Genomic DNA, 56,601 nt, shown 5'->3' with positions numbered 1-56,601 from the left:
TGGGTGGCCTGGCAGGGCTCGACCCGCGTGCTGGACCCGGTCGAACGGCAGATCCCGTTCCAGGATTTCGGCCTGATCGGCGGCGTCGGTGGCTCGGTGTTCATCGCCCATACCTCGACCGATCCCGAGCGCGGCATGAACTCGGCCGAGGACCTGCCCCAGCTCGACCATTACACGTTCGGCGGCTACTCGCCCCGCAGTGGCCCCGCGATCCGGACCGCGGCGGCGATGGACATGCTGGGTGTCGAATGGTCCTTCGTGTCGGGCATGTCGGGCGACACGCCGCTGGAAGCCGCCCGCCAGCGCGGCGAGATCGACGGCTACCCGGTGACGGCGGCCTATTACCTGAGCACGCTGGCACCCGGTCCGGTGGCCGAGGGCACGGATATCCCGCTGTTCTATTTCACCGCGCCCAACGAAGAGGGCACCGGCCTGACGGTCGACCCGTCGCTGGAAGGCATGCTGCCCTTCGACCAGTATTACGAGCAGGTGATGGGCGAGGCACCCGAGGGTCCGCTGTGGGACATGATCATGTACCATGCCCGCGTGACCGACCCGATCAACTGGCTGGTCGTGGCGCCTCCGGGAACGCCGGACGAGCATCTGCAGATGCTGCGGGAAAGCTTCGCCGAGGCGCTGGAGAGCGAAGAGTTCCTCGCCGGGGCCGAAGAGCTTCTGGGGATGGTGCCGACGGTGTCGTATTACGACGACGTGCAGGCGATCGTCGACGAGATCGCCAACACCCCCGAAGAGATGCGCCAGCTGCAGCGCGACTACATCTCGCGCATGGAGCGCTGAGACTAGACGGGGAGCGGCGCGCGCCGCTCCCCCACTCTTTCGACCGGAGTTCATATGGAATCCCTGCTGGCAGGTCTGTCCCTCGCATTCGAGGGCACAACCCTACTTTATCTCATGGGCGGCGTGCTTCTGGGCCTGTGGTTCGGGGCGATCCCCGGCCTGGGCGGCGTCACGGCGATGATCCTCGTGCTGCCCTTCACCTTCGGGATGGAACCGCAGCAGGCCTTCGCGCTGCTTCTGGGCGCGCTGGCGATCTCGACCACGTCGGACACGATCTCGTCGGTGATGCTGGGCATCCCGGGCACCATCGCCTCGCAGGCAACGGTGCTGGACGGACACGAAATGGCCAAGCAGGGCCGCGTGCTGACCGCGTTCGGCGCGGCCTTCACCGTCTCGGCGGTGGGGGGCGTCGTGGGTGGCGTCGCGCTGGCGCTGAGCCTGCCCATCATGACCTGGCTGGTGCTGACCTTCGGCGCGCCCGAATTCTTCGTGCTGTCGCTGATCGGCTTGGTGATGGTCGGCGGCGTCAGCGGCAACGCGATCGGCAAGGGGATCTGCGCGGGCGCGCTGGGTCTGCTGATCTCGCAGATCGGCTATCCGGTCGCGGCTTCGGATCCGCGCTACTGGTTCGACAGCATGTTCCTGATCGACGGCCTGCCGCTGGTGCCGGTGGTGATCGGGCTGTTCGGCATTCCCGAGATGATGCAACTGGGCAGTTCGGGCGGCGCGCTGGCGGCGAAGAATTTCGGCCATGCGCAGGATGACAGCCTGATGGCGGGCGTGCGCCACGCGTTGCGCAACCGCTGGCTGGCCTTCCGCTGCTCGGTAATGGGCACTTATGTGGGGATGCTGCCGGGGCTGGGCGCCTCGGTCGTGGACTGGCTGGCCTATGGCCACGGGGTCCACAGCGCCAAGGATCGCAGCCAGTTCGGCAAGGGCGATGTGCGCGGCGTGATCGCGCCCGAGGCCGCGAACAACGCCACGCTGGGCGGCTCGCTGATCCCGACGCTGGCCTTCGGCATTCCCGGATCGGGCGCGATGGCGATCCTTCTGGGCGCGATGACCATTCACGGGCTGGTGCCGGGACCGGCGATGCTGGATCAGCACCTGCCGCTGACCCTGAGCATGGTGGTCTGCATCATCCTGGCCAATATCGTCGGCGCGGGCGCGCTGATGCTGTGGTCGAAACAGGTCTCGCGCGCCGCTTTCATCAACGGCAACCTCGTGGTGCCCGCCGTCTTCGTCTTTCTGGTCATGGGCTCGTGGATCGGCCAACCCGATATCCGCACGCTTGTCGCGCTGCTGGCCATCGGCTTCGCGGGGTTCGCGCTGCATGCCGCCGGCTGGCCGCGCCCGCCGCTGATCCTGGGTTTCGTGCTGGGCCCGGTGATGGAGAATTCGCTGGCCATCACCGCGCAGGCCTATACCTGGGGCGAGGTGTTCAGCCGCCCCGCGATCCTGATCCTGCTGGTGCTTCTGGTGGTGATCTTCGTGGGCGCCGCGCGCGCCGTGGCCAAGCGCAAGAGCGAGTTCAAGATCGAGATTGCCGGCGCCGCCAGCAAGGGCAGCCTGATCCTGTCTCTGGGTCTTGCGCTGTCGGCTCTGGCGCTGTTCACCTGGGCCTTCTTCGAAGCGCGGGACTGGACCTTCCTCAGCCGCGTCTTCCCGATGGCGATCTGCGGGGTCGGCGCAGTCGTCGCGCTGATCTGCGCCGCGCAGGACATCCGCACGCTGCGCCGCTACCAGCCGCTGGATGACAGCGACACGCTGGCGGGCTTCGGACGTCGCCATGCGCGCGAGGGGATGATCTTCGGCATCTTCGCGCTGACCGTGGCGCTGATCCCGGTGGTCGGGCTGGCGGCGGCGATGGTCGGCTTCGTGTTCCTGTATCTCCTGGGCTGGGGCCGGTTCCGCTGGCTGACCGGTCTGGTCTACGCGGCGGCGGTGGGGCTGTTTCTCTACGTCGTCTACCACCGGATGCTGCACGTCCCCTTCGTGCCGCCGTTCTTCCTGAACTGAAAGGAATCGCTGCAATGACAACCGACGTCATGGAAAAGACGGCAAGCGGGACCGGCGACCGGCTGGTGCGGATCGATTGCGATATCCATCCGCGCCTGCCCCGGCTGGCCGATCTGGCGCCCCATGCCTCGCGCTTCTGGGCCGAGATGTTCGCCTATCGCAGCATCGACCGACAGGAGCTGATGGCCTATCCCGTCAGCCTGCTGCCACAGCGTCCCGAGGATCCCGCCGTGCAGGCCGATGCCGCCGGGCTGGCTGCCGCGCATCTGGACCCGATGGGGGTGGATGCGGCGATCCTGAACGTGCTGTCGGGCGCGCATGCCGCCTATGATCCCTATATCGCGGCGGCGATGTGCGAATCCACCAACCGCTGGCTGGCCGCCGAATGGCTGGACCGCGATCCGCGCCTGCGGGCCTCGGCGCTGGTGCCCTTCCAGCACCCCGAGGCCGCCGTGGCCGAGATCGAGCGCCTGGCCGGCGACCGCCGCTTCGTGCAGATCCTGGCCATTCTGAATGGCGAGAAGCCGCTGGGACGGCGCGAATACTGGCCGATCTATCGCGCGGCGGCCGAGCACGGCTTTGCGCTGGCCATCCATCCGGGCGGCAACAACCGCCACGCCCCCACCCAATCGGGCTTTCCCAATACCCGGATCGAGGAGGCGGTGCTGCAGCCGCAATCCTTCGCCAGCCAGGTCGCCAGCCTGGTGGCCGAAGGGGTGTTCAACGAATACCCCGCCCTGAGGGTCGTGCTGACCGAAAGCGGGATTTCCTGGCTGCCGGGCCTGATGTGGCGGATGTCGAAGGACTGGAAAGGCGCGCGGATCGAAGTGCCCTGGCTGGAACAGCCGCCCATCGAGTACATGACCCGTCACCTGCGCGTCACCACCCAGCCCTTCGACGGCCCGCTGGACGACGGGAACGCGGCCAAGGTTCTGGATCAGCTGCCCGATCCCGGCATGTTGCTGTGGTCCTCGGATTTCCCCCATCGCCACGCCACGCGCGGGCTGCCGCATGGCCTGCCCGAGACGATGCAGAACGCCGTCTGGGGCGCCAATGCCCTTGCCACCTATGACCGACTGGAGCTGTCCCATGGCTGACACCCTGACCCGTGACCTGACCGGCGCGACCCCGGTCGCCCGTACCGGCCAGCCGGTGGTGGATTGCGACATCCACCCCACCTATCGCTCGCCCGAGGATCTGGCCTCGTACCTGCCCGAACGCTGGCGCCGGCATGTGCTGGATTTCGGCATCCACACCGCCTCGCCGCTGGTCGGCGCCCTGCCCTACCCGCGTCTGGCGACCGGGATGCGGCAGGACAGCTTTCCGCCGGTCGGCGGGCCGCCGGCCTCGGACCTGCCTTTCCTGCAAGAGCAGCTTCTGGACCCGCTGAACATCACCCATGGCATCCTGCAGCCCCTGAGCGCCGCGCATACCGCGCTCCATCCCGGGCTGGCCGAGGCCTTGGCGACCGGCACCAACGACTGGCAACTCGATCGCTGGATCGAACCCGATGCGCGGCTCAAGGGCTCGCTTGCCATCGCGCACGAGGATGCCGGCGCGTCCCTGCGCGAGATCCGCGCGCGCGAGGGCGACCGCCGGTTCGTGCAGATCTCGCTGTCGCCGCGCACGCTGGAGCCGGCCGGAAGCCAGCGCTACTGGCCGATCTACGAAGCCGCCGAGGCGCTGGGTCTGCCCGTCAGCATGCATTCCGCCGCCTTCGGCACCCGCGCCAATACCGGCACCGGCTGGACCTCGTTCTATATCGAGGAGCACTTCGCCTTCTCGCATGGCGCGCAGGCGGCTCTGGCCAGCATGATCTTCTCGGGCGTGTTCGACCGCTTCCCCAAGCTGAAGCTGATCCTTGTCGAGGGCGGTTTCGGCTGGCTGCCGCCGACCGTCTGGCGGATGGAGCGGGAATTCGACCGCTACCGCGCCGAGGTGCCCGACCTGAAGCGGCGCCCGGCGGAGTATGTGCGCGACCATGTGTGGCTGACGACCCAGCCGGTCGAGGAACCGGCGAAATCCTCGCAGCTTTCGGATCTGATCGAGTGGATCGGCATCGACCGGCTGCTGTTCTCGACCGACTACCCGCATTGGGATTTCGACCATCCCGATTACGCCTTCCGCGTCCCGCTTGCGCCCGAGGACCGCGCGAAGCTGATGCATGACAACGCGGTCGAGGTCTTCAACCTCGCCTGACGCCTGACAGGAGCACTATCAATGAGCGAGCATGTGGTTTGCCGGCTGGACGAGATTCCGGCCGGGTCGTCGAAGCGTGTCACCGTGGGCAAGCGCGACATCGCCATTTTCAATGTCGGCGGGCGCCTGTCGGCCATCGCCAATCGCTGCCCGCACGAGGGCGCGCAGCTTTGCCTGGGCAAGGTCACGGGTGTGGTGCGCGCCGACCGGCCGGGCCAGTACCGGATGGAGCGCGAGGGCGAGATGGTCCGCTGCCCATGGCATGGCTGGGAGTTCGACCTGGAAACCGGCAAGTCCTATTGCGATCCCCAGCGCCTGAAGGTGAAGGCGTTCGACGTCGCGGTGAAACCCGGCTCGGACCTGGTCGAGGGCCCCTACACGATCGAGACCTACGAAGTGCAGGTGCGCGATTCCTATGTCGTGCTGACGCTCTGAACCCTTGCCCCCTGCATCGGAACGGCCCGCCTGCGCTGCATCGCGGGTCGTTTCGCGTCAGGGCAGCAGGACATGGAAGGACCGCGTGATATCCGCTTCCAGCGCGGCGTGGGCCGCGCCCCGGTCGCCCTTGCGCAGGGCAGCGATGATCTCGTGGTGATGGGCGTGTTCGTCGATCAGCCCCGCCGCCGGGCGGTTGATGATCAGGTTCAGATAGGCGCCGTATTGCAGCCAGAGTGCTTCGATCATCGGCAGCAGGATGGCCGAGCCGCTGACGCCGTAGAGCGTGTGGTGAAAATCATGGTTGGCGATAAGGTCGGGCTGCGTGGCGGGGCCGGTCTTCGGCCGCGCGAGGATCGCGTCGAGCGCGTCGATCTCGGCAGGCGTGATCCGCTCCATCGCCTGATCCAGCGCCAGCTTTTCCAGGGCCAGCCGCGCCGCTTTCAGATCCGCCGCACGGCGGGCATCGAAGGCCGGCACCATCAGCGTGCGGGAGGGCGTATCGACCAGCGCGCCCTCGGCCACCAGCCGGCGCACCGCCTCGCGCACCGGCGTCATCGACACGCCCAACTGGTCGGCCAGCGTACGCAGACTGAGCACGTCGCCCGGCGCAAAGGCGCCGCGGGTAAAGGCATCGCGCAGCGCGAAGTAGACATTTTCGCGCAATTTCAACGGGTCGATGCGGGCGATGATCGGGGTGCTCATGTTCGTGCTTGACAGCTCCAAATCATATCTTTGATAAAATATCACACATCACAGGCGACTCGGTCAAGAACGGAAAGGCCCGGAATGGAGAAGAAGGAAGAGCGCGGTTTCTGGCTCTACGACCTGCGTGTCGAGACCGTCCTGGACGGCCGCACGCCCGTCTGCCGCCATGTCGAGGGCGATTCGTTCCGGGTGATCGGCGAGGCGCTGGTCTTCGAGAAGGAAACCCGCCTGTCGATGTTCGCGCTGGCCTCGGTCCTGCCGCTTCTGGCCGCCAAGCAGCGCGAGACCGACGCCGATGACTGGATGACCACCGATGCCGAAGTGGCCTGCCCGGACCCGCATTGCGGCGGGCGGCTGCGGATCGTGCGCGAAGGCAAGCGCTGGTTCTCGCATGCCGCGACAACCGGCCTGCCCGATCAGCGCGGGACCCCCTACTGGAAGGAAGAGAAATGACCGTCGAAACCGCAGAGCTGCGTCCGGGCCATGTGATGTCCCGCGTCATCAAGGGCGGCTGGCAGCTGGCCGGCGGCCATGGCGAAGTCCGCCAGCAGGACGCGATTGCCGATATGGAGGCGTTTCTCGACGCCGGGATAACCACCTTCGATTGCGCCGATATCTATACCGGCGTCGAAGAGATGATCGGCCACTTCATCGCCGATGTCCGCCGCCGCCGGGGGGCTGAAGTCGCCGACCGCGTGGTGGTGCATACCAAGCTGGTGCCGGATCTCTCGCGCCTGGCCGATATCCGCCCCGACGAGATCGAGGCCATCGTCGACCGCTCGCTCAAGCGCCTGCAGATCGAGCGGATCCCGCTGGTGCAGTTCTTCTGGTGGGACATGGGGCTGGGCAACGCGGTCGAGCAGCTCGAGGTGCTGAAAGACTGCCAGCGCAAGGGCAAGATCGCCAATCTGGGCACCACCAACTGGGACACGCCGGTGATGGACCGCTTCATCGATGCGGGCTTCGATGTCGTGTCGGCGCAGGTGCAGTATTCGCTGCTGGACCGCCGCCCCGCCGGGGGCTTTGCCCAGTGGGGCGCGCGGCGCGATGTGCAGATCCTGTGCTATGGCACGCTGGCGGGCGGTTTCCTGACCGAAAACTGGCTGGGCAAAGAGGATCCGGGCTTTTCCTTCGAGAATCGCAGCCTGATCAAGTACCGCCTCATCATCGACGAATTCGGCTCGTGGGAGCTGTTCCAGACGCTTCTGCAGACGCTCAAGGCGGTGGGCGACAAGCACGGCGTGTCGCTGTCCTCGATCGCCACGCGCTGGGTGCTGGATCAGCCGCAGGTCGCCGGCGCCATCGTCGGGGCGCGCTATGCCCGCCACCTTCCGAAGACGCTGGAAGTGTTCGACGTCACGCTCGACGCCGAAGACCGCGCGGCCATCGACGCGGTGCTGGCGCAGGCGGCGGGTCCGAACGGGCCGGTCTACGGGCTGGAAGGCGACCGCGAGGGGCGTCACGGCAAGATCATGAAATACAACCTGAACACCAATCCCGCGGACAAGGTGCACGGAGCATGAGCAGCCGGGCCCCGCTTGCAGGAAAGAGTCGCTGATGGCCTATTCGGTCGCCTCGAAAGCGCTGTTCCCGCTCTATGTGCTGACGTCCCTGTGCATCGTCCTCCTGATGGGGGTGTCGTTCTCGGACGTGATCCTGCGCAGCCTGAACCGGCCCATCCCGGGCGCCTACGAGATCACCGAGATCGCCGTGGGCGCCATGGTCTTCGCCGCGCTGCCGGTGGTGACGCTCAGACAGGAGCATGTGCGCGTCACGCTGTTTCGCGTGCTGGCCGAGCGCTATCGTTGGCTGGACCTGCTGTTCACGCTGGTCAGCCGGGGCGTGGCCATCGCGGTCTATGTCTTCTTCGCGTGGCACCTGCTGCGGCTGGGCAACCAGATGAGCGCAAGCGGTGCGCGGGCGATCTTCGCGGGCTTCCCGCTGGCGCCCTTCGCGTGGTTCGCGGCGGCGATGTGCCTTGTCTCGGCCTTTGCCACGATCTTCAGCCGCAAGGCGCCCGAGGGCGACGATCCGACCGAGGGCATGGGGGAAATCTGATGACCGTCATGCTCTGCGCGCTGGCGCTGCTGTTCCTGCTGCTGTTTCTTGAGGTGCCGATCGCGCTGGCCATGCTGGCCATCGGCGTGGGCGGCTTTGCCTGGATCGTCGACTGGGGCCCTGCGGGCTACATGGCGGCCGATACCGCCTATCGCACGGTCCACAATTTCAACATGTCGGTGATCCCGCTCTTCATGCTGATGGGCAATCTCATCAGCCGCGCCGAGATCTCGAAGGAATTGTTCGATCTGGCCTATCGCTTCGTCGGACACCGGCGCGGCGGGCTGGCGATCTCGACCATCATCGCGGGCGGCATGTTCGCGGCGGTCTGCGGGTCGAGCCTGGCCTCCTCGGCGACGATGGGCCGCGTGGCCTATCCGTCGATGAAGCGCTACCGCTACGACGATTCTCTGGCCGCGGGCTCCATCGCGGCGGCGGGGACGCTGGGGATCATGATCCCGCCCTCGGTCGTGCTGATCGTCTACGGAATCCTGACCCAGAGCGATATCGGCAAGCTGTTCATCGCCGGCATCCTGCCCGGCCTTCTGGGCGCGGTCCTGTATGTGGGCGCGGTCGTCGTCACCACGGCGATCAACCCGGCTGCGGGTCCGGCGGGCGAGAGCAGCTCGTGGCGCGAGCGGATCGTGGCGCTGCGCTCGGTCGGGTCGGTGATCCTGCTGTTCGGGCTGGTGATCGGCGGCATCTACGGCAATGTCTTCACCCCCACCGAAGCGGCGGGCGTGGGCGCGGTCGGCGCGCTGGCCATCGCCGCGTGGCGCCGCAAGCTGACGCCGCGCATCCTGCTGGAAACACTGGGCCAGACCGCGATCATGAGCGCGTCGATCTTCTTCGTGCTGGTGGGCGCGCAGATCTTCGGCAATTTCATCAACGTTGCGGGATTCACCGCCGCGCTGAACAGCTTCGTCAACGGGCTGGACCTGCCGGCCTGGGCGATGATGCTGGTGATCGTGGTGATGTACCTGATCCTGGGCTGCGTGCTGGAAAGCATGTCGATGCTGCTGCTGACGATCCCGATCACCTTTCCGCTGATCCTGCATCTGGGCTACGATCCGATCTGGTTCGGCATCCTCGTCGTCACGCTGGTCGAGGTCGCGCTGATCACGCCGCCCGTGGGGATGAATATCTATGTCCTTCAGGGCGTTCTGCCCAAGGTCTCGCTGCGCAAGATGTTCCGGGGCGTGACCCCCTTCGTCATCGCCGACGCGATCCGCATCCTGCTTCTGATTCTTGTCCCCGGCCTCGCCCTGTGGCTGCCCGGGATGATGTGAGCCAACCAACCAAAACCACGACCAACACGGAGAGAAGATCATGATGAAACACACGCTGTTTGCCGCCGTCTCGGGGCTGGCGCTTCTGGGCACCGCCACCGGCGCGCTGGCGCAAGAGGTCGTGCTGCGCTTTTCCAACTGGCTGCCGCCGACCCATCCGATCATCACCCAGATGATCGAGCCCTGGGCCGCCGAGGTCGAGGCCGCGACCGAGGGCCGCGTGGCGCTGCAGATCCTGCCTGCGCTGGGTGCGCCGGGCGCGCATTTCGACATGGTGCGCAACGGCGTGGCCGACATTGCCTTCGGCGTCCACGGCTACACGCCCGAACGCTTCAAGCTGACCGAGATGGTCGAGCTGCCCTTCACCTCGGAGAATGCGCAGGTCAACTCGATCGCCAACTGGCGCACCTATCAGCAGTTCTTCATGGATGCCAACGAGCATGAAGGCACGCATCTGCTGGGCCTGTGGGTGCCGGGGTCGTACCAGCTGTTCACCCGCGCCGGCGTGGAAACGGTCGAGGATCTCGACGGCCTGCGCATCCGCGTTCCCGGCTCGACCGTCGAGCGGATCGCGACCGAGCTGGGCATGGTGTCGATCTCGTCGCCGCTGACCGAAGCCTATGACCAGATCTCGCGCGGGATCATCGACGGCATGTTCCAAACCTACAGCACTGTGCGCGACTTCAACATGGCCGAGCATATGCCGGTGGTGATGGCCGTGCCCGGCGGTTTCGCCGCGTCCAGCCAGTTCCTCGTCATCAGCGACGCCGCCTGGGACCGGATCAGCCCCGAAGATCAGGCCGCCATCGACGCGCTGTCGGGCGAGACGATGGTCCGCCAGTTCGCCGAGGTCTGGCAAGCGCAGAACGCCGCGGCGGTCGACGAGCTGGTCGAGGGCGGCCTGACCCAGATCGAGCTGTCGGGCGAGGATCTGGAAATGATGCAGGAGCGCCTCGCGCCGATCTGGGACCAGTGGATCGCCGATGCCAACGAACGCGGCGTCGATGCCGAGGCGGCCATCGCCTTCTATCAGGAGCAGCTGGACGCCGTCGCCGAAGAACTGGGCGTCGAGCGCAACTGATCCGCGGCAAACACCTGACGGGGGCGGGGTTTGATGGCCCTGCCCCCGCGCTTCCTTCCCCCGCGTCCGGTCGCGGGTTCCTGATACGCAAGGCGGAGCCGAGCACATGTTTCACAAGATCGAGGATTGGGACCGCGCCTATTCCAACGCGTCGCATATCCACCGCAGCGACCGCTGGCCCGAAGCCTGGGTCGCGCCCGCCGCCGCGTTCCGCGATGCGCTGTCCGCGCAGGGCCGCGCGAAGCTGAACCAGCCCTATGGCGAGGGCGCGCGCCAGCGGTTCGACCTGTTCCTGCCCGAAGGCACGCCGCGCGGTCTGTTCGTCTTCGTGCATGGCGGCTACTGGCACACGCTCGATAACAGCTACTGGTCGCATCTGGCCGCCGGGCCGCTGGCCCATGGCTATGCGGTGGCGATGCCGGGCTACACCCTGTGCCCCGAGGTCCGCATCACCGATATCGGCCGCGAGATCGCCACGGCCATCGACGCCGCCGCCGCGCGCATCGACGGGCCCGTCGTGCTGGCCGGGCATTCGGCGGGCGGGCATTTGGTCGCGCGGGTCGCGGCGCAGGGCTCGGCACTGTCGGAGGCCACGCGCGACAGGCTGAAGCTGGTGATCCCGATTTCCGGGCTGAGCGACCTGCGCCCGTTCCTGCGGCTGAAGATGAACGAAAGCCTGCGGCTGGATCCTGAAGAGACGCTGCGCGAAAGCCCCGCCCTGCTGCACCCGCCCGAGGGATTGCGGCTGCTGTGCTGGGTAGGGAGCAGCGAGCGGGCCGAGTTCCTGCGCCAGAACCGGCTGCTGGCCTCGGTCTGGACCGGGCTCGGCGCCGAGGTGGCGGTCTGGGAAGAGCCCGACAAGCACCATTTCGACATCTGCGACGCGCTCGCCGATCCGGGACACCAGATCCACGGGGTTTATGCGGGAGCCTGACCGCCGCTGTGCCTCAGGCCGGGCCGCCGATGGCCCGGCCTCGGGCTTACGATTTTGACGCCGGACCGCGCAGGGCGCGCACCCGGGCAGCGGATTGCATGATCTGCGCCTCGCTCAGGACGCCACGGGCAATGGCCTTGCGCACCCAGCGCACCGCGCGCTGGGGCAGAAGCGGATCGTAGCCGAACAGGTTCTTGATCATGATCAGGTCGTTCCCGGCCGCGAGCGCCTGAACGAAGGCCTCCTTGCGGTTCATCAGGTGGGAGACGGCCTCCATGTCGATATCGTCCGTCATGGCCACGCCCCGATAGCCCAGTTTCCCCCGCAACAGCCCGGTCACGACGGGCGCCGAGACGGTGGCGGGCCGCCCGTCGGGCGCGAGGCTGTCCAGCCGCAGATGCCCCATCATCACCAGAGCGGGCGCGTGATCCGTGGCGAAGAGGCGCGCGAAGGGTTCGAGCTCGTCCTCGGCCCAATGGGCGGAGATGTCGGCGACCCCGTGATGACTGTCGCTGACCGAGCGGCCATGGCCGGGAAAATGCTTGGCCGCGCAATGAAGTCCCGCCTCGCCGAAGCCGCGCACGAAGGCTTCGCCATAAGCGGCGATGCGTTCGGGGTCGCTGCCATAGGCGCGCTTCGGCTTGCCGATCACCGGGTTGGCGGGATCGTCGACATCCAGCACCGGCCCCAGATTGACGCTGAAACCAAGCGCCGCCAGATCGCGCCCCGCCTTGGCATAGAGCGCCCGCGCCTCGGCGACCGACAGGGTGTCGGCGAGCGTCCGGGCCGCCGGCAGGCGCCGGGCGCCGTGGTCCTTCTTCAGGCGCTGAACCTTGCCACCTTCGTGGTCGATGGCGATCAGCGGCGCGGTGTCCTCCGCGCGGAACAGGCGCAGCAGGCCGGTCAGGTCGCCGGGCTGGCCCACATTCTGCGCCACGAAGAACACCGCGCCCACCTGTCCGCGCCGGACCTGCCGGGCCAGCAGCCGGGCCGAGGGCGAGCGGGGCGTCGCGCCGTAGAACCCCAGGATCAGCAGATCGGCCACCGCTGCCGCCAGCGCGTCGCGCGGGCGGAACAGGCCGAACCACGCCACCGGATAGCCCAGCATCCCCCACGCCATCCCCAGCCCCGCGCGCGCGGCGCGCCGGACCTGCCGCAGGCGCGCCGCGATATCGGCAATGCCCCGCGCCACGCTCAGCCCGGGCTCAGGCAATCATCGGCGCGCGGGATCGGCGCCACGTCTGCCCCTGTCCCGCGCTCCACGGCGAAAAAAGGGCTCATGTTGCGAAGAAGCGTTGCCGCCAGGGTATCGACATTCTCGGGCCGGAAGTAATGTCCGTGCGCGCCCGGGATGATCTCGACCCGGTGCCCGGCGGGATAGGCGGTGCGGAACAGCTGCTCGGGTCCGTCGATCTGTCCATAGGGATTGAGATAGCTGCGCGCGCCGAAGATCAGCAGCGTGCGGGCGGGATAGTGGAAAAAGCGCCCCTGCTCCATCAGCATGGTCAGCGGAACCTCCCGCCCCCGGCGCAGCAATTCCAGCCCCGCCTCGCGCATCACGAGGCCCCCCTGGCAATTGCCACCCAGAAAGACCGGGCCGGTGGGCGCGATGGCGGTGATCTCGTCGGCATAGAGACGGCCCAGCGCCTGCAGATTGTCCGCGCTGTATTCGACCGCCAGATGCCCCGAGCGCAGCCCGTAGACCGCGACCCTGTCGCGCAGGCTTTCGCTCAGCCGCGACAGCTCGGTCCCGACCTGGAAACACCAGAAGAGGCGTGGCAGCGCCCCCGTATCGCTCAGGCTGCGCACCAGCCCGACCTTGCCCAGCGCCCTGCCCGGCCAGGTCGCCAGATGCGGCGCGATCCTTGCCCGCAAGTCGTCGTCCAGACCGGACGAAACGGGCGTCCTGCCAGCCCGGAGCCGCGCATCCACCATCAGGCCCAGAATCTCGACGGTATCGAAGCCTTCCTCGAACCCGGTATCGAGCGTGATGCCGAAGGCGTCCTCGACCGCGAAGAGCAGCGTCGCCATCGACAGGGAATCGACCCCGGCCTCGCGCAGGCTGTCGCGGGTGCCGGTGACGACATGCGCGCCGAGCTGTTCGCCGATCAGCGCGATCAGCCGTGCCTCGGTCGGCGTGCCGACGGTTCGCGCCCTGGGCGGCGCCAGAAGCTGCGGCGGCAGGGGCAGCGCCGAACGGTCGCGCTTGCCGCTGGCATTGCGCGGGATCTCGGGCACCGGAAGAAAGACCGAGGGCACCATGTAAGACGGGAGACGCGTCGTCAGCGCGTCGCGCAGCGCCACCGGATCGGGCGCGGCGGCGCCCGCCCGCATCATCAGATGCGCGATCAGACGATCCGGCATTCCGGGCGCGGCGAGCCGGGACACGGCGGCGTCGCTGACATCGGGGTTGCCGCACAAGGCCGCTTCGACCTCGGCGGGCTCGATCCGGTAGCCGTTGACCTTCAGCTGGCTGTCCTTGCGTCCCAGATAGACGAAGGCGCCGTCCCGCCCGGCCTTGGCCCGGTCGCCGGTGCGGTAAAGGCGCACGTCGCCGAACCCGGGCAGCGCGACCAGCGGAAACTGCCGCTCGGTCAGCGCGGGCTGGTTGCGATAGCCCTGGCTCAGTCCTGGCCCGAAAAGGCACAGCTCGCCCTCGCGTCCCGGCGCAACAAGCCGGAGGTGCTTGTCCATCAGGCAGGCGCCCATATTGTCGAAGGGCCGTCCGATCGTGACCGGCTGGCCGGGCGTGCAGATCGCGAACAGCGCCTCGATCGTGGCTTCCGTCGGGCCATAGGCATTGATGAAGCACCGTCCCCGGCCCCAGCGTTCGACCAGAGCAGGCGGGCAGGCTTCGCCCGCGACGATCACATGCGTCAGCGCCGGATGCTCGGCGGGCGGGACGATCGACAACGCCGAGGGCGTCAGCGACAGATGCGTCAGCCCGGCCTGCGCGATGAACCGCCCGACCGGCGGGCCGGGAATCGCCTGCAGATCGGTGGGAAAGACAAGGCAGGCCCCGGCAGCCAGCGCCATCGCCATGTCCCCCACCGACACGTCGAAGCCGAAACCGCTGAGCTGCGAGACCCGCGAGCCGGGCGTGATCTGGAAATGGCGGCCCGCCCCGACCGCGTAATTGGCCAGCGCGCCGCGCGGAATTTCGACCGCCTTGGGCGCGCCGGTCGTGCCCGAGGTGAAGATCATGTAGGCCAGCGCCTCGGCCGGGATATCGGCGGGAACGAAGGCGTGCGCGGAGGCGCCGTCACGGTCCGGCACCTGTCCGCAATTGACGACATGCAAGCCGTCGTCTGGCAAGGCGGGGCTTGCGGCGTTCACGACGATGGTCCCGGCGCCCGCCGCGTCGATCATGACGCGCAGCCGCTCCTCGGGCAGCGCCGGGTCGAGCGGGACGAAGACCCCGCCAAGCTGCAGGATCGCCAGGAACGCGGTCACGCGGTCCACCGAGCGGCCCAGACAGACGCCGACGCTGTCGCCGGCCCGCACCCCCGCCCCGGCCAGCATCCGGGCCAGCGCGCCCGCCCGGAACACGAGATCCGCATAGTCGAGCCGGCGATGCCCCATCTCGACCGCAGGCGCCCCGGGGTTCTGCGCGGCGTGCCGGGCCACGAGGGTCAGCAGATCAGGCGCGGGCGGGGTCCTGTCGCCGGTCAGAAGGCTCGCCGCAGGAACGGGCGCCGGGTTCGCGGAGGACTGCGCCAGCGCCGCGGCGATCCGGCGGGCGATGCCCGCGCCGCTGGTGCCTGCCATGACCAGAAGCGTGTCCTCGTTGCGCAGATTGGCCTGCAGGCGGCGCAGCAGGTCCGGTTCGTCGGTGACATGCGCGCAAGACAGGCCAGCCGCCGCGCAGGCCGAGGCGAGCGCGGCGTTTCCGTCATGTTCCGGCGCGGCCTCGCCCAGCGCGGCGACCGGCAGGATGACGCTGTGATCCGCGCCCGACAGCGCCTGCGCGAAACGCGGCGCCATCTGCGCGACGCGGCTGTGCAATTGCGGCTCGACAAGGGCGATCACGCGTCCCCGCGCCGTTTCGCGCAACACGGCGATCGAGGCCGCGATCTCGGCCGGGTGGTGGGCGAAATCGTCGAAGATGCGCACCGGGCTGTCCGAGGGGATGCGTTGCAGCCGCCGTGCAACGCCTTGGAAACCGGCCAGCGCGCGGGACGCCGCCGCGAAACCAACCCCCAGCCCCAGCGCCATGCCCAGAGCGCCCAGCGCGTTGAGCAGGTTATGGCGGCCCGGCACCGACAGGGACAGCGCGCCCAGCCGGTTACCATCCAGAGAAACGCTGACACCGCCCGCCGGGTCGGGAACCGCGCGCAGCGCGTTCCCGGCGCCGAAGCCGTAGGTCAGCACCGCCCCGCGCGCCGCGTGCAGGGCATCCGCGACCCGCGCATCGTCCCCGCAGGCCACGATGCGCCCCCTGGGCGGCACGCGCGAGACGAAATCCGCAAAGGCGCGCTTCAGCGCCTCCGGCCCGCCGTAATGGTCCGCATGATCGTCGTCGAGATTGGTCAGAACGACATGCGCCGGCCGCCACTCTGCCAGCGCGCCATGGGCTTCGCAGGCTTCGGTCACGAAGGGAGCCGTGGCCGTGCCCAGCCGGGCCGGCGGCAGCGCCGGATCGGCAAAGGACGCGCCCAGCATATAGCCCGTATCCCCGGCCCCCACGGCGTCGAGGATATGCACCAGCATCGCCGTGGTGGTTGATTTCCCGTGGCTGCCTGCCACGCAGACGCTGGAGCGTTCCGCGATCAGGCTGGCCAGCATCTGCGCCCGGGTCCGAAGGGGGACGCCCTCGCGCCGCGCCGCGCGCTTTTCGACATGGATTTCGGGAATGGCCGGGCTGACCACCACGCAATCCGCGCCGCGGGCCTGCGCGGCATGGGGCGTGACCCGCGCGGCGATCCCCTGCTCTTGCAGAAGCTCCAGCCGCGCGGGATCGCAGCCGCCATCACTGCCGGTGACGGTGTGGCCGGCCTGCCTGAGCAACAGCGCCAGCGGCAGCATCCCGCTGCCGCCGATCCCGATCAGGTGCATCCGCGCGGACTCAGACATCGCCCAGATCCCCCCTGAGCGCATAATCCCCGATCTTTGTCAGTTCGCCGAAGACCCGCCTGCGGCCTTTCGCCGATTGCCACCATGTATCGGCCGACAGATCGCCGGGATCGTCCGGCGGCTGGGCGATCAGCCGCCGGTCCTCGGGCACGTGCCGGCGCAGCGTCATGACCGCGCGGCGCATGTGGAAGGGCTTGGCGCAGACGGCAAGGCTGCGGACCCGGTCCCATCCCAGCGCCTTTTCGATCAGGGCCGCGCCGAACGCCGCGTTCTCGGCGGTGTTGCGCGCCTCCATCTCGATCAGCAGCGCGCTTTCGGGCAGGCCCGCCTCCAGCGCATGGTCGCGGTAGAAAGCCCATTCCGGCGCGCCGCTCACGGCGGTGCCGCCCCCCGTGATCAGCACTTTCGGGGCCAGTCCGGCCTTGTAGAGGGCGATGGCCGGATAGAGGCTGCTGAGCGAGGGGCTGCAGAACACGAAGGCCAGATCGACAGGCTCCGGGGGGCATTTCAGGAACAGGAAGGACGTGATCCCTGCGCGGCTGTCGTAAAGATCCATTCCCGGTCCGTGCGATAGTCTGTCGGCATTTCAACGCCGGGACCCTACGCCTTATCCCCCGGCGGTCAATCGCAATCGGAGGCACGCCCGGGCCGGTCAGGCGGCCTGCACCGCCTCCAGTCGTGCGTCGAGATCCGGCACCCGGTCCGCCGTGACGCGCACCAGCGCAAGATCGTGGCTGACCGGCAGGATCGCCGTGCCCTCGGTCTCGGCCACGTCGCTCAGAAGCGCGATCATCTTTTGCTGGGGCAGCGGATCCAGACGCGAGGTCGGCTCTTCCGCGAACAGGAAGGCCGGGCGCCGGAGCAAGGCCCGCAGCAGCGAGATACGCTGCATCTCGCCGCCCGATACCGCGTCGGAACGTTGGGTCAGCGGTTCCAGCAGCTGCGCCGACCCGTTGCGGACGCCGATGTCATTGGCGGAAAGGACGGTCATGCGTTGCGGCTCCCGGCAAGAAGGGCGAGGCCCGGCAGCAGGGCCACGGTGGCAAGGGGGCGTTTCATCACGAGCTTCCTGAACAGACCGACGGCCGGTCTTTGACGCGGCACTTGCGGACCCCGATGAAGACCGATAGTTATGTTATAACATAATTTCCATTCAAGCCAGAAGGAACCCAGATGCCAGCAACCGATTTCCGCCTTCCCGTGACCGTGCTTTCGGGCTTCCTGGGGGCCGGCAAGACGACCGTTCTGAACGCCGTGCTGAACAATCGCGAGGGCCGCAAGGTCGCGGTCATCGTCAATGACATGTCCGAGGTGAATATCGACGCCGATCTCGTGCGGGGTGGCGGCGCAGATCTCAGCCATACCGAGGAAAAGCTGGTGGAAATGTCGAATGGCTGCATCTGCTGCACGCTGCGCGACGACCTGCTGACCGAGGTGCGCCGCCTCGCCGAGGAGGGGCGTTTCGACTATCTGCTGATCGAAAGCACCGGCATTTCCGAGCCCCTCCCCGTCGCCGCCACCTTCGATTTTCGGGACGAGAACGGCAGCAGCCTGAGTGACGTGGCGCGGCTGGACACGATGGTCACGGTCGTCGACGCGGTGAACCTGCTGGCCGATTATGCCAGCCATGATTTCCTTCGTGAGCGGGGGGAAACAATGGGCGACGGAGATGACCGCACGCTGGTCGACCTGCTGGTCGAACAGATCGAATTCGCCGATGTGATCGTGCTGAACAAGGCTACCGATGCCGGTCCTCAGAAGCTGGATGCGGCGCGCAAGATTGTCGCCGCCCTGAACGCCGATGCACAGATCATCGAGGCCGATTACGGATACGTGCCGCAGGATCGCATCTTCGACACCGGGCTTTTCGACTTCGAAAAGGCGCATCTGCATCCGATGTGGGCCAAGGAGCTTTACGGCTTCGCCGACCACGTCCCTGAGACCGAGGAATACGGCGTAACCTCGTTCGTCTACCGCGCCCGGCGGCCGTTCCATCCGCAGCGCCTCCATGACGTGCTGAACGCGCCGCTGCCGGGCGTGATCCGCGCCAAGGGCCATTTCTGGATCGCCACGAGGCCCGACTGGCTGGCCGAATTCTCGCTGGCGGGCGCTTTGTCCAGCGTCAAGCCGCTGGGGATCTGGTGGGCCACGGTTCCCGAAGGCCGCCGCCCCGATCATCCCGAGGCCCGCGCCTATCTTCAGGCGCATTGGCAGGAACCTTTCGGCGACCGCCGGCAAGAACTGGTCTTCATCGGCACCGGGATGGACCGCGCAGACATCACGGCGGCGCTGGACGCGGCCTTGCTGGACGGCGCGGACAGCTTCACGCCGCATCTGTGGGACGACCTGCCCGACCCCTTCCCCGTCTGGCGCCGCGCGCCACAGGCGGCTTGACGGGATACCGGAGCCTTCCCGATGAGCGCCCCCCGCACCAACCTGCGCAGCCGGCTGAAACGGCGGGCTGCGCGCGGAAACCCGATGGCGGCCTATGACCGCCTGCCGCCGGAACTGCGGGCCTGGCTTGCGCAGGCCGCGCTGCCCTGGTCCCCGCATTCGGCCCTGAAAATCTGGCGGCGCGCCATGGCGCGCCATGGTGGCGACACGGCGCGGGTGCTGGCGCATCTGTCGCGGGCCGAGCACGCGACGCTGCGGCGCGACGACCCGGCAACCCGGTGACGCCTTGCGTTTGCGTGGCATGGCCCGACCGGGGCCGGCTGCGCGTTTCCGCGAAAGCCGGGCGCGGAACCGGCCAAGGGTTGAATGACAGCCGGAACGGAATGAACGGCGCGTGGCGACAAAGTGAGCGGCCCGCGCCATGGCCCCGCTGTTCCCTCACCCCACGACGGCCCACCTTTTGCGGAACGCGAAAGCTATGTTCGCGTCACGAATGCTTCCCTTCGGCGCCGTGCTGGGCTTGGCTGAAGCCGGGCGCGACGCTCTCCGGGAGGGGGAATGCCGGCCCGACGCCGAAACAGGGAGGTATCCGGCATGTCTTGTTCGTCCAAACCCGGCCATGGGTCTCAAAGGATGCAGGGGCTCGGCGCCCTGACGCTTGGCGTCTGCCTGTCCGCCCTTGCCGCTGCGCCGGCCGTCGCGGCCGAGGATCTGTCGGGCGAAACGGTGCAGATCGTCTACAATACCGGGCCGGGCGGCGCCGTGGGGCTCAGCGCGCAACTGATCGCCGCCAATCTGGGCCGCTTCCTGCCGGGCGAACCCGAGGTGATCGCCGTGCCGATGCCCGGCGGCGCGTTGCTGCGCGGGATCCGCTACGTCCATGCCTCGGAGCCCGACGGGCTGACGCTGGGCTGGCTGGCCTGGGGCGGCGCGACACGGGTGATCGACCCGCCCGAACTGCAGGTGCCGTTCCACGAGATGGGCATCCTGGGCGGTCTGGCGACGCAATGGGTGACGCATGTGCGCACCGAAACCGCCGGCGGCACCGTCGCCACGCCCGAGGATTTCATGGCCCTGGGCACGATCCGCGCGGGCGGGATCGCCCCCAATGTCTCGACGGATATCCGCACTGCGGCTTCGCTCGACATTCTGGGGCTGGAAAACGATTACGTCGGCGGCCATACCGGCGGCGCCGACGTGCTGGCCGCGATGCGGCGCGGCGAAATCGACCTGCGCAGCGGGACCGTCGCCAATTACCTGACCACGATCGTGCCCGAGATGGTGGAAACCGGCGAGACCCTGCCCCTGTATTACTGGGGTCAGCCCGTCGAGGGCGGCGAGGCCGAGAACCCGGCGCTGCAGGGCATCCCCACCTTTCACGCCTTCGCCACTCGCCAGACCGGCAGCGCGCCATCGGGGCCGGCCTATGACCTGATCCGCTACCTGACACGCAATGCCGACGGGCTGGCCTGGCTGTTCGCCACGCCGCCGGGGGCCAGCGACGCGGTGCAGGACATGTATGCCGAGGCCTTCGCGCAGATGATGGCCGATCCCGATTTCACCGCGGAAATGGCCCAGGTTCTGGGCGCGGAGCCGGCGGTCGTCTTGCGCGAAGAGGCGCAGGCCATCGTCGAGGAGGTGCGCGCCGTCTCGCCCGAGATCGTCGAGACGATGCAGGGTTACATCGAGCGCTATTCGCGCTAACACCCGCTCCCCGCAAACGACGCCACCCAGACAGGCCGGGACGCCATCGCGCGCCCGGCCCCTTTCCGAAAGGGACGCTACCTTGGTCGACAGCATCTTCGCGGGCTTTGCCCTTATTGCCCAATGGCCGACCCCGCTTTACCTGCTGGGGGGCGTGCTGCTGGGGATCTGGCTGGGCGCGGTGCCCGGACTGGGCGGTGTGACCGGCCTTGTTCTGGTGCTGCCCTTCACCTTCAGCATGGAACCGGCGCAGGCCTTTGCCCTTCTGCTGGGCATGTTCGCGCCCATCACCACCGCCGACACGCTGTCCTCCGTCCTGTTGGGGACACCCGGCACGGCGGGATCGCAATCCACGGTGCTTGACGGCTATCCGCTGGCGCAGAAGGGCCATGCCGAACGCGCGCTGGGGGCCGCCTATACCGTCTCGGCCTTCGGCGGGGTGGTCGGCGGGCTGATGCTGCTGCTGTTCCTGCCCATTTCCATGCCGCTCATCATGCTTCTGGGGACGCCCGATTTCTTCCTTCTGGCGCTTCTGGGCCTGCTGATGGTCGGATCGGTGTCGGGCAATTCGCTGGCCAAGGGTCTGGGCGCCGCCGCCATCGGGCTTTTGCTGTCGCAGGTGGGTTTCCCGGTTTCCAGCCCGTCGCCGCGCTACTGGTTCGGACAGGTATCGCTGATGGACGGCGTGCCGCTGGTGCCCTTGGTGCTGGGCCTGTTCGGCATCGCCGAGATGCTGCGCCTGTCGCTGCGCGACTCGGCGATCTCGGCCGTGCCGCGCGAGACCGCGCAGGGCGGCGGGCTGATGGACGGCATCCGCGACGCGTTCCGCCACCGCTGGCTGGCCATCCGCTGCGCGTTGCTGGGCACCTATATGGGCCTGCTGCCCGGCATCGGCAACGCGGTCGCGGACTGGATCGCCTATGGCCACGCGGTGCAATCCGCGAAGGACAAGTCGCAATTCGGCAAGGGCGACATCCGGGGCGTGATCGCTCCCGAATCCACCAACAACGCGGTGATCGGCGCGGCGCTGATCCCGACGCTGACGCTGGGCATCCCCGGCACCGGCGCGATGGCGATCCTGCTGGGCGCGCTGCTGATCCACGGGCTGACACCCGGCCGCGCGATGATCACCGAGCATCTGGACCTGACCGTGAGCATGGTCTGGACGATCATCCTGGCCAACCTGGTCGCGGCGGGGCTGCTGATGGCCTGGGGGCGCCAGTTCGCCCGCGCGGCCTTCATCTCGGGGCACCTGATCGTGCCTGCCGTGCTGATGTTCCTGTTCATGGGTGCCTGGCTTTACGCGGCGGATCTGGCCAGCTGGTACATGCTCCTGGGCTTCGGCGTGCTGGGCTGGCTGATGGGACAGGCAGGATGGCCGCGCCCGCCCCTGGTGCTGGGCTTCGTGCTGGGCTCGATCATGGAGCAATCGGCGGTGCTGGCGATCCAGTCCTACGCGCCCGCCGACTTCCTTGCCCGTCCGCAGACGCTGTTCCTGCTGGGCTGCGTGCTGGTCTTCATGGTCTATTCGTTCTGGAGCGCCCGGCGCATGGCGGTGACCGCCTCCGACAACCCGGCACAGGAAGGGGCGGCGCGCAACCCGTGGCTGTCGGCAGGCTTCGGAGCGGCGCTGATCGTGCTGTTCGGCTGGGCCCTGATCGAGGCGCTGGACTGGTCGCTCTTTGCGCGCACCATGCCGATGATCGTCACCGTGGGCGGGCTTGTGACCTGCACGCTTGCGCTGATTGCCGATCTGCGGCGTGGCCTGCGGGGCGGGGAAACGCTGCCTGCCGTCGATGCGCCCGTGCGCACGGCGGTGTTCTTCGGCCTGCTGCTGGCCATGGTGCTGGCCGCCTGGTGGGTGGGACAGATCGCGGCGATGGTCGGCTTTGTCGTGGCCTATCTCTTGCTGGTGGGTCGGCTGCGCCCGCTCTGGGGCGTGGCGCTCTATGCCGTCGGCGCGGGCTGCGTGCTGTACTTCCTTTATGGCGAGGTGCTGAACGTCCGGTTCCTGCGCGCCCATCTCTGGTAGGCGCGCAGCCGCGTCAGAGCCGCAACCCGGCGTCGAGCGCGCGCAAATGCGCCTCGACGACCGGCGCCAGCAGCCCGGGATCCAGCTTGTCGAGCGTATCCTGCGGCGTGTGGAACCAGCGCCCCTGCCCCAGCACCGCGAAGGCGTTGCGATATCCCAGATCGACGATGGTCGACAATTCGCCCGCGCCCGGCACGACCGCGCGCGGCGGCGCCAGACCGGACAGTCCCGCGAAGGCATCCGCGCAGGCGTCCCGCATCGACTCGGACGCCATCACCACGCGATTGGGATCGGCGACGCTCAGCATCTGGCCGTTGCGCGTCTCCTGCTGGTCGTTCGACGCCAGCGTCGCGCCCAGATGCACCCAGGCATCCGTGTCCTCGGGCGGCGGCGCGTGATCCAGCGCGGCATGGGTCCCGCCGAACGCCAGCTCGTGCCCGGTCGTGTTCATCAGGAACACCGAGCGCTCCGGGTACAAAGCGGGCAGCCGACGCGCCATCGCCAGAAACGCCGCCGTGCCCGATCCCCGCTCGGTCAGGCAGGTGAAGAACCCGGTGCGCGGGGTGGAAAGGCCGATCCAGCGCGGCCCGGCGATCCGGCGGGCCAGGATATTGGGCGATGCGACCGGCTCGACCGCGCCGCTGAGGGTCAGAGTCAGCGTCTGCCCCTCGTTGCGCAGGTAGAGCGGCAGATCGTCGGGCCGCCCGATGACCAGAGGCACTGGCGCGAAGGGACGATCCGCCCAGGTGTTCAACCCCACGATATCGCCCGAGGGACCGGTCGGCAGCACCACCAGCGCCTTCGCCCCGGCCTCGAGTGCATCGGCGATCAGGTCGCGGAAGGGCGGCAGCCAGATCGTCGAATGCCGCCCGTAAGGCGCCCGGATCACCGCGATGGCCCCCGCAGCGCGCGCCGCCTGAACCCGGTCATGGATCACCCGCAGCGGCGCCGTCACCGTTCCCGGCACCAGGTTGGGCTGGGCGTAAAGCGCCACGTCCAGACCCGACAGCGTCAACCGGTCCACCCGGTTGCGCGGCAGTGTCACGTCCTGACGCCAGGTCTCGTACCCTGCCGCCTGCAATTCCGTCTCGATCCACGCGGCCGTCGCCAGATCGCCGGGCCCGCCTGTGTATTTCTCGCCAAATCCGGCGTGGCGGGCAAGATCGCGCCGCAAGTCTGAAATCGTCATCGGATCCTCCTTTCTTCGAGGGATACGACGCCGAGAGGCATTGCCTAGCCCCGAATGCGGCAAAGCCGCTGTTGCGAATGCCGAAAGCTCTGCCCGCCGGCCCCGGAGCGGACCGATTGACAGGACCGGGGCGGTCTGTCATTTCACTGTCATTAACAAATAATGAATAATGAACAACGGAACGCCCGGCGAGGAACCACAGACATGAGCGAGATCCGTATCGGCATCGACGTTGGCGGGACTTTCACCGACTTCGCGCTGGCCACGCCCCGGGGGCTGAGCACCCTGAAACTGCCCACCACGCCGAAAGCCCCGGATCAGGCGATCCTGCAGGGCGTGCAGCAGATCCTGCGCGAGGCGGGCTATGCCCCCGGCGATGTCACCGGCATCGTCCACGGCACCACGCTGGCTACGAATGCCATCATCGCGCGGCAGGGCGCGCGCACCGCGCTGGTCACGACCGACGGTTTTCGCGACGTGCTGGCTATGGGCGATGAGGGGCGGTTCGATCAATACGACATCACCATCGTCAAACCCGAACCGCTGATCCCGCGCTGGTGGCGCTTCGCAGTGCCCGAAAGGCTGGCCGCCGACGGCTCTGTCCTGCGCCCCCTGGACGAAGACGCTCTGCACCGCCTTGCCGGGCAGCTCAGGGATGAGCGCATCGAAAGCGTCGCGCTGTGTTTCCTGCATGCCCATGTGAACCCCGCGCATGAGCGCCGCGCGCGCGACATCCTGCAACCGCTGCTGCCGGGCGTGAGCCTCAGTCTGTCGAGCGACGTGTCCCCCGAGATCGGCGAATACGCCCGGTTCTCGACCACTGCCGCCAATGCCTTCGTGCAGCCCTTGGTGGCAAGCTATCTGGACCGCCTGGAAACCGGGCTGACCGCGCTGGGCGTGTCTGCGCCGGTCTTCATGTTCCTGTCGAACGGCGGCCTGTGTCATCTCGACATTGCCCGGCGTTTTCCGATCCGGCTGGTCGAATCCGGCCCGGCGGGAGGCGCCGTCTTTGCCGCCGGGCTGGCCCGGGAACTGGGCGAGGACGCGATCCTGGCTTTCGACATGGGCGGAACGACCGCCAAGGTCTGCCTGATCGACAAGGGCGTGCCACGCCGCAGCCCGTCTTTCGAGATGGCACGCGAGCATATGCACCGGCAGGGCAGCGGCCTGCCCGCCCGCATCCCGGTGATCGACCTGGTCGAGATCGGCGCGGGGGGCGGTTCGCTGGCGCGGGTCGACGGCCAGCGCCGGTTGCAGGTGGGGCCCGAAAGCGCGGGCTCGGATCCCGGCCCGGCCTGCTACGCGCGGGGGGGGATGCAGGCGGCGGTCACGGATGCCAATCTTGAACTGGGACGCCTTTCGCCCGGCGATTTCGACGGATCGGGCATCGCGATCGACGCCGCGCTCGCCACGCAGGCGCTGAGCGAGGGCGTCGGTCGTCCGCTGGGTCTGGAGCCGCTCGCCGCGGCTGCCGCGCTGGCCGAGGTTGTCGAGGAACAGATGGCCGGTGCCGCGCGCGAACATGCCCGCGAGAAGGGCGCCGATCTGCGCGACCGGCCGATCATCGCCTTCGGCGGCGGGGGCGGCATCCACGCTGCGCGCATCGCCCGAAAGCTTGGCGCCACAAGGGTGATCGTGCCGCAGGGCGCAGGGATCGGCTCGGCCATCGGGTTCCTGCAGGCGCAGGCGGTCTACGAGCTTTCCCGCACCGTCGCCATGCCGCTCGCCCGTTTCGATGCCGGGCTCTACAACCGGCTCTATGCCGAGATGGCGGCCGAAGCCGGCGCCTTCGTCGCCGCCGCCGCGCCCGGCGCGGATCAGGCGGCACAGCGCACGCTTTTCCTGCGCTACCGGGGACAGGGACAGACGCTGCAGATCCCGGTCGAGGACAGCGACCTGTCCGAGACCGACGCCCCGCGCCTGCACGCCCTGTTCCAGAGCCATTACGCCGCGCTCTACAAACGCGCGCTGGACCGGATCCCGGTCGAGATCGTCGCGCTGAGCCTGCGCGTCGCGGCCGAGGGCACGGCGCCGACCCCCGCGGTGGCCGACCGGCTGGATCGTGCGCTGCCGAAAACCGCTCCGCTCTTCGATCTGGACAGCGGCACGATGGTTCCCGCGCCGCAGATCCTGCGCGCGGATCTGGGCACCGAACCGCTGCCGGGCCCGGCGCTGATCAAGGACAAGGGCACGACGATCCACGTTCCGCGCGGCTTCGACGCGCGCCGCATCCAGGGCGGCCACGTGCTGCTGACCTATACCGGGCAAGAGGGCTGACATGACCAAGGCACAGGACGAAATCCGCTTTCAGGTGATCTGGTCGAACCTCATCGCCATCGTCGAGGAACAGGCGCGCACGCTGATGCGCACCGCCTTCAGCCCGGTGGTGCGCGATTCGGGCGACCTGTCGGCGGCGCTGTTCGACCGGGCGGGCAACATGCTGGCGCAGGCCCAGACCGGCACGCCCGGCCATGTCAACTCGACCGTCGCCGCCGTACCGCAGATGCTGGCCGTGCATCCGGCCGATACGCTGGACGAGGGCGATCACCTGATCACCAACGATCCGTGGATCGCGTCGGGGCATGTGCACGACATCACCGTGACATCGCCCGTCTTCAAGGATGGGCGGGTCATCGGTTTCTTCGCCTGCACCTGCCACCAGCTGGATATCGGCGGACGCGGGCAAGGCCCGGACGGGTCGTCGGTCTTCGAGGAGGGACTGGCGATCCCGGTGATGAAACTGACCCGCAAGGGCGTGGTGAACGCCGATCTGATGGCCATGATCCGCGCCAATGTCCGCACCCCCGACGAGGTCGAGGCCGATATCTTGTCCTATGTCGCCGCGAACGAGGCCAGCGCACAGGTCCTGGTCGAGGCGGTCAAAACGCTGGGGTTGGAAGATCTGGAAGAGGTCGGCGCCGAGATCCTCGCCCGGTCGCGCGACGCGATGCTTGCGGAAATCCGCAAGCTGCCCAGGACCTCGGCCTCGAACACGATCACGCTTGATGCTTTCGGTACGCCGATCACCATCACCTGCACGCTGACCATCGGCGACGACGAGGTGCTTCTGGATTTCGAAGGCTCCAGCCCCTCGCACCCGAAGGGCATCAACCTGGTCTACAATTATACCAATGCCTACGCCTCCTTCGGCGCCCGCTGCATCATCGGCGCCGACGTGCCCAACAACACCGGGTCGCTGTCTGCCGTCCGCGTCGTGGCGCCCGAAGGCTCGATCCTGAACGTCACCCGCCCCAACCCGGTCAGCGCGCGCCACATTATCGGCCAGTTCCTGCCCGAGGCGGTACTGGGCTGCCTGGCGCAGATCCTGCCCGACAGGGTCCCGGCCGAAGGCTCGGCGGGGCTCTGGGGCATCCAGCTGAGAGGCGGGCCCGAAGTCGCGCGGCATTTCCCCGGCGACTGGCAGGGCCCGGCCTGGGAGACGCTGTTCTTCAACGCCGGCGGCGGCGGCGCGCGGCCGATGGCGGACGGGCTGTCCACCACCGCCTTCCCCTCGGGCGTGCGCGCCATGCCGGTCGAGGTGGTCGAAAGCCACGCCCCGATCGTGTTGTGGAAAAAGGAACTGCGCCCCGGTTCGGCAGGCGACGGCACCTATCGCGGCGGCTATGGGCAAAGCATCGAACTGGCCACCCGCGACGGCAGCCCGGTGGCGCTGTTTGCGATGTTCGACCGCACCACGGTGCGCGCGCAGGGCCGCCAAGGCGGCACCGAGGGGGCGATGGGCGCGCTGGGGCTGGCCTCGGGCGCGGCGCTTCAGCCCAAGGGCTACCAGATCATCGGCCCCGGCGAGCGTCTGTGCTTCGAGGTGCCGGGCGGCGCGGGTTTCGGCGATCCGGCCCGCCGCGACCGCGCCGCGCGCGCGCGTGACCGGCGTTCAGGGCTGGAACCCGGCTGAGGGGCGTTGTCCCGCCCCGGCAGGCCCCCTATCCTGCGCCCCCGAATACCGACAGGACGCCCCATGATTCCGACCCCGGCCAAACCCCGTATCCTGCGCCGCGCAAGGCTCAGCGATCAGGTCTTCGACTGGGTGCTCGAGGCGATCCGCAGCGGCGATTACGGCCCTGACGACCTGATCACCGAACCCGCACTGGCCACGGCGCTCGAAACCTCGCGCACGCCGATCCGCGAGGCGCTGTTCCGGCTTGTCGGCAACGGCATCCTGACCGAGCGCGGACGGGGCTATTGCCTGCCCCTGCTCAGCCGCGACGAGGTCGCGCATATGTTCCACACCCGGCTTCTCCTGGAAGCCGACATCCTGCGGCAGATCCCCGATGCGCCGGACGTGACGGCCCTCAGGGCCGCGTCCGAGGCCGAGAAGGCAGCGATCCGGGGCGATGCGCCGCGCGATTTCATCGCCGCCAATACCGCCTTCCGCCGGGCGCTGTTCGACCTTTGCGCGAACCGGTTCCTGACCGAGATCGCCGATCACTGCAACGACCGGATGCAGGCCTATCGCAGCGTGACACTGGCCGAGGGCGCCAATCGCGCGGCGGTGGCCGAGGATCACGCGGCCGTCGTCGCGGCGCTGGCGCGCGGCGACCGCGACGCGGCGGCGGCGCGCTATCTCGCCACGCTCGACCGCGCGCAGGTAGCCTACAAGGCGATGGCGCTTCCGCGCTGACAGGCCCCGCCCCCGCCACACTGCGGATTTCCGGCGGAAAATTTTCGATATCGGAAGCATCGCCCGGCCCTGTCTTTCCGCCGCTCGCCGCGCGCTTCATGCTGCGCCAAAGCGCTGAAAACCCATGACGGAGAGCTGCCCCGATGAGCCGTGCAATCGACGTGACGAACCCCCGGACCGGGATCGTCGACCATCAGATCGAGGTGGCGGACCTGCCCGCCCTGCAGGCCCGGGCCGAGCGTCTGCGTGCGGGTCAGCGGACATGGACCGAGATCGGGCTTGAAGGCCGCAAGGCCGCGATGCTGGCGATGTGCGACGCGGTGGACCGCCATTACGCCGCCATCGTCGACGCGCTGTCCGTCGATACCGGGCGCCACGCCATGTCGGTGGCCGAGGTCGAGGGCCTCAAGGGCATCACCAGGATGCGCGTCGCCACCGCTGCAGAGGCGCTGGCCGCGGCCACCGGCGGCTCGGGCGATGGCACGCTGAGTTTCCGCCAGCAATATGTCCCCTACCCGCTGGTCGGGATCATCTCGCCCTGGAACTACCCGCTGATCCTGTCGATGATCGACGCGATCACCGCGCTTCTGGCGGGCTCTGCCGTGCTGGCCAAGCCCTCGGAAGTCACGCCGCGCTTCATCGAGCCCTTCATGAAAGCGGTGTCCGAGGTCGAGTATCTGCGTGACGTTCTCGATTACGCGGCGGGCGACGGCGAAACCGGCGGCGCGGTGATCGATGTGACCGACATGGTGGTCTTCACCGGCTCCGTGCCGACCGGACGCAAGGTGCAGGAACGCGCGGCTGCGCAGTTCAAGACGGCGTTCCTGGAACTGGGCGGGAACGACCCGGCGGTGGTGCTCGACAGCGCCGATGCCGACGAGGCGGCCGAGATCGTGGTGCGCGGCGCGATGGAAAATTCGGGTCAGCTTTGCTGCTCGATCGAGCGCGTCTATGCCGGGCGGGACATCTATCCGACCTTCGTAGACCGCGTCGTCGCCCGCACGCGCGCGCTGACGATGAATACCGAGGGGTTGCAATCGGGCGAGCTGGGCCCCGTCATCTTCCGCAAGCAGGCGCGTATCCTGCAGGCCCAGCTCGATGACGCGGTGGCCAAGGGTGCGCGCGTCCTGACCGGCGGCAAGCTGATCGAGAAGGATGGCGGCATCTGGTGCGAACCGACGGTTCTGGTCGATGTCACCCAGGACATGGAGATCATGCAGGCCGAAACCTTCGGCCCGATCATCCCCATCGCCCGTTTCGACGAACCCGAAGAGGCGATCCGGCTGGCCAATGACACGGTTTTCGGCCTGTCGGCGACCGTCATCGGCGACGAGGAAGAAGCGGTCGCCGTGGGTGAACGGATCAATGCCGGGGGCGTCTGGATCAACGATTTCGACACCATGGGCGGCGTCGGCGACCGGGCCGAGAAAACCGCCTTCGGCGTCTCGGGGCTGGGCGGCACCCGCTACGGCCATGGCGGGTTCCACCGCTTCCTGCGCAAGAAGGCGCTGATCGTCCGCAAATCCGAGGAAGCGTAAGCCATGAAGGACCGTATCTTTTCCGGCTCTCCGGCCGAGGATTTCGCAGGTTTCGCCAAGGCGGTGATCGACGGCCCGGTGATCCATGTCTCGGGCAGCCTTGGCCCCGATGCCGACGGGACCTTTCCCGACAGCGTCGAGGCGCAGCTGGAAAACGCGCTGGCCTCGGTCTCCGGGGCGCTGGAACAGGCCGGGGCCTCGCTGGCCGATGTGAAGACCGTGCGGGTCTACATCACCGAAGCCGGTTTCGCGAAGGGCGTGGCGCAGGTGCTGAAGACGCATTTCGACGCCGTGCGCCCGACCAACACGCTGCTGGTCTGCCAGCTTCCCGCGCCGGGCGCGAAGGTCGAGATTGAGGTCTCGGCCTCGCGCCGGTAAGCTGGTCCGCGCATCGCCAGCACGGGAGGGAACCGCCCAGCATGACCGGCCAGCGCGACACGCAACCCGCCGTGAAAAGCCTGTGGCGGCGCGAATTCGGAGACGAAAGCGGCACGCTGGCGGGCGTGTTCCGCAGCCTCGCCGCCCGGCCTGACCGCTATGCGACATTGGCCGATCCCGCGCAGGGCCTGTTCTCGGCGCGGGTCGATCTGGCCCCGGACGAAGGCGGCGGGTTCTATCGTTTCCTGTCGGTCCGCGACCAGATCTTCTGCGGCATCACCGATTGCAACACGCTGGACGAACGCCACGAGGAGGTCCGCGACGAGGGCCTGATCGAGCTGCATTTCCAGATCGAAGGCCCCGTGCATCTGAGCTGGGATGTCGAGCAAGGCAGCCCGCCGCCTGCCCAGGGCAACAATCACCCCGTGCACGAAGCAACGATGGTGGCGCTGCGCTGCCCGCCCGACCTGTCCTATACCGTCCGCATTCCGCCGGGCGGCTACCGGCTTCTGGGCCTCTATGTCGCGCCGGCCCTTCTGCGCGACAGTTTCGGGCTGGAATCCAGCACTGTCGAGCGGTTGTTCAACCCGCTCCCGGGCGAGATCCCTCTGGTCGAGCGCAAGATCAACAGCGCCTTCGTGCGCGCGCTGCAGGCATTATGGGACATCCCCTTCGACGGCCCGCGCGACCTGATGCGGGCATCGGCCAAGCTGACCGAGATCATCTGCCTTGTCGCCGATGCGCTGGACGACGGCTCGGACGAAGGCGCGCAGAGTTTCTCGCAGCGCGATTTCGCCATGTTCGAGCGCGCGCGCGAGATGCTGGCCACGGATTTCTCCAAGAACTACTCGGCCACCAATCTCGCGAAAGAACTGGGCACCAATGCGACCAAGCTGAAGGCCGGGTTCAAGTTCTTCTACGGCACCACGATCTTCGAATACCGCAAGAAGTTCCGGATGGATTACGCGCTGACCCTTCTGGAGCAGGGCGATTTGTCCATCGCCGAGATCGCCCAGACCGCCGGGTACAAGCGGCAGGCCAGCTTCACCTCGGCCTTCAAGCTGCATTTCGGGGTGCTGCCCTCGAGCGCCAAGCACGCGGCAGCCCCGGCAAAGGCGCGCGACCCCTCAGAATGAGGCGAGGATCTGCGCCGCCGCCCGCTCGCCGCTGGCCGAGGCCCCGGTCAAAAGGGATTGGGCCAGGTAATCGCCGCAAAAGGCCAGCCCACCCTGCTGTTCGGCCCGGAAAGCCGCCATCCTCGCCGCATAGCCCGGGTAGAAGGTCGGCAGCTTGCGTTCGATCCATTGCTCGACCCGGTCCTCGCAATCGGCGTGCAGCGTCGGGTAAAGCTGCAACAGCCGCTCTTCGATGAGGGCGTGCAGATCGCCGGTGCGCCCCTCGGCAATGGCGCGGGCATTGGCTTCGGGCGAAAGCTGCGCGTAAAGCTGCGCCGCCTGCCCCGTCGCCGGGTTGGCCGCGCTTTGCTGGTAGGTGGCGATGCTCGAGGCCGTCTCGCGCGCGAAGAAATTCATCCTTGGCGCGACGTCCCCCTTCAGCCGGTAATGCACGATTCCCAGCGAATTATAGCGTACGCTGTCGAAAAAGGCGCGCTGGCGCTCGGCCAGATCGGGCATCAGCCCGGAAACCAGCGAGCCTTCGACCGCCATGACGACGCGCGCGGCCTGCAGCGTTCCGCTTTCGGTTTCGACCGCGTAGTCCGTCCCGGACCGCGTCACCGCCGTGACCCGCGTGTTGCAACGCAGATCCAGCCCCCGGGCCAGTGCCTCGGGCAGCGTGGCCATGCCGTTGCGGAATACATGAACCGTGTCCTGCCCGATCAGATGCGGCGTGGTCGAGGCGAAGAAGGCGCCCGAGATGTCCTCGGCGTTCCACGACCGCGTGCCCCGGAAGACCGGATCGACCATCCGCGCCAGCGCGCCCGGCCCGATCTTCTGCCGCGTGTAGTCGGCAAGGCTGACGCGGTCCGCCGCCAGCGCGCTGGCCGCGTCGTCGGGATCGGCCTTTGCCCGCGACAGCAGCATCCTCGCGCCGAAGGTCACGAAGCGCAGCCGTTCGGCCAGCGACAGGCCCGGCGTCAGCAGGCTGGCAGGACCCGGCATCAGCTCGATCCGCCAGTCCTCGTCCGTGCCGAGGCACTGGGCCGACAGCTTGCGCACCGGCACCATCTGCTCGCGCAGGCCCAGCTCGTCGAGCAGCCGGTTGAACGGTTTGGAAAACGGGTAGATCAGCCGCGCGCCCGCGTTGTAGCGGATGCCGCGCGTCTCGCGATCGCCGACGCGCCCGCCGGGCACGGCGCCCGCTTCCAGAACGGTGACGGCATGGCCCGCCTGCCGCAGCCGATAGGCGGCGGTCAGCCCGGCGATACCCGCGCCGATGACGATGATGTCGCTCATGGTTTCAGGGCCTCTTCGCCGGTGATGAGTTCGATCAGGGTGGGGCCGCCTTCGGCCAGCGCGTCCTGCAGGGCCGGGGCGAAGGCGTCGGTCGCGGTGACCTTCCACGCCTTCACCCCCATTGCCCCGGCCAGTGCGGTGAAATCGACGGGCGCCAACGCGGTGCCGCTGCGTCGTCCGAACATCCGGCTCTGCGAGGCGGCGATGGCGCCGTACAGGCTGTTATTCACCACGATGGTGACGATGGGCAGGCGGTACAACGCCGCCGTGGCCAGCTCTTCGCCCTGCATCATGAAGCATCCGTCCCCTGCCACCGCGACGACCCGGCGGCCGGGCTGCGCAGCCTGCACGCCGATGGCCGCGGGCAGGCCGTAGCCCATCGCGCCGCTCTTGGGGCCGAGTTGCGTGCCGAAGACCTCATGCGGGAAATAGCGCTGCGGCCAATGCGCATAGGCGCCGGCGCCCACGGTCAGCATCGCGTCCTCTGGCAAGGCCGCGCGCAGGGTGCGGAACACGGCGTTCAGGTCCAGCGGTCCGAGGCAGGGCCTGCCCGTCGTGAACGCTTCGCGCGCGGCGCGCAGGCTTTGCGGCCATTCGGTCAGCGCATGCCGTTTCGGCCCGCGCGCGCGCAGCCCCGCCACCACGTCGCCGGGATGCGCCAGTATCGCGCTGTGGGTGCGGTAGACGGCGTTCAGCTCGGCCGGATCGGGATGAACGTGATGCACCGCCTGCGCGGGAACAGGCGCCTCGATCAGGCGATAACCCTCGAAGACATTGGCACCGAAGGTGTTGATCTCGCCCAGCCGCATCCCCAGCACCAGCAGGCAATCGGCCTCGGCCACCTTCGCCGCCAGCACCGGATCCGCGCCGATACCCAACTCTCCCGCCATCAGCGGATGGCTGGCGGGCATCAGGTCGCGGCGACGATAGGCGGTCGCGACCGGGATCCCGCTTTCAGAGGCGAATGCGGCCAGAGCGGCGGCCTCGGCCGCCGTCCAGCCGCTGCCCCCGGCGATGATCAGCGGGCGCCGCGCCTCGGCCAGCGCATCGGCCAGCCGGTCCAGATCGTCGGGCGCGGCCTGCGGGCGCGGGACCACAGGCGCCGTGCCGGGCAGGCCCGCGCGGGGGATACTCTCGTGCCAGACCTCTTCATGCAGGGCCAGAACCACCGGACCCGGCCGCCCGCTCAGGGCTTCGCTCCACGCGCGCGAGAAGCTCTCGACCAGCCGCGCGGCGCTGTCACACGACCCGACCCACTTGGCCGACGGCGCGAATGCCTGAGCGAAATCGGCGTTCGACAGGTAAGGCTCGCGCCCCGCGATCGCGCGCGAGGGCTGGCCCAGGATCAGGATCATCGGCGCCCCGTCGGTGCGCGCGGTGTGCAGCGCCAGGGCCGCGTTCAGCGCCCCGGGCGCCCGGCCCACCAGCGCGATCCCGGGCCGCCCCGCGACCAGCCCCGCCGCCTGCGCGGCCACGACTGCCCCGGCCTCGTGGCGACACGATACCAGAGCGGCGCCCGCGCCTTCGAGCGCGTCGACCAGCTCCAGAATGCCTTCGCCCGGCACGTGGAAGACCGGCAGACCCGCCCAGTCGCGGATCAGAAGCGCCAGCATGTCTGCGCCTGTCGCATGATCCATGTCACGGTTCCCGACTGTTGATTTCCCTCAGGTTTTCACCCGATCAGGGACAGTTGCAACGGCCCTCGCGCGCTGATTGCAGGCGAAACGGGTGAAATGACCGATAACAGAAAAATCAGAACTGGAATCTGAAACACCCCTACTGGCGAGATTGCACCCACCCCGGAATACTCGACCTACTGCGTCACCCGTGCCGCCAGCAAAGCGTTCCGGCGCTTGGCGCCGACAAAGGGGCCCAAGGGCCGAAAGACAAGCGCAACAGGGAAACCACATGACCAAAAAGATCCAACATCCCCCTCTCGCCATGAGCCGCCGCGCCCTTCTGATGGCCTCGGGCGCGGGCCTTGCCGCCAGCGTCCTGCCCTTCGGGCCGCTGAGCGCGCAGCCCGCGGGAACGCTCGCCATGTGCGTGACGCCCGAGCCCAACGCCATGTGCTCGGCCTTCAACACCGCGTCGCCGGTGACGGTGGTTTCGGGCAAGATGCTCGAAGGCTTGCTGAACTACGATTTCGACGTCTCGCCGATCCCGGCGCTGGCGACCGCCTGGGAAGTGGCCGAGGACGGGTTGTCGATCACCTTCACCCTGCGCGACGGCGTCACCTGGCACGACGGCGAGCCGTTCACCTCGGCCGATGTGCAATACACGATCATGGAAATCCTGAAGGTTCACCACCCGCGCGGCCGCTCGACACTGGCCAGCGTCACGGCGGTGGAAACGCCCGATCCGTTGACCGCGATCTTCCGCCTCAGCCAACCCGCGCCCGCGCTGATGTACGCGCTGGCCGGCTGGGAATCGCCGATGCTGCCCAAGCATGTCTACGAGGGCACCGACGTTCTGCAGAACCCCGCCAACAACGCCCCCGTGGGCACCGGGCCCTTCGTCTTCCAGACCTGGGAGCGCGGCTCGCACATCGTGATGGCCGCCAACCCGAATTACTGGGGCGAGGGCGAACCGAAGCTCGAACGCCTCGTGATCCGCATCATCACCGATCCTTCGGCGCGCGCCGCCGCCCTGGATGCGGGCGAACTGCATCTGGCGGGTGATGGTCCGATCCCGGTCAACCAGGTCCAGCGCTTCATCGACAGCCCCGATTTCCAGGTGGAGACCCGTGGCACCGAGATGAACAACTCGCTCGACATGATCCACACCAACATGCGCAACGAGCATCTGGCGAAACTGGAAGTGCGTCAGGCGCTGATGTACGCGATGAACCGCGACCTCATGCTGGACGTGGTCTATTACGGACTGGCCGAGATCCTCGACAGCCCGATCCCGGAAACGCTGCCGAATTTCCATACCTCGGACGTACCGCAATACGACTACGACCCCGACCGCGCCAACGCGCTTCTGGACGAGGCCGGCTACGAGCGGGACGCGGACGGTATGCGCTTCGGCCTGCGGCTGATCGCGCCCACCGTGGGCGATACCTACGAGCGGATGGGCCAGTTCCTGAAACAGAACTTCCGCGATATCGGGATCGATCTGGAACTGATCAGCGCTGATATCCCCACCTTCATCCGCTCGGTCTTTGGCGAATACGATTACGACCTGACGCTGTATCCGGGATCGGTCACCGCCGATCCGACCATCGGCTCGCAGCGCTTCTGGTGGTCCGAGGCCGCCTCGCCCGGGACGCCTTTCGTCAACTCGACGGGCTATGCGAGCGAGGAAATGGACGCCGTTCTGGAAGCCGCCGCGGTCGAGCCCGACCCCGAGGCACGGCGCGAACTCTTCGTGCGCTTCCAGCAGATCGCCATGACCGATCTGCCGATCCTGCCCGTGGCGCGGCCGATCTACGTCACCATCGCCGCCGCCAATGTCGAGAACTTCGTTCCCGGCCCCGACGGCATCCGCGCACCTTACGGCTCGCTCGCCTTCACCGGATGAGCGATCCCGTGCAGCCCCTGCCGCTTGTCGGCGTCCTGTTGCTGGACACCCGCTTCGCGCGGCCGCCCGGCGATATTGGCAATGCACGCTCGTTCGGCGGCAGGGTGCTGTACGAAACGGTGGGCGGGGCGGGCATCGACCGGGTTTTGCGGGGTGACCCGCAGGATCCGGCGCTGGCCGACAGCTTTGCCGCCGCGCGCGACAGGCTGGTCGCGCGCGGTGCAAGGCTGGTGACGACCTCGTGCGGGCTTCTGGTGTTCCATCAGGAGCGGCTGGCAGGGGACTGCCCGGTGCCGTTCACCGCCTCGTCCCTGTTGCAGATCCGCCTGCGACAGCGCCAGCACGGCAAGGTGGCGATTATGGGGCTTCTGGATGGTTCGATCACCGCCGCGCATCTGCGCGCGGCGGGCGCCGAGGCCGAGCTGCCCGTCGGCGCCCTGCCCGACGATGCGCATCTCATTGACGTGCTGCGCGCCAACGACCCCGGGCGTCGCATCGATCCGGCCCGTGCCGAGGCCGACCTGATCGCCGCCGCCCGGACCCTTCTGGACCGCGCGCCGGAAACCCGGGCGCTGGTCCTCGAATGTACCAACCTGCCGCCCTATCAGCAGGCGCTTTCCGAAGCGCTGGACCTGCCGGTATACGGCTATTACGACTGGCTTGTGGCCATCCATCAGGGTCTTGCCCTGCCCGATGGCCGCCTGCCGGCTGCAAGCTCCACGGAAATCCCCGCATGAAACCGATCCGACGCCGCTTTCCCTGGGCCTTTCTGGGCAAGCGGCTGGTCTACGGTGCACTGGCCATGCTGGCCATTGCCATCATCAACTTCTTTCTTCTGAAGCTCGCCCCCGGCGACGCCGCCGAGGCGCTGGCCGGACAGGCCGGCACCGCCGATCCCGAATACATCGCGCAGCTTCGCGCGCAGTTCGGGCTGGACCAGCCGTTGCTCAGCCAGCTCTGGGCGTTCCTGACCCGGCTGGCCACGCTGGATCTGGGCTATTCGCACGTGTTCAACGAACGCGTCTCGACGCTGATCCTCAGCCGGCTGCCCGCCACGCTGATGCTGATGGGCGCGGCGATCCTGATCGCGGTGATCGGCGGCATCGTCTTCGGCGTCACGGCGGCGCGCTATGCCAATCGCTGGCCGGACCGGGCGATTTCCTTCGTGGCGCTGCTGCTTTACGGCACCCCGCCTTACTGGATCGGCCTGATGATGATCCTGATCTTCGCGGTCTGGCTGGGCTGGACGCCCACCTCGGGGATGGAGAACGTGCTGGCCTTCCATACCGGCTGGGACCGCGTGGTGGATATCGCTCATCACCTGATCCTGCCCGCGCTGGCACAGTCGATCTTCTACCTTGCGATCTATATCCGGCTTGTGCGCGCCGGGATGCTGGAAGTGCTGTCGCTCGATTTCATCCGCGTGGCCCGCGCCAAGGGCATCTCCGAGCGACGGCTCGCCTATCGCCACGCGCTCAGGAACGCCGTGCTGCCGCTGGTCACCGTGGTCGGCACCAATATCGGCAACTTCCTGGGCGGTGCGGTGCTGACCGAAACCGTCTTCTCGTGGCCGGGCGTCGGGCGGCTGATGTTCGACGCGATGTTCCAGCGGGACCTGAACCTGCTGCTCAGCATCCTCGTGCTCAGTTCGCTGTTCGTGATTGTCGCCAACCTGATCGTCGATCTGCTCTATGCCATCATCAACCCGACCGTGGAGCTGAAGTGATGGACCGCGTGAAATCCTTCGTCACCGCCGTGTTCCGCGACTGGATGCTGCTTGTGGGGCTGATCCTGCTGGCCACGGTGTTCTTCATGGCTGCCTCGGCACCCTTCCTGTTTCCGCAGCCGCCCGACACGATGATGGGGCCGCCGCTGCAATGGCCCGGCCAGTATCCGGGCGCGCCGCTGGGCACCGACGGGCTGGGCCGCAACATCCTTGCGGGCCTGTTCTACGGCGCGCAGGTGTCGCTTCTGGTGGGCTTCGCCTCGGTCACCGTGGCGATGGTGTTCGGCATCCTCGTGGGCGCCTATGCCGGCTATTACGGCGGCTGGATCGACAACCTGCTCATGCGGATCACCGAGCTGTTCCAGACCATCCCGCAATTCATGCTGGCCATCGTCGTCGTCGCCGTTCTGGGCCCGTCCATCCAGGTGATCATCTTCTCGCTTGCCGTGGTCAGCTGGCCCGCCATCGCGCGCCTTGTGCGGGGCGAGTTCATGGTGCTGCGCGAAAAGGCCTATGTGCAGGGCTGCATCGTCGCCGGGATGAGCGACCGGCGCATTATCTTCACCCAGATCCTGCCCAACGCGATGTCGGGCGTCACCGTCATGTCCACGATCATGATCGCCACCGCGATCCTGATGGAAAGCGCGCTCAGCTTCTTGGGCTTCGGCGATCCCAACGTGACCACATGGGGCACGATGATCGGCATGGGCAAGAACAACCTGCGCGACGCGTGGTACATCATGACCATTCCCGGCATCGCCCTGCTTCTGACCGCGCTGGCGCTCAACCTGGTGGGCGACGGGCTCAACGATTACCTCAATCCGCGGCTTCGCAGCCAGAGGGGGCATTGATGACCACCCCGATCCTTGCCGTCGAGAACCTGCAGATCAGCGTCCGCAAGAAACCCGGCCTGCTGATCCTGCGCGGCGTCTCGTTCACCGTCCATGCCGGCGAGACGCTGGCCATCGTCGGCGAATCTGGCTGCGGCAAGTCGATGACCTCGCTCGCCATCATGGGGCTTCTGCCCGATGCTGTGGAACGCACCGCCGGCTCGGTCCGGTTCAAGGGGCGCGAGCTGCCGATCACCGACAACCGCGCCATGCGCAAGGTCCGCGCGGTCGAGATCGGGATGGTCTTTCAGGAACCCATGGCCGCGCTCGACCCGCTCTACCCGGTCGGCAAGCAGGTGCTCGAAGTGATCGAAGAGCACGAACAGCTCCCGCGCGAGATGGCGTGGAAAAGGGTCATCGATCTGCTGACCAAGGTCGACCTGCCCAACCCCGAAGCGCTGGCCTGGTCCTATCCGCACAAGCTGTCGGGCGGGCAATTGCAGCGCGTGGTGATCGCCATGGCGCTGGCCTGCAACCCGGACGTGCTGATCGCCGACGAACCGACCACCGCGCTGGACGTGACCGTTCAGGCGCAGATCATGCGGCTTTTGAAACGGCTGCAGCGCGATACCGGCGTGGCCATCGTGCTGATCACCCACAATCTGGGACTCGTCGCGCATACCGCGGACCGGGTGATGGTCATGTATGCCGGCAACAAGGCTGAGGAAGCGCCGACGCGCGATCTGTTCCTGTCGCCCCGCCATCCCTACTCGCGCGGCCTGCTGGACGCGACGCCCAATCCCGAACGGGCGGCAGCCGGTGGCGGCGTTCTGCGCGAAATCCCCGGCACCGTGCCCTCCATCGCCGATCCGATGCCCGGCTGCCGCTTCGCCCCGCGTTGCCCCAATGCCAGCGATCTGTGCCGCGCGCGCGTGCCCGAACCCACGTTCGAGGGCGCGCATGGCTATGCCTGTTTCCACCCCGTCGCCCGGGAGACCCTGACATGACGACCCCGCTTCTGCGCATCGACAACCTGCATGTCAGCTTTCGCGTCGGCAAGGAGATGATCCACCCGGTCCGGGGCATCTCGCTGCAACTGGAGCGCGGCGAGACGCTGGCGTTGGTTGGCGAATCCGGCTGCGGCAAGACCACGCTGGCGCGCACCATCCTTGGCCTGCAGGCGCCCTCTTCGGGCAGCATCGAATACGAGGGCAACGATATCGCGGGGCTCGACCGTTTCCGGCTGAAACGCTACCGGCCGCATATCCAATGCGTGTTTCAGGACCCGTTTTCCTCGCTCAACCCGCGCAAGCGGGTGGAACAGCTGATCCGCGAGCCGCTGGATATCCACCAGATCGGCGAGGCGTCCTCGCGGCTGAAGCGCGCGCACGAGATGATGGAGCGCGTGGGCCTGCCCACCGACTGGGGCCGCCGTTTTCCGCATGAATTCTCGGGCGGGCAACGTCAGCGGATCGGCATCGCGCGGGCGCTGGTGATGCAGCCGGACCTCCTGATCTGCGACGAGCCGGTCTCGGCGCTGGACGTGTCGATCCAGGCGCAGATCGTGAACCTGCTGTGGGAACTGAAGCGCGACATGGGGCTGAGCTATCTGTTCATCAGCCACGACCTGATGCTGGTCGAAACCTTCGCCGACCGGGTGGCGATGATGTACAAGGGCGAGATCGTCGAAACCGGCCCCGCGCGCGAGGTCTGGTCGAACCCGCAGCACGCTTTCACCCGGCGCATGATCGACGCGATCCCGGTTCCCGACGTGACCCGTCCGACGCCCCCGGCCTTCCGCATCGACGCCGACTGAGCGCGGCGTTCGTGGCGGGGCCCTGCCGGGGCGCTGCCGGAACGGACGGCGGGTCAGTCCTTCCAGCGCCGGACCAGATCCGTCTCGATCCCGAACAGGTCCAGCACCCGCCCCAGACTGTGATCGACCAGATCGTCCAGCGTTCCGGGCCGGTTATAGAAGGCCGGCACCGGCGGGGCGATGATCGCCCCCATCTCGGCCAGTTGGGTCATGGTGCGCAGATGCCCCAGATGCAGCGGCGTTTCGCGCACCATCAGCACCAGCTTGCGCTGTTCTTTCAGCACCACGTCCGCCGCCCGCGTCAGCAACCCCGAGGTGACGCCGCTTGCGATCTCGGACATCGAGCGCACCGAACAGGGCGCGACGACCATTCCCAGCGTCCGGAACGAGCCGCTGGAAATCCCCGCCGCGATATCGCGCGCGCCGTGAACCCTGTCGGCCAGATCGTAGACCTGTGCGACCTTCCAGTCGGTTTCATGCGCCAGCGTGATCTCGGCGGCCTGCGACATGACCAGATGCGTCTCGATCGGCGTGTCCTGCAGGATCTCCAGCAGTCGCACGCCGTAGCGCACGCCCGAGGCACCCGATATCCCGACGATCAACCGCTGCGGGGCACTCATGCCAGCCAGTCCGCGAGGTCGATCTCGTCCTGACCCGGGATCGACTTGCGGGCGAATTCCTCTTCGCGACCCCAGGGCATCGTCGCGTCGATGCACAGACGGCCCCAATGGTCTTTTTTCGGATCGCGGTAGAAGCCGGGAATATCGTTGAGAATCATCGCCCGCGTATCCGCCCGCCCGCGCGTGAGATAGGCCCACATCACGTCATCGAGGTCGTGGATATCCACGTCCTCGTCCACCACGATCACCACCTTGTTGTAATCGAGATGCGAGGCCAGCGCGGCCAGGAAGACGTGCTGCGCATGACCTTCATAGGCCTTGCGGATCTTGATGATCGAGATCATCACGTTCGGCCGGCAACTGACATCAAGCACACCCGGCACCGCCGCGTTGACCGCCCGGTAGACCCGCGCCGCCGTCACGGCTTCGAGCGGGCGAAGATCCTCGGGCGAGCCGCAAAGAAGCCCGTGCAGCACCGCGTCCTTGCGGTAGCTGACATGCGTGATTTCGAAGACATGGTTGGGGCCCACCTCGACGTAATTGCCCATGAACTCGCCGAACGGCCCTTCGGGGCGGCGTTCATGCGGCAGGAAACGGCCCTCGACGACGATATCGGCGCTGGCCGGCACCTCCAGATCCAGCGTCACGCATTTGCGCATCGCCAGCGGCTCGCCCCGGATCTGCGCGGCCATCGACAATTCGGATGCCTCGTAGGGCAGCGAGGCGCAGGCCGACAGGAAGATTTCGGGCGGGGCCGAGAGGATCAGCGCCGCTTCCAGCGTTTCGCCCTTTTCCTCGGCGGCGCGCTGGTAGCGGGCAAGGTCATGCGTGCCGCCCAGCCGGACCCGCAATTCCTGATCGGAAATCTGCTGCGACCGGTGGAAGGACAGGTTCGCGACGCCGGTTTCAGGATCGTTGGCCAGGAAGATCGCGCTGGTCAAATAGGGGCCGCCATCGCGCCCGTGCCAGGTGATGGCGGGCAGATCCGACAGCTTGCCGCTGACGAAACCCGCCGCTTCCTGTTCGGTCGCGGGGCGGGTCGTGCTGCCCGGTTCGGCGGCGATGCAGGCCTCGGTCAGCGCGATCCACCGCTCGTTGAATGTCTGCGTCCCGGCGCCGATCATGTCGCAAAGCCGCTGGTGGCTGCCAAAGATGTTGGACACGACGGGCATGTCGCTGCCGGTGACGTTCTCAAACAGGACCGCCTCGCCGCCCGCACGCTGCACCGCCCGGGTCACGGCGGCCAGCTGGTGCTGCGGGTCGACGGCTTTCGCGACGCGGCGCAGCTCGCCCCGGGCTTCGAGCGTTTTCAGCAGGCTGTGCATGGATCGGGGCTCCCTTGGTCAATCCGGGTTCGTCTGGCCCCGATTAGACGCGAAGGAAGCGGGGCACGACCAGCGCCGCCGCTTCACCGATCAGACATTTCCTTTTCGATTCCGGGCATATCCGGTAACCGGCAAAACGCCGCCCGGGTCACCGCCGGGTCACGCGTCAGGCTTCGTGCAGCGCAGCCAGCGCCAGCCCCCATTCGCCTGCCACCGCGTAGACCATGTAAAGCTGCCCGTCCTCGTCAAAGAGTGCCGGATCGCGCAGCTGGTTGGCCGGCTCGTCGATGGGCCCGATCACCGACGGCTCGACCGGAAGCCCGGCGCCTTCCCAGTCCCGCTCGGGCGCGAGCAGCAGCGCGTGCGGACCTTCGCTCCAGCCCATCCAGTCGCCCGACAGGTCGATCTCGCATTGCCAGAGGCTTTCGGGCGCGTCGCCCCGGTTCGACCAGATCACGGTGAGCGTATCGCCCACGACACGCACGGCCGCGTGGCGCATGTCCCGGGTGAACAGGCACGGGCCTTCCTGCCAGTCCGACACCCCGTCGCGCGAGCGATAGAACTGGCCGGGCATGGCGATGGCATAGGTCCACCCGCCATGACGGAAGATCCGCGCATAGGGGTTCATCAGGTTCTGGGTCCCGCCGGTGAAATCCAGCCCGTCCGCCGAACTGGCCAGCCGGGTGTACTGGAACTTGATGACGTCGCCGCCGTGATAGAACATCCGGATGCGCCGCGCGTCGTGATCCACCACCACCTCGGGCGAGGCGACGTGATGCGAGAAGCCCGATTGTTCCAGCGGCAGAACGCCCGGACCGTGGATCGTCCACGGCCCGGTCAGCGCATCGGCATAGGCCAGCCGGATGTACTGGCCCCGGTGATGAGCGAAATAGAGGTAATAGCGCCCCAGCTTTCCGGGCACCCAGTCGGGCACCCGGATCAGGCACGGGCCGTTGATGTTGCTGCCCATCCGGTCGTCCATGCCCTGGCCGATGATCGGATGGTCCAGCAATCGTTCGGCGCGCAGCATGTCAGCGCGACAGCCGGTCGATATAGGCCTGCATCGTCGCGCGGATCCCGGGCGAGACCTCTTCGACGATCTGCATGACCTCGAGCGCCTCGTCGCGCAGCACCACTTCCGGGGTCGAGCCCAGGACATTGCGCGCGGCCTCGGCCATGGCCGGGTCCTGCATCACCGCCTCGTAGGCCGCGGCGACGGCTTGGGTGATCTCGTCGGGCGTCTCGGGCGGCGTGACGAAGATCCAGGTCATGCCATCGGCGGCCGAGGACAGGTAGCGCACCAGGTCGTAGGCTTCGCCCGACGGCGCCTCGCCCCGCTCTTCCAGCACATAGTCGTAGAACGTGGGCAGCCCGTCGAGCTGGTCGTTCGGCGCCTCGGTTCCGTCCTGGCGGGGACGGCCCCAGTAGAACAGGCCGACGGAATCGCCGGTTTCGACCATCTCGGGCACCACGCTGGTCAGCCAGTTCGACACGGTGCCGTTGCGCATCTGGATCTCGCCGCGCTGCATCGCCGCCTGCGTTTCGGCGCCGCCCCGGAAGCCGCCGACGAAATCGGTCTCGATGCCCAGAAGGTCCATCGAGGCCACGGCGCGGATCTCGCTCGATCCCGGCGTGAAGCCGCCATAGACCACGCGCTCCTGATCGGCAAAATCGGCCCCCGTCTCGATCCCCATCGACGTTGCCGCATGCACGACCCAGGTATTGCCCAGACCGCCCGCAAGCCCGAATTCGCCGAACGGGATCTGCAATTCTTCGGGGTCCAGCACCCGCGTCGCGCCACCCCAGGCCAGCCAGCCCAGCGTCAGCCCGTCGGGTTCGGCGTGATAGACATATTGCATCCCGCGCAACAATGCGCCGCCGGGCATCGGCTCGGCGATGACCTCGGGCTCACCGGGCAGGTGGCGGCCGATATTCGCGGCCAGGATCTGCGCGAACAGGCCGGTCGCGCCGCCCGGGCCGGCATTGTAGACGATGCGTACCGTCTCGCCGCTGAAATCGACCTCGGCCTGCGCCGTCACGGGCAGAACCAGCGCGGTCGCGCAGGCAAGGGCTGAAAGGCGGCGCCGGGTCACGGCGCGGTTCTGGAAAAGGCTCATCGAATTCTCCTCCCTCCGGGACTTCCCGTCGAAGCCCCCTGGCAAAGCCGGGCCCCGCTCCCCCGCAGACCCGATCGTGACATCCTCTCCTTTTGCGATAGCGGAAGGGAAGCGCCCCGTTCGGCAAAGCCGCATTCGCGTTTCGCGAAAGGCGGGCGATCCGGCTGCGCCCCGGGGCACCCCGCTGACGCGTTCAACGCGAAAGCCCCCGACGCAAGGTCGGGGGCCCGGTCGCAGGTCCGGCATTCGCAGCGGCGGTTACATGCCGTGCGAGACGGCAAAGCCGCTGAAGCCGCCCATGCCAAGATCCGCCAGTTCGGTGACCGCGCCACTCGACAGGTCGACCGAATAAAGACCGGCGGAGTCTTCGCCGTCGATCTGCAGGATGGCATAGGCCATGTCCGAGCCTTCCTCCGGCGAGACGATGTCGAAGCCGCCCCAATCCGTCACGTCGATCGCCTCACCGTCGACGGTCAGGTAGCCGACCGAGGTCAGCGTGCCGTCGTTGTTGGCCAGCATGACCAGCGCATTCGCATTGGAATCAAGCGCATATTGCGCCGTGGACGACGCCGTCGACCCCGAAATGGCGTTGGTATAGGCGTTGGCGAAGATCTGCGGTTCCAGATCGGCCGACATGTCGCCCTCGGCGTAATAGGCATCGGTGAACCGGCGGACCGAGTTCGCCCGCTCGTCGTTGTCGCCGAATCCGTCAGGGAAGTAGACGAGGTTCGCCCCGTCCGCCCCGACCGCGCGCACCGCGTCGATCTGGTTGTTGAAATCGAACGCCACGGCGCCGTCGCCGATCATCGCGTCGTCCATGAAGCTGGCGCCCAGATCCGACAATTCGCCGGTTGCGGGGTCGATTTCGTAGATCATGCCGTCGGCATAGCCCAGGAGTTGCCCGGTGACGGGACGATAGGCAATGGCGCGCAGCGGCGTCTCCAGCGCATGGGTTTCCACATTGCCCGGCATGGCGATATCAGCCATGGTGACCAGCGTGCTGCCGTCATCGGCAAGGGCGTATCCCATCACGCCCGCATGGTCGTCGGCCATCGCGGCACTGCCGAAGGTGAGGGTGGCGGCGGTAAGGGCGAGAGTGTTCTTGAACAGCATCGATAACGTCCTTTTTGGTTGCATTGGACCGCGGGCTGCGGGCCAATTCATCCCCAACCACGGCGCGGACAGCCGCAGAGTTTCAGCGCGCCCGATTTTTTTTTGACGGTGACCCTTATCGATACCCTGAAAGACGATACGTCCCGCGGCGGAACGCCTCCGAAACCCGAGGCGGAAACCGCGCTTTCGGCGCCGCAGGCGATGCTTGAGGACCTGATCGCCCGTGCGTCGCTCGGGGACAGAGGCGCGTTCGAGGCGATCTATGATGCCACCAGTCAGAAACTTTACGCCGTGTGCTGTCGTATCCTTGGACAGGGACATGCCGCCGAGGACGCGATGCAGGATGCCTATGTGAAGATCTGGACGCATGCCGGGCGCTACCGCGTCACCGGCCATTCGCCGATGACATGGCTGATCACGATCACGCGCAACACCGCCATCGACCGGCTGCGCGCGCAGCGCAGCGGCCGCGATGTGACCGAATATCACGATATCCACCCCGCCCCGGGATCAAACCCCGAAACCGCCATCCTGGCGCGCGCCGAGGCCGGGCGCATCTCGGCCTGTCTGGACGAACTGGGCGAAGAGCGGCGCCGCGCGATCACCGGCGCGTATCTGGACGGCCTGAGCTACGCCGACCTTGCCGAGCGCGCGGGCATTCCGCTGAACACGATGCGGACATGGCTGCGGCGCGGGCTGATGGCGCTGAAGGAATGCGTATCCCGATGAGCGAGCGTCCCGAAGACACCCTGCCCGAGGACGCGCTGCTTGCCGCCGAATACGCGATGGGCCTGCTCGACGGCGAGGAACGGCGCGCCGCGCGCAGCCGGGTTTCCGACGATCCGGCCTTCGCGGCGCAGGTCGCGGTATGGGAGGGGCGGCTTGCCTCCATGGCCGACTTCGATCCGGTCCCCGTCCCGGCCCCGGTCCGCGCGGCGGTGATGGAGCGGATTTTCCCCCGCCCGCGCAAGGCGCCGTTCTGGCAGCGTCTGGGCCTGTGGCAGACCCTTGCGGGCGGCGCCGCGGCGGCGGCTCTGGCGCTTGCGGTGGTGGCCTTCCGGCCGGCCGATCCCGGCGCGCCGTCGCGCCTGTACCCGGCCGAAATCGTGTCGGTCGAGGGCGATTTCCGCGTGGTCGCGCTGGTCGACATGCAATCGAGCGAGGTTCTTCTGGCGCGCACGGCAGGCGCCGCGCCGGAGGGGCGCATCCTGCAGGTCTGGGCGCATGGCCCCGATGAGCCCGCGCAATCCGTGGGCCTGTGGCCCGCGGGCGACAACGTGCGGCTTCGCCTGCCGCCCGAGATCGCCGCCGTTCAGGGCGTCCTGACGCTGGGCGTTTCGGAAGAGCCGCCGGGCGGATCGCTGACGGGCCGCCCCTCGGGCCGGGTGTTCGGCACTGTCGACATTCCCGGGGTCAGTCCGGCGCGGTGACAGCCCGGCGCTGTAACAGCCCGCGCTGACAAAGGCCGCATTGGCGGCACTCAGCCCGGGACCGGCATCAGCAGCCCGTCCGTCAGGTGCAGGGATCGCGGCGCGACGGCCTGACGAAAGGCGGGGTCGTGGCTGACCAGCAGCATCGCCTGAGGCAGCTCGTTGACGATCGCCACAAGCCGCGTCCAGTTTTCCGTGTCGAGCGCGTTGGTGGGCTCGTCCAGAAGCAGGATCTCGGGCTCCATTGCCAGCACGGTGGCCAGTGTCACCAGCCGCTTTTCGCCGCCGGACAGGTGATGCGTGATGCGGTCGCGCAGATGCGAAAGCTGAAGCCGCGCCAGAACCGCGTCGACGATGTCCAGCGCCTCATCCCGCGTCTTGCCCAGATTGAGCGGACCGAAAGCGATATCCTCGGCCACGGTCGGGCAGAAAAGCTGATCGTCGGCATCCTGGAACACAAGCCCCACGCGCGTGCGGACCGGCCCGAAATCGGCCTCGCTGCGGCGCTCTTGCCCGAAGATCTCGATCCGGCCGGCCTGCGGGGTCAGAAGCCCCACGATCATTTTCAGAAGCGTCGATTTGCCCGCGCCGTTGGGCCCGGTGACAGACAGCCGCTCGCCCGCGCGCAGGTTCAGCGAGGCGCCGCGCAGGATGGGGTCCGCCCCGGGATAGGCGAAATGGATGTCCGATAGCGCGATCAGGGCCACGGGCCGAACTCCAGAAGCAGCAGCACGGCCAGAGTTCCGCACAGTCCGGCACCGAAGGCAAGATCCGCCCGCGTCAGGCGAAAGCTGTGCAGCATCGTGATCCGGCCCGAAAAGCCCCGGCATTTCATCGCGCCGAGAATGCGTTCCGAGCGTTCCACCGCGCGCACCAGCATCATGCCGACCAGATAGCCATAGCTGCGATAGGTGTGCCAGTTCGTGCGCGGCCTGAAGCCCCGGATCTTCATCGCCACTCGCAGCCGCAGATATTCCTCGCGCAGGGTGCCGATATAGCGGATCGAGAACATCAGCAGATGTACCAGCCGCTCGGGCATCTTCAGCGCGTGCAGGGCATGGCCCAGCGTCACCGGCTCCATCGTGCCCACCAGCACCATCAGCGCCAGAACGACGGCATTCGCGGTGAGCGCGATCTCGACAGCCCGCGCCAGGCCCTGCCAGCTGGCCGTGAAACCCCAGAGGGTGACAATCGCCTCGCCCGGCACGGTGAAGGGCAGCAGCACCAGCATGAACAGGATGAAGCCGTCCATCGCGGCCATGCGCTTCAGGGTCGGACGGATGGGCAGCCGCGCGGCCAGAAGCAGCGCCAGCGAACAGGCAAAGGCCAGCCCCAGCACCTCGAGCCGGGAACAGGCGACCACCGCCACGGCAAACAGGCTCGCCCCCAGGATCCGGCTGCGCGGGTCGATGCGGTCGAGCCAGCCTGCGCCTTCGTCACCTTGCGCAAGCGCCGCGCGCCGGGGCGAGAGGATATGCGCCACGGTCAGGCCGCCAGCCGGCGGCGGGCGGCAAGGTAGAAGCCCAGCCCGAACAACCCTGCGATATAGCCGATCCCGCCCAGAATCGTCTGCAGGTCGTTATGGTTCCTGTAGGCGGTGATCTCCTGCCGCAGGGGGCGCATTTCGGTGCGGACGATCTCGGCAATGGCTTGCCGTTCTTCCTGCGTCAGCGAGGCCGCGGCAAGTTGCCCTGCGGCGGGCCCGGCAAGCGCAGTGGCGGGTTGCGCGGCCTCGGGGGCCGCAACCCCCAGGATCGCCGCGACCTCGTCCGCCGGCATGGCCATCTCGGCCACATGCCCGGCGCCAAGATTGGCGCGGAAGACATGGGTCACCGGCGCGGTCGGGGTATACAGGAAGAAGCCGTCGCCATCGGTCACGGTCTCGCCCAGCTTGGTGCCGGTCTGATCGAAAACCTCGACCACTTGCCCGGTCGCCATCTCGCCGTTGGAAAAACCGATCTCGCCCTCGATGGCGCTGCCCGACGGAAAGACCGACGCGATCACGTTATGCGCGAAAGCCGGAAGCGGCATCAGCAGCACCAGCGTCACGATCAGGGCGCGCATCATGGCCGCGCCCCCTGCAGCGCGTTGAACAGATCGGGTTTGACCTGCCGCGCAAGATAGACGGCGGCGGCGGTCAGCAGGGCCTCGATCACCATGACAGGGATATGCGCGACAAAGACGAATTGCGCCGCGGGCACGAATTCGTCGCCCGACAGCATCAGCGAGGCCGCGACCATCAGGGTTGTCGCGCCGATGGCGAAGGCGCCGCCGATCCCGGCCCAGACGGCGCCGGTCACGGGCGACGAGCGGGCGATCAGCGGGCCGAGCATCAGGCCCGAGAGAACGGCGGGCAGCGCGATGTTGAGGGTATTGATCCCCAACACCGTCAGCCCCCCGAAACCGAAGAACACCGCCTGCAGCAGAAGCCCCACGAACAGCGCCGGGAAAGCGGCCCAGCCAAGCACCAGCCCGGCCAGACCGTTGAGGATCAGATGCACCGAGGACGGGCCGATCGGAACATGGATCAGCGAGGCCACGAAGAAGCTGGCCGACAGCACACCCGCCGCCGGTATTTTCTCCAGCGTCAGGGACCTCAGCCCCATGGCGATGCCACCGGCAGCCAGTACGGCCCCGCCGATCACCACCGGATTCGCAAGCGCGCCGTCGACGATATGCATGCCCTTACTCCAGCTCGGTCGCGTGAATCCAGATCACGGCGTCCTGGGACAGTTCCTTGCCATCATGCTCGGTCTCGGGGCCGACGCCCAGCGCGGCGAAGCCCCACCACCCGGCGCGCGGAATGCCGAAGGTGAAATAGCCGTTGGCGTCGCTCAGGGCGACCAGCGTGCCGCCGGCGGGCGGGGTCACCGTGGGCTCCGTCGTCGCCGCGCTGTCCATGTCGGGTTCGGACGCCATGTATTCGATCTCGATCTCGGCGCCGGCGACGGGTTCGCCTTCGGACAGCACACGCCCCGTGAAGGTGGACCCTGCCAGCACGTTATAGGGGCGGTTCAGCGGCTGGATCTCTGCGGGCAGGCCCATCACGTCGGGCCAGTCGGTCGGCAGCCCGTTGCGGTTCAGGAAGACGCGGGTGATTTGCTGGATGTAGATGTCTTCCGATTCCTCGTGATACGGCTCGGGCACCGTCACCAGCACGTAATCGCCCGACCGCCGGATCGGCACCGAGCCGCGAAAGGCGGCGCCGCTGTTCTCGGCCCCCTGAAAATCGACCGCCGAAAGCGTGTCCAGAAGATCCGTCCGTTCGCCGTTATGGACCATGTAGAATTCGCGCGGGGTCGCCATGTCCATGACGTGACCGTTGTCCAGCGGGTGCCAGAAGATCAGCTTCACGGGCAGTTCGCCGGTGCTTTCGACCACGGCCTCGGGCGTATAGATCAGCTGGAAATGCGCCGACGCCGAAAGCGGCAGCAACGTTGCGGCCGTGGCGGCCATGAGAGTGGTGTACAGTTTCATTTTCGTCCTCTGTCTGTCCGCCGGCAGGGCGCCGGACGGGGAGAGACGGACGGGGAGTTTGGCGAGGACGGCCCCTGGCGGGACATGCCCATGCCAGACGCTTTTCCCCGGCGTCCAGTTGCAGGCATCCCTCAGGATGCGTGTGCCCGGCAGGTCTCCTGGCTCGCGGCTCGGACGCCCTGACTGGCCTTCCCGGATTGCTCCAGTGGCATCGTCAGCCGGGCTTGCCGCTCACAGTTGCGGGGACAGCTGCGGCTTTGACCTGGCTGGCAGGTCGCACCGCATTCCCTCTTGCCTCCGCCGTCATGGGTGGCGGAACCGATCACGCCTGCTTGATGCCCGACGACGCGGCACGGGTCAATCGAAACTACGACCGCGCGCGGCCCGTCCGCGACACGCACCGTGTTTGCAACGCGGGTCACGCAAAACCGCACCGCTGGCGGCGACGTCATTAAAACAGGGAAACCCGGGGGAAAGGATGGTAGCGGAGGAGGGACTTGAACCCCCGACACGCGGATTATGATTCCGCTGCTCTAACCAACTGAGCTACTCCGCCCCGATGCCGATCGGTCGGGGCGCGGCCCCGGTGGCTGGCGGCTTCCTAGGCCAGCCCTCGAACAGCGTCAAGAGGGAAATCCACCCGAAGTGGACCGGCGCGGAAAACGCCGCGCGGGCGCTTTGCCGCCTCGCCCGGGCGGGGATCTGCGGCTACATCTGGGAAATGACCGGAGGTGCCATGCAAACCCTGCCCCAGACCCGAGACCTCGTGCTGATCGGCGGCGGCCATGCGCATGCGCTGGTGCTCTTGCGCTGGGCCATGAACCCGCTGGCCGGGGCGCGGCTGACGCTGATCGACCCCAATCCGACCGCGCCCTATACCGGCATGTTGCCAGGCCTGATCGCCGGGCATTTCGACCGCGCGGCGCTGGAGATGGATCTGGTCGCGCTGGCGCGGCACGCGGGGGCGCGGCTGATTCTGGGGCGCGCCGCGGGCCTCGACCCGGCGGCAAGGCAGGTCCTGATACCGGGGCGGCCGCCGGTCCGCTATGACGTGCTGTCGGTCGATATCGGGATCACCTCGGACCTGCCCGCCCTGCCGGGTTTCGCCGAGCACGCCGTCGCCGCGAAACCGCTCGCCGCCTATGCCGCGCGCTGGGACGCCTTCCTGCACGATGCGCCCGACGCGCCCCGCATCACCGTTCTGGGGGCCGGGGTCGGCGGGATCGAACTGGCGCTGGCGATGAAGCACCGGCTGCCGGGCGCCCAGATCACCGTGATCGACCGCTCGGTCGCGCTGCCGCATATGGGCAAGCGGGCGCGGGCGCGGCTGCTGGCGCTTCTCGGCGCGCGGGACATCGCGCTGATCGAACGAACCGAGGCCGTGCGGGTCGAAGCCGGTGCCGTCGCGCTGTCCGACGGGCGCAGCCTGCGCTCGGATTTCACGCTGGGCGCGGCGGGAAGCCGTCCGCAGGACTGGCTGGCGGATACCGGGCTGGCGCTGCACGAGGGCTACGTGTCGGTCGATCCGACGCTGCGCTCGGTCTCGCATCCCGAGATCTTCGCGGTCGGCGATTGCGCGCATATGACGGAAAGCCCGCGCCCGAAAGCCGGGGTCTTTGCCGTGCGGCAGGCGCCCTACCTGCACCACAACCTGCGCGCGGCCTTGTCCGGCGGGGCGATGCGTCCCTACCGGCCGCAGCGCGATTATCTCAAGCTGATCTCGCTGGGCGGCAAGTCCGCGCTGGCCGACAAATGGGGGCTGCCGCTGGCCGGGCGGGCCATGTGGCGGCTGAAGACGCGGATCGACCGCAAATTCATGCGGATGTTTCACGCGCTGCCCGAGATGGAAACCGCCCCCCTTCCCCGACACCATACGCAAGGTCTGGCCGAGCTTGTGGGCGTCAAGCCCCTGTGCGGCGGTTGCGGCGCGAAGGTCGGCCCCGATGCGCTGCGCCACGCGCTGGCGTCTCTGCCCCGGGGCGGCGCACTGGAGCAGGGTGTCGGCGACGATGCGGCGGTGCTGCGGATCAACGGCGCGCGGCAGGTGATCGCGACGGACCATCTGCGCGCGGTGACGGACGATCCGTGGCTGATGGCGAAGATCGCCAGCGTGCATGCTCTGGGGGATGTCTGGGCGATGGGGGCCACGCCGCAGGCGGCGCTGGCGATGCTGATCCTGCCGCGCCTGTCCGAACCGCTGCAAGAGCGGACGCTGGCCGAGATCATGGCCGGGATGACCGAGGTCCTCGCCGAAGCCGGCGCCGATCTGGCGGGCGGGCACACGACGCAGGGGGCCGAGCTGACGATCGGGCTTACCGTCACCGGGCTGGCGGGGGAACGGGTGTTGACCAAGGGCGGCGGGCAACCCGGCGACGCGCTGGTGCTGACCAAGCCCATCGGATCGGGCACATTGCTGGCCGCCGAGATGCAAAAAAAGGCGCCGGGCCGGGCGATTGCCGCGCTCTGGCCGTTCCTGACGCAGCCGCAGGGCCGGGCCTCGGCCATCCTGTCGCGCGATGCGCGCGCAATGACGGATGTGACCGGCTTCGGGCTGGCCGGGCATCTGGACGAGATGCTGCGCGCAAGCGGGCTGGGGGCCGAGATCGCGCTGGACCGGATCCCGCTTTTTGACGGCGCGCTGGCGATGGCCGAGGCGGGCGTGGCCTCGACCATCATGCCCGCGAACCGCGCGGCATTGTTGGGCCGGATCGCCGCGCCCTCAAGCGCGCGGGCGGGCTTGCTCTTCGATCCGCAGACGGCGGGGGGCTTGCTGGCCGCCGTGCCGGAGGCGCGCGTCGAAGCAATGCTGCAGGAACTGGGCGAGGCCGGCTATCATGCCGCCTGCATCGGGCATCTGCGCGACGCCGGCGACGGCCCGGCCTTGCGGGTGGTCTAAAGCGGGATTGGCCGGTCTTCGATCATCGCTTCCATGGCGAAATACGAGGTGACGGCCTCAAGCTCGAGCTTTTCGGTCACGCGCTGATAGACCCGGTCGAACCCGGCAATGTCGTGCGTGACGATCTTCAGCATGTAATCGAAATCGCCGCTGATCCGGTACAGGCTGACCACTTCGGGGATCGATTCCAGATGCGCGCGGAAGCTGCGCAGCCAGTCCGCGGAATGCCGCCGCGTCTTGACCATCGAGAACACGACCAGCGAGGCGCCCGCCGCTTCGCGGTCCAGCCGCGCGGTATAGCCCTTGATGACGCCGCTTGTTTCCAGCGCTTTCAGCCGCCGCCAGAGCGCGTTCTGCGACAGGCCCACATCCTCGGCCAGCGCACGCTGCGAGCGCGAGGATTCGATCTGCAGCGCGCGCAGGATGCGCCGGTCCATTTCATCGAGTTTTTCCGCCATTCTTCGATCATATGACCCAATTTTAGGATCAACAAGCGGAAAAACTGTGAACATCTCGCGCTGAAAGCATGAGATTTCTCTTCAAACACCATCCCCCGAGCAAGAGACCCCCATGCCCAAGGATCTGACCGCCCCCTCTGTCACCCCGTTCGACCGTTTTGCCCGGTCGCTGGTCGATGCCGGCGGGGTCGAGGCGATCCGCGCGGGACTGATCGGCGAGGGCCACGAGATCGTCACGCCGTTCGGGACGAAGACGCTGACCTATGCCGACTACACCGCCTCGGGCCGGGCGCTGATGCAGATCGAGCAGATGGTTCTGACCGAGATCCTGCCGATCTATTCCAACAGTCATACCGAAGCGTCGCATTGCGGTCAGCAGATCACCCGGATGCGCGCCGCCGCCCGCGCCGTCGTCGCGCGCGAAACCGGCGCCGAGGCGGATTGCCACGTGATCTTCGGCGGATCGGGGGCGACCGCGGGGCTGAACCGGCTGGTGGCGCTGGCCGATATTCCCCGGCGCGTGGCGCGGGGCGAGGATGTGCGGGTGATCCACGGCCCCTTCGAGCATCATTCGAACCTGCTGCCGTGGCGCGAAAGCGGCGCCAAGGTGACCGAGATCCCGCGGGCGGCGGGCGGCGGCGTGGATCTGGACGCGCTGGCCGAGGCGCTGGCGCAGGCGAAAGGCGCGGATCTGGTGGTCGGCACGTTCTCGGCCGCGTCGAACGTCACGGGCGAGATCACCGATGTGCAGGCGGTGACACGGATGCTGAAAGAAGCCGGGGCATTGTCGGTATGGGACTATGCCTGCGCCGGGCCGTATCTGCCGATGCAGATGACCGAAGACGGGGTGAAGAAAGACGCCATCGTCTTCTCGCCGCATAAATTCGTCGGCGGGCCGGGAGCCAGCGGCGTGCTGGTCGTGCGCGACACGATGGTCTGTACCGACAGACCCACCCAGCCCGGCGGCGGGACCGTGCAGTTCACCTCGCCTTGGGCCGAGGTCTATTCCCCCCGCGTCGAAGCCCGCGAAGAGGCCGGCACGCCCAACGTGCTGGGCGACATTCGCGCGGCGCTGGCGCTGGAAGTGAAGCGCGTGGTGGGGACCGAGGCCATCGCCGCGCGCGAGCACGTCCTGCGCGCCCGCGCGCTGGCCGCCTGGGCCGATCTGCCGGGGCTGCGGTTGCTGTCTCCTGCCGAGAATGTCCCTGCCCTGCCGATCTTCTCGTTTCAGGTGACGGGCGCGCACGGCCTTGTCCATCCGCAGCTTGTCACCCGGATGCTGTCGGATATGCACGGCGTGCAGGCGCGCGGCGGCTGTGCCTGCGCGGGTCCGTTTGCGCACCGTCTGCTGGGCATCGACCGGGCGACGTCCGAGGCTTTGCAGAAACGGCTGGCGGCGGGCGACGAGATGGCGAAACCGGGCTGGACGCGGCTTAACCTGGGCTGGTGCCATGACGATGCCCAGGCCGACCGGATCATCGCTGCGGTGCGCGACATCGTGCTGCGGGCCGAGAGTCTGGCGCCGCTCTACACGGTCGATCCGGCAACGGCGCGCTGGCGCGCGGCCTGACATCAATCCGGCGGGCCGGATCGGATCCGACCCGCCGTCACCCGGGTTCCGGCGCCCCTGAGGGCACCGCTTTCCCAACCCCGGCTTTCCGTCACCCCTGCCCGCTGCGGCGCATGTAGATCATCGCATAGCCGTCGCGGATCGCCTCGGTGATCTGTTCGAGCCGCCCGTCGATATGAGTCTGCAAGAGATCGCGCGCGCGCCCGGCATCGCCCGCCGCGACCGCCTCGAGGATCTCCAGATGCTCGCCCTGCGTGCGGGTGCGGCGGCCCCGTTCCATGTTGACCCAGCGCACGAACCGGATGCGTGCGTTGATGTCCTTCAGAACGTTTAGCATCTCGACATTGCCCGAGAGCGCGGCGAGGCGTTCGTGGAAACCTTCGTCCAGCCGCACGAGATCGTAGACGCTGCGCGTGGGATCCTCGCGGCGGCTGATTTCCAGAAAGCCCCGGATTTCCTCGATCGCTTCGGGCGACGCGCGCTCGACGGCCAGTTCGGCCAGCATCATTTCCAGCCGCTGGCGCATCTCGTAGAGGTCGAACACCTCTTTCACTTCGAGATTGCGGCGGAAGAATCCCTTGCCGGCGGTGAAGGTCAGAAACCCGTCCGCGACCAGCCGGTTGAGCGCCTCGCGCAGCGGCGTGCGGCTGACGCCGAAGCGCTTGGACAATTCGACTTCGTTGATCCGGTCGCCCGGCAGCAGGTCGAAGCGGATCGCCTGTTCGCGCAATTCCTCGTAGACGCGTTCCACGCTGCTTTGCGGCGGCGGTGTCTCATCCCCTCGCGGCGCCATGGGCTACAGCCTCGCCTGCAGGA

At 67.9% G+C, this 56,601-nt stretch carries 52 protein-coding genes, 1 tRNA gene and 1 riboswitch (2 of these 54 cut by a window edge); of the genes, 31 read left to right on the top strand and 22 right to left on the bottom strand.

Annotated features, from left to right (window positions below):
* The 5 genes in view from C4N9_RS08670 to C4N9_RS08650 are tightly spaced (at most 54 nt apart) and all read left to right on the top strand, a layout consistent with a single transcriptional unit that may run on beyond the window.
* Positions 1-798, top strand: the 3' portion of a protein-coding gene (locus C4N9_RS08670) for a type 2 periplasmic-binding domain-containing protein (protein ID WP_109532912.1). 291 nt of this gene lie to the left of the window's left edge; only the last 798 of its 1,089 coding nucleotides appear in the window; its start codon lies beyond the left edge, outside the window; the stop codon is at positions 796-798.
* A gap of 54 nt (positions 799-852) precedes the next feature.
* On the top strand, positions 853-2,817 hold the full coding sequence (locus tag C4N9_RS08665; protein ID WP_109532911.1) for a tripartite tricarboxylate transporter permease: 1,965 nt from the start codon (positions 853-855) through the stop codon (positions 2,815-2,817).
* Between the two features lie 14 nt (positions 2,818-2,831).
* Positions 2,832-3,914 (top strand): amidohydrolase family protein, encoded by a 1,083-nt coding sequence (locus C4N9_RS08660; protein WP_210404002.1) that lies wholly within the window; start codon positions 2,832-2,834, stop codon positions 3,912-3,914.
* Positions 3,907-5,016 (top strand): amidohydrolase family protein, encoded by a 1,110-nt coding sequence (locus C4N9_RS08655; protein ID WP_109532910.1) that lies wholly within the window; start codon positions 3,907-3,909, stop codon positions 5,014-5,016. Before C4N9_RS08660 ends, C4N9_RS08655 begins: the two co-directional genes overlap by 8 nt.
* 21 nt (positions 5,017-5,037) lie before the next feature.
* Positions 5,038-5,451, top strand: coding sequence for a Rieske (2Fe-2S) protein (locus C4N9_RS08650; protein ID WP_109532909.1), 414 nt, complete (start codon positions 5,038-5,040; stop codon positions 5,449-5,451).
* Positions 5,452-5,508: 57 nt separating this feature from the next.
* Here C4N9_RS08650 and C4N9_RS08645 read toward each other — a convergent pair whose 3' ends face one another.
* The gene (locus C4N9_RS08645; RefSeq protein ID WP_109532952.1) at positions 5,509-6,156 is read right to left on the bottom strand and encodes a GntR family transcriptional regulator; all 648 of its coding nucleotides are present in this window, start codon (positions 6,154-6,156) and stop codon (positions 5,509-5,511) included.
* Positions 6,157-6,240: 84 nt separating this feature from the next.
* On the opposite strand from C4N9_RS08645, the gene C4N9_RS08640 reads away from it, so the two are divergent.
* From C4N9_RS08640 to C4N9_RS08615, 6 genes are all read left to right on the top strand, one after another.
* A complete protein-coding gene (locus C4N9_RS08640; protein WP_109532908.1) occupies positions 6,241-6,612 on the top strand; it encodes a TIGR04076 family protein in 372 nt (123 codons plus the stop codon).
* Positions 6,609-7,682, top strand: a complete 1,074-nt coding sequence (locus C4N9_RS08635) for an aldo/keto reductase (protein ID WP_109532907.1) — start codon at positions 6,609-6,611, stop codon at positions 7,680-7,682. The genes C4N9_RS08640 and C4N9_RS08635 overlap by 4 nt, the downstream gene beginning before the upstream one ends.
* 34 nt (positions 7,683-7,716) lie before the next feature.
* The gene (locus C4N9_RS08630) at positions 7,717-8,217 is read left to right on the top strand and encodes a TRAP transporter small permease (RefSeq protein ID WP_109532906.1); all 501 of its coding nucleotides are present in this window, start codon (positions 7,717-7,719) and stop codon (positions 8,215-8,217) included.
* Entirely contained in the window at positions 8,217-9,506 is a 1,290-nt protein-coding gene (locus C4N9_RS08625; protein ID WP_109532905.1) for a TRAP transporter large permease, read from the top strand. The genes C4N9_RS08630 and C4N9_RS08625 overlap by 1 nt, the downstream gene beginning before the upstream one ends.
* A 43-nt stretch (positions 9,507-9,549) precedes the next feature.
* A complete protein-coding gene (locus tag C4N9_RS08620; protein ID WP_168192173.1) occupies positions 9,550-10,587 on the top strand; it encodes a TRAP transporter substrate-binding protein in 1,038 nt (345 codons plus the stop codon).
* 106 nt (positions 10,588-10,693) lie between these two features.
* On the top strand, positions 10,694-11,521 hold the full coding sequence (locus tag C4N9_RS08615; RefSeq protein ID WP_109532903.1) for an alpha/beta hydrolase: 828 nt from the start codon (positions 10,694-10,696) through the stop codon (positions 11,519-11,521).
* A 46-nt stretch (positions 11,522-11,567) separates the two neighbouring features.
* Here C4N9_RS08615 and C4N9_RS08610 read toward each other — a convergent pair whose 3' ends face one another.
* The 4 genes from C4N9_RS08610 to C4N9_RS08595 all read right to left on the bottom strand — a co-directional run bounded on the left by C4N9_RS08610 (position 11,568) and on the right by C4N9_RS08595 (position 17,585).
* A complete protein-coding gene (locus C4N9_RS08610; protein WP_146195140.1) occupies positions 11,568-12,734 on the bottom strand; it encodes a glycoside hydrolase family 3 N-terminal domain-containing protein in 1,167 nt (388 codons plus the stop codon).
* Entirely contained in the window at positions 12,716-16,594 is a 3,879-nt protein-coding gene (locus C4N9_RS08605; protein ID WP_109532951.1) for an amino acid adenylation domain-containing protein, read from the bottom strand. The genes C4N9_RS08610 and C4N9_RS08605 overlap by 19 nt, the downstream gene beginning before the upstream one ends.
* Positions 16,587-17,150, bottom strand: a complete 564-nt coding sequence (locus C4N9_RS08600; protein WP_109532901.1) for a YdcF family protein — start codon at positions 17,148-17,150, stop codon at positions 16,587-16,589. Before C4N9_RS08600 ends, C4N9_RS08605 begins: the two co-directional genes overlap by 8 nt.
* A gap of 96 nt (positions 17,151-17,246) precedes the next feature.
* Positions 17,247-17,585 (bottom strand): ATP-binding cassette domain-containing protein, encoded by a 339-nt coding sequence (locus tag C4N9_RS08595; protein ID WP_109532900.1) that lies wholly within the window; start codon positions 17,583-17,585, stop codon positions 17,247-17,249.
* 182 nt (positions 17,586-17,767) lie between these two features.
* Between C4N9_RS08595 and zigA the strand changes: the two genes are divergently transcribed.
* The 4 genes from zigA (at position 17,768) to C4N9_RS08580 (ending at position 22,724) form a co-directional block, all read left to right on the top strand.
* On the top strand, positions 17,768-18,988 hold the full coding sequence (gene zigA / locus C4N9_RS08590; RefSeq protein ID WP_109532899.1) for a zinc metallochaperone GTPase ZigA: 1,221 nt from the start codon (positions 17,768-17,770) through the stop codon (positions 18,986-18,988).
* A gap of 21 nt (positions 18,989-19,009) precedes the next feature.
* Complete coding sequence (locus C4N9_RS08585; RefSeq protein ID WP_109532898.1) at positions 19,010-19,270, top strand: DUF6525 family protein; 261 nt, start codon at positions 19,010-19,012, stop codon at positions 19,268-19,270.
* Positions 19,271-19,582: 312 nt separating this feature from the next.
* Positions 19,583-20,692: a type 2 periplasmic-binding domain-containing protein gene (locus C4N9_RS21865; protein WP_168192172.1), complete on the top strand. Its 1,110-nt coding sequence runs from the start codon at positions 19,583-19,585 to the stop codon at positions 20,690-20,692.
* Positions 20,693-20,774: 82 nt separating this feature from the next.
* The gene (locus C4N9_RS08580) at positions 20,775-22,724 is read left to right on the top strand and encodes a tripartite tricarboxylate transporter permease (RefSeq protein WP_168192171.1); all 1,950 of its coding nucleotides are present in this window, start codon (positions 20,775-20,777) and stop codon (positions 22,722-22,724) included.
* 13 nt (positions 22,725-22,737) lie between these two features.
* Here C4N9_RS08580 and C4N9_RS08575 read toward each other — a convergent pair whose 3' ends face one another.
* The gene (locus tag C4N9_RS08575) at positions 22,738-23,913 is read right to left on the bottom strand and encodes a M28 family peptidase (protein ID WP_109532896.1); all 1,176 of its coding nucleotides are present in this window, start codon (positions 23,911-23,913) and stop codon (positions 22,738-22,740) included.
* A gap of 204 nt (positions 23,914-24,117) precedes the next feature.
* Between C4N9_RS08575 and C4N9_RS08570 the strand changes: the two genes are divergently transcribed.
* From C4N9_RS08570 to C4N9_RS08545, 6 genes are all read left to right on the top strand, one after another.
* Complete coding sequence (locus tag C4N9_RS08570; protein ID WP_109532895.1) at positions 24,118-26,190, top strand: hydantoinase/oxoprolinase family protein; 2,073 nt, start codon at positions 24,118-24,120, stop codon at positions 26,188-26,190.
* Between the two features lies 1 nt (position 26,191).
* Entirely contained in the window at positions 26,192-27,826 is a 1,635-nt protein-coding gene (locus C4N9_RS08565) for a hydantoinase B/oxoprolinase family protein (protein ID WP_210404001.1), read from the top strand.
* A gap of 63 nt (positions 27,827-27,889) precedes the next feature.
* The gene (locus C4N9_RS08560; RefSeq protein WP_109532893.1) at positions 27,890-28,552 is read left to right on the top strand and encodes a GntR family transcriptional regulator; all 663 of its coding nucleotides are present in this window, start codon (positions 27,890-27,892) and stop codon (positions 28,550-28,552) included.
* 143 nt (positions 28,553-28,695) lie between these two features.
* On the top strand, positions 28,696-30,090 hold the full coding sequence (locus C4N9_RS08555; protein ID WP_109532892.1) for an aldehyde dehydrogenase family protein: 1,395 nt from the start codon (positions 28,696-28,698) through the stop codon (positions 30,088-30,090).
* A 3-nt stretch (positions 30,091-30,093) separates the two neighbouring features.
* Positions 30,094-30,468: a Rid family hydrolase gene (locus C4N9_RS08550; RefSeq protein WP_109532891.1), complete on the top strand. Its 375-nt coding sequence runs from the start codon at positions 30,094-30,096 to the stop codon at positions 30,466-30,468.
* Between the two features lie 41 nt (positions 30,469-30,509).
* On the top strand, positions 30,510-31,604 hold the full coding sequence (locus C4N9_RS08545) for a helix-turn-helix transcriptional regulator (RefSeq protein ID WP_109532890.1): 1,095 nt from the start codon (positions 30,510-30,512) through the stop codon (positions 31,602-31,604).
* Here the strand turns inward: C4N9_RS08545 and C4N9_RS08540 are convergent.
* Both C4N9_RS08540 and C4N9_RS08535 read right to left on the bottom strand, forming a co-directional pair.
* Positions 31,596-32,882, bottom strand: coding sequence for a protoporphyrinogen/coproporphyrinogen oxidase (locus C4N9_RS08540; RefSeq protein WP_109532889.1), 1,287 nt, complete (start codon positions 32,880-32,882; stop codon positions 31,596-31,598). The genes C4N9_RS08545 and C4N9_RS08540 overlap by 9 nt on opposite strands.
* Positions 32,879-34,519 (bottom strand): thiamine pyrophosphate-dependent enzyme, encoded by a 1,641-nt coding sequence (locus C4N9_RS08535; RefSeq protein WP_109532888.1) that lies wholly within the window; start codon positions 34,517-34,519, stop codon positions 32,879-32,881. The genes C4N9_RS08540 and C4N9_RS08535 overlap by 4 nt, the downstream gene beginning before the upstream one ends.
* 271 nt (positions 34,520-34,790) lie before the next feature.
* Between C4N9_RS08535 and C4N9_RS08530 the strand changes: the two genes are divergently transcribed.
* From C4N9_RS08530 to C4N9_RS08505, 6 genes are read left to right on the top strand one after another with little or no spacing between them, the layout of a single operon-like run.
* Positions 34,791-36,407: an ABC transporter substrate-binding protein gene (locus C4N9_RS08530; RefSeq protein WP_109532887.1), complete on the top strand. Its 1,617-nt coding sequence runs from the start codon at positions 34,791-34,793 to the stop codon at positions 36,405-36,407.
* Positions 36,404-37,144: an aspartate/glutamate racemase family protein gene (locus tag C4N9_RS08525; protein ID WP_146195139.1), complete on the top strand. Its 741-nt coding sequence runs from the start codon at positions 36,404-36,406 to the stop codon at positions 37,142-37,144. Before C4N9_RS08530 ends, C4N9_RS08525 begins: the two co-directional genes overlap by 4 nt.
* Positions 37,141-38,133: an ABC transporter permease gene (locus tag C4N9_RS08520; RefSeq protein WP_210404000.1), complete on the top strand. Its 993-nt coding sequence runs from the start codon at positions 37,141-37,143 to the stop codon at positions 38,131-38,133. The genes C4N9_RS08525 and C4N9_RS08520 overlap by 4 nt, the downstream gene beginning before the upstream one ends.
* Entirely contained in the window at positions 38,133-38,984 is an 852-nt protein-coding gene (locus tag C4N9_RS08515) for an ABC transporter permease (RefSeq protein ID WP_245902493.1), read from the top strand. The genes C4N9_RS08520 and C4N9_RS08515 overlap by 1 nt, the downstream gene beginning before the upstream one ends.
* Positions 38,984-39,970 carry an ABC transporter ATP-binding protein gene (locus C4N9_RS08510; protein ID WP_109532885.1) on the top strand — a complete coding sequence of 329 codons (987 nt, stop codon included), beginning with the start codon at positions 38,984-38,986 and terminating at the stop codon, positions 39,968-39,970. The genes C4N9_RS08515 and C4N9_RS08510 overlap by 1 nt, the downstream gene beginning before the upstream one ends.
* On the top strand, positions 39,967-40,779 hold the full coding sequence (locus C4N9_RS08505) for an ATP-binding cassette domain-containing protein (RefSeq protein ID WP_109532884.1): 813 nt from the start codon (positions 39,967-39,969) through the stop codon (positions 40,777-40,779). Before C4N9_RS08510 ends, C4N9_RS08505 begins: the two co-directional genes overlap by 4 nt.
* A 53-nt stretch (positions 40,780-40,832) precedes the next feature.
* Here C4N9_RS08505 and C4N9_RS08500 read toward each other — a convergent pair whose 3' ends face one another.
* The 5 genes from C4N9_RS08500 to C4N9_RS08480 all read right to left on the bottom strand — a co-directional run bounded on the left by C4N9_RS08500 (position 40,833) and on the right by C4N9_RS08480 (position 45,954).
* Complete coding sequence (locus C4N9_RS08500; protein ID WP_109532883.1) at positions 40,833-41,399, bottom strand: UbiX family flavin prenyltransferase; 567 nt, start codon at positions 41,397-41,399, stop codon at positions 40,833-40,835.
* The gene (locus tag C4N9_RS08495; protein WP_109532882.1) at positions 41,396-42,724 is read right to left on the bottom strand and encodes a UbiD family decarboxylase; all 1,329 of its coding nucleotides are present in this window, start codon (positions 42,722-42,724) and stop codon (positions 41,396-41,398) included. Before C4N9_RS08495 ends, C4N9_RS08500 begins: the two co-directional genes overlap by 4 nt.
* A gap of 166 nt (positions 42,725-42,890) precedes the next feature.
* On the bottom strand, positions 42,891-43,754 hold the full coding sequence (locus tag C4N9_RS08490; RefSeq protein WP_109532881.1) for a glycoside hydrolase family protein: 864 nt from the start codon (positions 43,752-43,754) through the stop codon (positions 42,891-42,893).
* Position 43,755: 1 nt separating this feature from the next.
* Positions 43,756-44,841, bottom strand: coding sequence for a Bug family tripartite tricarboxylate transporter substrate binding protein (locus C4N9_RS08485; protein WP_109532880.1), 1,086 nt, complete (start codon positions 44,839-44,841; stop codon positions 43,756-43,758).
* 258 nt (positions 44,842-45,099) lie between these two features.
* Entirely contained in the window at positions 45,100-45,954 is an 855-nt protein-coding gene (locus C4N9_RS08480) for a DUF4394 domain-containing protein (RefSeq protein ID WP_109532879.1), read from the bottom strand.
* A 201-nt stretch (positions 45,955-46,155) separates the two neighbouring features.
* On the opposite strand from C4N9_RS08480, the gene C4N9_RS08475 reads away from it, so the two are divergent.
* Together C4N9_RS08475 and C4N9_RS08470 are read left to right on the top strand one after the other, a co-directional pair.
* Positions 46,156-46,683 (top strand): sigma-70 family RNA polymerase sigma factor, encoded by a 528-nt coding sequence (locus C4N9_RS08475; protein ID WP_109532948.1) that lies wholly within the window; start codon positions 46,156-46,158, stop codon positions 46,681-46,683.
* Positions 46,680-47,384 (top strand): anti-sigma factor, encoded by a 705-nt coding sequence (locus tag C4N9_RS08470; protein WP_109532878.1) that lies wholly within the window; start codon positions 46,680-46,682, stop codon positions 47,382-47,384. Before C4N9_RS08475 ends, C4N9_RS08470 begins: the two co-directional genes overlap by 4 nt.
* Positions 47,385-47,434: 50 nt before the next feature.
* Here the strand turns inward: C4N9_RS08470 and C4N9_RS08465 are convergent, their stop codons facing one another.
* The 6 genes from C4N9_RS08465 to C4N9_RS08440 form a co-directional block, all read right to left on the bottom strand.
* Positions 47,435-48,091, bottom strand: coding sequence for an energy-coupling factor ABC transporter ATP-binding protein (locus C4N9_RS08465; RefSeq protein ID WP_109532877.1), 657 nt, complete (start codon positions 48,089-48,091; stop codon positions 47,435-47,437).
* Positions 48,082-48,867 (bottom strand): cobalt ECF transporter T component CbiQ, encoded by a 786-nt coding sequence (cbiQ, locus tag C4N9_RS08460; RefSeq protein ID WP_109532876.1) that lies wholly within the window; start codon positions 48,865-48,867, stop codon positions 48,082-48,084. The genes C4N9_RS08465 and cbiQ overlap by 10 nt, the downstream gene beginning before the upstream one ends.
* A gap of 2 nt (positions 48,868-48,869) precedes the next feature.
* Positions 48,870-49,451 carry a cobalt ABC transporter permease gene (locus tag C4N9_RS08455; protein WP_109532875.1) on the bottom strand — a complete coding sequence of 194 codons (582 nt, stop codon included), beginning with the start codon at positions 49,449-49,451 and terminating at the stop codon, positions 48,870-48,872.
* Positions 49,448-50,065 (bottom strand): cobalt transporter CbiM, encoded by a 618-nt coding sequence (gene cbiM / locus C4N9_RS08450; RefSeq protein WP_109532874.1) that lies wholly within the window; start codon positions 50,063-50,065, stop codon positions 49,448-49,450. Before cbiM ends, C4N9_RS08455 begins: the two co-directional genes overlap by 4 nt.
* A 4-nt stretch (positions 50,066-50,069) precedes the next feature.
* Complete coding sequence (locus tag C4N9_RS08445) at positions 50,070-50,861, bottom strand: DUF4198 domain-containing protein (protein WP_109532873.1); 792 nt, start codon at positions 50,859-50,861, stop codon at positions 50,070-50,072.
* Between the two features lie 131 nt (positions 50,862-50,992).
* Positions 50,993-51,199: riboswitch (cobalamin riboswitch) on the bottom strand.
* 141 nt (positions 51,200-51,340) lie between these two features.
* A tRNA-Met gene (locus tag C4N9_RS08440) sits at positions 51,341-51,417 on the bottom strand.
* A gap of 180 nt (positions 51,418-51,597) precedes the next feature.
* Between C4N9_RS08440 and selD the strand changes: the two genes are divergently transcribed.
* Positions 51,598-53,757 (top strand): selenide, water dikinase SelD, encoded by a 2,160-nt coding sequence (selD, locus tag C4N9_RS08435; protein WP_109532872.1) that lies wholly within the window; start codon positions 51,598-51,600, stop codon positions 53,755-53,757.
* On the opposite strand, the gene C4N9_RS08430 is transcribed toward selD, so the two are convergent.
* The gene (locus C4N9_RS08430; protein WP_109532871.1) at positions 53,754-54,215 is read right to left on the bottom strand and encodes an Lrp/AsnC family transcriptional regulator; all 462 of its coding nucleotides are present in this window, start codon (positions 54,213-54,215) and stop codon (positions 53,754-53,756) included. The two genes, selD and C4N9_RS08430, sit on opposite strands and share 4 nt — an antisense overlap.
* 112 nt (positions 54,216-54,327) lie before the next feature.
* Between C4N9_RS08430 and C4N9_RS08425 the strand changes: the two genes are divergently transcribed.
* Positions 54,328-55,785 carry an aminotransferase class V-fold PLP-dependent enzyme gene (locus C4N9_RS08425; RefSeq protein WP_109532870.1) on the top strand — a complete coding sequence of 486 codons (1,458 nt, stop codon included), beginning with the start codon at positions 54,328-54,330 and terminating at the stop codon, positions 55,783-55,785.
* Between the two features lie 91 nt (positions 55,786-55,876).
* On the opposite strand, the gene C4N9_RS08420 is transcribed toward C4N9_RS08425, so the two are convergent.
* Complete coding sequence (locus tag C4N9_RS08420) at positions 55,877-56,536, bottom strand: GntR family transcriptional regulator (RefSeq protein WP_210403999.1); 660 nt, start codon at positions 56,534-56,536, stop codon at positions 55,877-55,879.
* A gap of 45 nt (positions 56,537-56,581) precedes the next feature.
* Positions 56,582-56,601 carry the end of a M24 family metallopeptidase gene (locus C4N9_RS08415; protein ID WP_109532868.1) on the bottom strand. 1,204 nt of this gene lie beyond the right edge of the window, so only the last 20 of its 1,224 coding nucleotides appear in the window; the start codon falls outside the window, past its right edge; its stop codon occupies positions 56,582-56,584.

Source organism: Pararhodobacter marinus (assembly GCF_003122215.1).
GTDB classification, from domain to species: Bacteria; Pseudomonadota; Alphaproteobacteria; order Rhodobacterales; family Rhodobacteraceae; genus Pararhodobacter; species Pararhodobacter marinus.
This window is presented reverse-complemented; position numbering and strand designations above follow the sequence as displayed.

Coding starts and splice junctions, on each gene's coding strand:
- C4N9_RS08485 (WP_109532880.1), bottom strand. CDS start 44,841: ATGAGCCTTTTCCAGAACCGCGCCGTGACCCGGCGCCGCCTTTCAGCC.
- C4N9_RS08525 (WP_146195139.1), top strand. CDS start 36,404: ATGAGCGATCCCGTGCAGCCCCTGCCGCTTGTCGGCGTCCTGTTGCTG.
- C4N9_RS08645 (WP_109532952.1), bottom strand. CDS start 6,156: ATGAGCACCCCGATCATCGCCCGCATCGACCCGTTGAAATTGCGCGAA.
- cbiM (WP_109532874.1), bottom strand. CDS start 50,065: ATGCATATCGTCGACGGCGCGCTTGCGAATCCGGTGGTGATCGGCGGG.
- zigA (WP_109532899.1), top strand. CDS start 17,768: ATGCCAGCAACCGATTTCCGCCTTCCCGTGACCGTGCTTTCGGGCTTC.
- C4N9_RS08445 (WP_109532873.1), bottom strand. CDS start 50,861: ATGAAACTGTACACCACTCTCATGGCCGCCACGGCCGCAACGTTGCTG.
- C4N9_RS08565 (WP_210404001.1), top strand. CDS start 26,192: ATGACCAAGGCACAGGACGAAATCCGCTTTCAGGTGATCTGGTCGAAC.
- C4N9_RS08505 (WP_109532884.1), top strand. CDS start 39,967: ATGACGACCCCGCTTCTGCGCATCGACAACCTGCATGTCAGCTTTCGC.
- C4N9_RS08635 (WP_109532907.1), top strand. CDS start 6,609: ATGACCGTCGAAACCGCAGAGCTGCGTCCGGGCCATGTGATGTCCCGC.
- C4N9_RS08470 (WP_109532878.1), top strand. CDS start 46,680: ATGAGCGAGCGTCCCGAAGACACCCTGCCCGAGGACGCGCTGCTTGCC.
- C4N9_RS08570 (WP_109532895.1), top strand. CDS start 24,118: ATGAGCGAGATCCGTATCGGCATCGACGTTGGCGGGACTTTCACCGAC.
- C4N9_RS08430 (WP_109532871.1), bottom strand. CDS start 54,215: ATGGCGGAAAAACTCGATGAAATGGACCGGCGCATCCTGCGCGCGCTG.
- C4N9_RS08585 (WP_109532898.1), top strand. CDS start 19,010: ATGAGCGCCCCCCGCACCAACCTGCGCAGCCGGCTGAAACGGCGGGCT.
- C4N9_RS08620 (WP_168192173.1), top strand. CDS start 9,550: ATGAAACACACGCTGTTTGCCGCCGTCTCGGGGCTGGCGCTTCTGGGC.
- C4N9_RS08545 (WP_109532890.1), top strand. CDS start 30,510: ATGACCGGCCAGCGCGACACGCAACCCGCCGTGAAAAGCCTGTGGCGG.
- selD (WP_109532872.1), top strand. CDS start 51,598: ATGCAAACCCTGCCCCAGACCCGAGACCTCGTGCTGATCGGCGGCGGC.
- C4N9_RS08510 (WP_109532885.1), top strand. CDS start 38,984: ATGACCACCCCGATCCTTGCCGTCGAGAACCTGCAGATCAGCGTCCGC.
- C4N9_RS08575 (WP_109532896.1), bottom strand. CDS start 23,913: ATGACGATTTCAGACTTGCGGCGCGATCTTGCCCGCCACGCCGGATTT.
- C4N9_RS08665 (WP_109532911.1), top strand. CDS start 853: ATGGAATCCCTGCTGGCAGGTCTGTCCCTCGCATTCGAGGGCACAACC.
- C4N9_RS08625 (WP_109532905.1), top strand. CDS start 8,217: ATGACCGTCATGCTCTGCGCGCTGGCGCTGCTGTTCCTGCTGCTGTTT.
- C4N9_RS08530 (WP_109532887.1), top strand. CDS start 34,791: ATGACCAAAAAGATCCAACATCCCCCTCTCGCCATGAGCCGCCGCGCC.
- C4N9_RS08535 (WP_109532888.1), bottom strand. CDS start 34,519: ATGGATCATGCGACAGGCGCAGACATGCTGGCGCTTCTGATCCGCGAC.
- C4N9_RS08615 (WP_109532903.1), top strand. CDS start 10,694: ATGTTTCACAAGATCGAGGATTGGGACCGCGCCTATTCCAACGCGTCG.
- C4N9_RS08490 (WP_109532881.1), bottom strand. CDS start 43,754: ATGCTGCGCGCCGAACGATTGCTGGACCATCCGATCATCGGCCAGGGC.
- C4N9_RS08630 (WP_109532906.1), top strand. CDS start 7,717: ATGGCCTATTCGGTCGCCTCGAAAGCGCTGTTCCCGCTCTATGTGCTG.
- C4N9_RS08595 (WP_109532900.1), bottom strand. CDS start 17,585: ATGACCGTCCTTTCCGCCAATGACATCGGCGTCCGCAACGGGTCGGCG.
- C4N9_RS08550 (WP_109532891.1), top strand. CDS start 30,094: ATGAAGGACCGTATCTTTTCCGGCTCTCCGGCCGAGGATTTCGCAGGT.
- C4N9_RS08555 (WP_109532892.1), top strand. CDS start 28,696: ATGAGCCGTGCAATCGACGTGACGAACCCCCGGACCGGGATCGTCGAC.
- C4N9_RS08475 (WP_109532948.1), top strand. CDS start 46,156: ATGCTTGAGGACCTGATCGCCCGTGCGTCGCTCGGGGACAGAGGCGCG.
- C4N9_RS08425 (WP_109532870.1), top strand. CDS start 54,328: ATGCCCAAGGATCTGACCGCCCCCTCTGTCACCCCGTTCGACCGTTTT.
- C4N9_RS08520 (WP_210404000.1), top strand. CDS start 37,141: ATGAAACCGATCCGACGCCGCTTTCCCTGGGCCTTTCTGGGCAAGCGG.
- C4N9_RS08515 (WP_245902493.1), top strand. CDS start 38,133: ATGGACCGCGTGAAATCCTTCGTCACCGCCGTGTTCCGCGACTGGATG.
- C4N9_RS08650 (WP_109532909.1), top strand. CDS start 5,038: ATGAGCGAGCATGTGGTTTGCCGGCTGGACGAGATTCCGGCCGGGTCG.
- C4N9_RS08480 (WP_109532879.1), bottom strand. CDS start 45,954: ATGCTGTTCAAGAACACTCTCGCCCTTACCGCCGCCACCCTCACCTTC.
- C4N9_RS08605 (WP_109532951.1), bottom strand. CDS start 16,594: ATGTCTGAGTCCGCGCGGATGCACCTGATCGGGATCGGCGGCAGCGGG.
- C4N9_RS08495 (WP_109532882.1), bottom strand. CDS start 42,724: ATGCACAGCCTGCTGAAAACGCTCGAAGCCCGGGGCGAGCTGCGCCGC.
- C4N9_RS08655 (WP_109532910.1), top strand. CDS start 3,907: ATGGCTGACACCCTGACCCGTGACCTGACCGGCGCGACCCCGGTCGCC.
- C4N9_RS08455 (WP_109532875.1), bottom strand. CDS start 49,451: ATGATGCGCGCCCTGATCGTGACGCTGGTGCTGCTGATGCCGCTTCCG.
- C4N9_RS08540 (WP_109532889.1), bottom strand. CDS start 32,882: ATGAGCGACATCATCGTCATCGGCGCGGGTATCGCCGGGCTGACCGCC.
- C4N9_RS08600 (WP_109532901.1), bottom strand. CDS start 17,150: ATGGATCTTTACGACAGCCGCGCAGGGATCACGTCCTTCCTGTTCCTG.
- C4N9_RS21865 (WP_168192172.1), top strand. CDS start 19,583: ATGTCTTGTTCGTCCAAACCCGGCCATGGGTCTCAAAGGATGCAGGGG.
- C4N9_RS08640 (WP_109532908.1), top strand. CDS start 6,241: ATGGAGAAGAAGGAAGAGCGCGGTTTCTGGCTCTACGACCTGCGTGTC.
- C4N9_RS08560 (WP_109532893.1), top strand. CDS start 27,890: ATGATTCCGACCCCGGCCAAACCCCGTATCCTGCGCCGCGCAAGGCTC.
- C4N9_RS08500 (WP_109532883.1), bottom strand. CDS start 41,399: ATGAGTGCCCCGCAGCGGTTGATCGTCGGGATATCGGGTGCCTCGGGC.
- C4N9_RS08660 (WP_210404002.1), top strand. CDS start 2,832: ATGACAACCGACGTCATGGAAAAGACGGCAAGCGGGACCGGCGACCGG.